The following is a 51196-nucleotide window of genomic DNA, read 5'->3' on the forward strand; positions in this document are numbered from 1 at the left end:
CGAGATGATCTTTTGCATGTCCCGGTGTCGCAATTACCGTCCAATCGGCGTTTCTGGAACTGAATGTTTCACCGATTGGCTGTGCCTCAAAAGGTCGCCGACTTCCCCAGAAAAACTTCCGGTAGAGTGGATAATCCGCTTTTCTGGCGCATTCATCAATTGTCATTGCATTCATGAAAATCGGCAGTCCGAATTCATTTTGTACATATTGCGCGCCTCCCGTATGATCTTCATGAGCATGCGTAATGACGACTTGGTCAACGTCCGCCTGTTGGAAGAAAGGCTTGAATTCCTCGGCCAATGTTTGGGATCCGGTATCGATCAACACCCCGTCAGTTTCGAAGCAATACACATTCAACTTTACGCTGTTGAGTTTAACTACCCCGTTGATAAATCGGACATCGCTTATCTCATCCTGCATGGATTTCGTTTTCAAGAACATGGGCTTCACCTCGGATTCACTTACTAGTAGACTACCATATTATGAGTGACTATTCATTCAATTAATTCTGATTTGAAGGATTTTAATTCACATAAATCGAATACAGTAGGAAAAAGGAGGATGCGATATGTCGATTGGAACAGAATATTTACGTGTTGTGCGGGAGCGATTCGCTTCAATAAAAGGGCAAGGTGACAAGACATTTGCCCAGTTGGATGAAGATAATTTTCACTGGGTATTAAATGACGAGTCAAACAGCATCGCGATTCTTATCCAGCATGTAAGCGGAAATATGGTGTCGAGGTGGACGGACTTTCTGACGACAGACGGTGAAAAGCCGGACCGGAACCGTGACGGGGAATTCGAAACGAAACGGATGTCCAAGGAGCAGCTGTTGGCTTGCTGGCAACGTGGTTGGGGCGTATTTTTGGGTGCCTTGGAAAGCTTGAACGAGCAAGACTTGGAAAAGACTGTTCATATTCGAGGGGAGGCGCATTCCGTCATCGACGCAATCGAGAGGCAGATGGCCCATTACGCCGCCCACATCGGACAGATTATGTTCATTGGAAAGCAGATCAAAGGGGAGCAGTGGAATAGTCTAAGCATTCCAAAGGGGGAATCAGACGCGTACTTGCAGCGGATGCTGGAAGGGAAATGAGAAAAGTTAACGAAAAAGCCTGTGGGCTGGCGTAAAGTCGCCGCTTCACAGGTTTTTTTAATTAAGGGCTCAATTAATCGCGCAAGGGCTCCAATCAACCACCTCTGTCGTTATAAAAATCAGCTCAATGTATACGTTCCGCCGGCCAATGGGAATCCTACCTTCAGTACATAGTACAGGAGGGCAAGATATGAACAGTCAAAGCAATGGAAAACTGCCGGAGCATCCGGAACCGTTTTGGAGGACAAGTGTCGACTTTCCGACCTTTCCGAGTTTGAATGAAAGCCTTGAAGTGGATGTCATCGTCGTTGGTGCGGGCATCACCGGGATCACGTCTGCGTATTTATTAGCGAATGAAGGCCTTAAAGTTGCGGTTATTGAAGCGGACAAGGTGTTGAACGGGACGACGGGGCATACGACGGCGAAAATTACTGCGCAGCACGATTTGATTTATGATGAATTCATCCAGAACATGGGGCGGAGTACAGCGAGATTGTATTATGAAGCGAATATGGAAGCGTTGGCATTCATTAAGAAAACAGTGGAGGAGCATCAAATCGACTGTGAGTTCACGAACGTTGATGCTTATATTTATTCCGTCTCCGATAAGTATGAGGAGAAAATTAAGAAAGAGGCGGATGCCTACGCGAGGCTTCAAATCGAAGGCGGCCTCGTTGACGACTTTCCTTTTGACATTGATGTAAACAACGTACTTGTCATGAAGAACCAGGCGCAGTTCCATGTGACGAAATATTTGGTTCATCTCATCGATTTAATCAAGGAAAAAGGCGGACAGATTTTTGAGGATACCGTCGCCGTCAATATTAAAACGGGCGAGAAGCCGGTCGTCCTGACGCGCAATGAGAAACGGATCACCGCGAAGCATGTGTTGATTTGCACGCATTTCCCGTTTTACGAAGGGACCGGTCTTTATTCGACAAGGATGTATGCAGACCGCTCGTATGCGCTTGCAGTGAAAGCGAAAAAGGAATTCCCTTCCGGCATCTTCATTAGCGCGGATGAACCGACACGCTCTTTGCGATCCATCATGGACAATGGCGAGGAGTTGGTGCTCATCGTTGGTGAAAACCATAAGACCGGTCAAAGCCAAGTGGAGACGATGGAGCATTACAAGGCGCTCGAGCAGTTCGGCGAAGAGCTTTTCGGGCTTGAGAAGATTGTGAACCGATGGTCGGCGCAGGACTTGGTCACGTTGGATAAACTGCCTTATATCGGCGAAATCACGTCAGGCAATCCGAATATCCTGATTGCTACGGGCTTCCGGAAGTGGGGAATGTCCAACGGGACGGCTGCTGCATTGCTGTTCCGCGATATGGTCACCGGGAAGGAGAGTAAGTTTGAGAAATTGTATACGCCGTCGAGGTTCTATGCGCATCCAAGTTTGAAAAACTTCCTCGTCCAAAACGCGAACGTTGTAGGGCAATTAATCAAAGGGAAGCTGAATTCGCCGAAAACAAATCCGGATGATTTAGCAAAAGGGGAAGGCGCGGTCGTCACGCTGGACGGCCATCGAAAAGGCGCGTACCGCGATGATGACGGGAAAATCCATATTGTCGACACAACGTGTACCCATATCGGTTGCGAAGTCGAATGGAATAGCGGCGATCGGACATGGGACTGCCCGTGCCACGGATCTCGATTTAAGTTCACGGGCGAAGTGATCGAAGGCCCCGCGGAAAAGCCGCTGCAAAAGTATGATTATACGATGATGGACAATTTGACATCCGAGGATTCCGGATATTGAATGAAAACGACCCATCTGGCGATTAGCCGGATGGGTTATTTCGATTACAATTTTTTTCGATATACACTAGGTGTATATCGTTTCCACTCTTCCTCCAACTCCATCCAATCAACGACCTTCCATGGATTAAAGAATGTCTGTCCGTTTTTATTAAAAAACAACTGTCCATCAATGCAGTAGGCCGCATGTTGAACATTGCTATGTTCATCACTCCATACGACTGCATCTCCTGCTGAAAAGCGGTCCTCGACTTTCGTGAATAAAGCTTGCGTCAGCTTCTGCATAAACGTGTCACCATGGATCCATTCGTGAATAATCCATTCTTCCAGACTCGGCTCTGAACTAATGGCAAACAGCGTGGCAGCGAGGCAATTGGCACCTGGCTCTGTAGAAAATGTATTCGCATAGGTGACCAAATGGGTAGGCATAGATGCAGGTGGTTGCAACGATGTCCATTCATCGTATTGCTGTGCGGTTTTGCGGACGATTTCTTCTTTGATGGAAGTGGATAGTTTCATCCACATCTCCTTTTGCAAAACACCGAGCTTCTCCCCGTTCATTTCCAAAACATAGTCCTTCGGGAATGAATATTGGTCGGACAATAACGAGATCGGGCCAACTAATCCTCTTCCTAACTCATATTGAAGAGTAAACAGTTCATTTCTCTTGTCAGCGGGAAGCGAACCGATCCACTCAGGCTGCGCGACAATGATGAACTCAGCTTCCTTGGAAACCATCCAATACATATAGCTATTCACCATTTGAATACCGTTGTAAGAAGAATGATTAAAAAACTCTGATCTTGGTAAGACCAATGTTCCTAGCAAATCATTTTGGAATGAAGATAAATCATTCGTTCGGAGGAAAAACAAATCCTTTTCAGGTATGTATTTTTCAATCCAATGATCTAGCTGTTGTTGGGTAGGGGATATTGTAGTGTCCATATTTTTACACCTTTCTACTAAAAATTGAATCTATTCCAATAGTATCTCACTTTTGAAAAGGGTCAAGATTCATTTTTAAGCCTTCTAACACCCCATCCTGGCAATTCAGATGGGGTGATTCATGTTATTCAACTTCCTTCAGGACATTCTCAATCACTGATACCCTGCCATCCAACTCATTCAACTTTCGTTGAAGAATGGCATTTTGTTCGCGTTCAAGTGCAAGCTTTTCATCGGCTCTTTTTTCAAAGCCCTTTACTGTTTTTACGATAAAAAAGATAACTACAATAAAGATGATTACCGGAATAAGTGATACTAATAAGCCTAATATGCTTGCAATTCCAAGTGAAGACAATTGAATCTCCCTCCTTCATTTATTCTTCTTTGACATCGTGAGCGTTGGCGCTAAACGGTGGATCAATTCCTCGTTCAGTTCAAAATGAAATGGAGCAAGTGCATAAAATTTTGCTGCTTTGCCGCTTTCTAAAATCTCCATATTGCTTGTAACCAAATGGACCTCCTCCAACTTTTGTAGGTGCAAATACAGCAATGGCCTGCTCATTCCAAGTAGGCGCGCCAACTCGCTGACATATTGCCGCCCTTCCGATAACACCGCTATGATTTTCAAACGATGCGGGTTCGACAATGCCTCCAGATATGCTAATAATTCATCTCCATCATCAAAATGTATCATATGTAAGAATTATATTACAGGTGGTTGTAAATTACAACCAAAATAGAGGGATTTTAATTATTGAATCGAATAAATAAGAGGTGTGGAGAGGCAATTTGACATTTGAGGAATTTTTAAATGAAAAGTGCCACGGAATTCAGTTTGAGAGATGAAAGGAAGCTGACGATAATGAACACAGAAATCACAACAAAAATGAAAATCAATAAACCGGTAAGCGACGTGTTCGAAGCGATTGTCGACCCGGAGAAAATGGGCGGATACTGGTTTTCTTCAGGTACGAGCAGAGTCGAACAAGGCAAGACGATCACTTGGAAGTACGAGGAATATGGTGCGGAAGGGGATATTCATGTCCAGCAGGTCGAGGAAAACAAGAAGATCGTTTTCAACTGGGGGGAGACGACCGTCACAATGACATTCCATGAAACAGATGGAAGTACGATCCTTGAAGTGACTGAGTCGGGCTTTAAGCCGGGCGACCCCGAAATCGTCAATAAAATGCTCGACCAAAAAGGAGGCTGGGTCTACATGCTCACTTGCTTGAAGGGGTATGTGGAAAATGGCATTACCACGTTAAGGGCTTCATTGGTTCATTGAAAATGAAGATCTTGCAGGAGAAAATAGAATCGCGTTTGAAAGATGCGAAAGGGACATGGTCGGTTTCAATTGAAGATTTGAATGAAGGCACCTCATTTTCATTAAATGAAAATGAGCTTTATTACGCTGCAAGTATCATCAAGGTGCCCATCATGGCGGCCGTTTTCACGGCGGCGGATGAAGGGGGCATCCGGCTAGGGGACCGTTTGACGTTGCGAAGAGATGATATTGTCGGCGGCAGCGGTGTGCTGCAGTTCATGACGCCCGGCATTGAGTTGCCGATCTATGATTTGCTGACATTGATGATCATCCAAAGCGATAATACCGCGACCAACATGTTGATTGATTTGATCGGCATGGAAAAAATCCAGGCTGTCATGTGTGGTACGGGGATGGAACGGAGTGAAATCCATCATAAATTAATGATTGTCCAGGCGAATCGATTGAATAGCAATGAAATCAGTGCAAGCGACGTTACCGCCTTATTGACGCGCATGGCCCGCGGGCAATGCGTTTCAATGCATGCGTCAGAGCAGATGGTCCGCATTATGAAGCAACAGCAGCTTTCGAATGGCTTTATTGATAACTTGCCAAAGATAACTTCTCCTATCATCGGTGCGATTCCAGATTGGGAGTTTGCCGGTAAGACGGGCAATGTCGACGGAATCATGCATGAGTGCGCATTGCTTTATGTACGGGGACGATGCATAGCGGTCACTGTGCTGTCCAAAGGATGTCCGGAAGATGAGGCGCGGGCGTTGATTGCGCAAATCGGAAATGATGTGTATTCGTATGCCAGATGAGGATGGTTCCTCATCTGGTTTTTTCGATTCTTCGATTCTTCGATTCGGTGGTAAAGTCGCGAAAGTCGGTGGTAAACCGTTGAGAGTCGGTGGTAAAGTCACGAAAGTCGGTGGTAAACCGTTGAGAATCGGTGATAAACCCGTGAGACTCGGTGATAACCCATAAAAAGAGGAAAATCCCTGCCCGCGGCGAATACCTCTTAATAGGAACACGCAAACAGGGGGGATTTTACATGGGAGAAACAGTAGCGGTACAACCTTTCGAAACGTATGCACAGAAGTATATTGAGAAGCATTTGATACCGGGGGCGATAATCGGCATCAGCGAGAATGGGCAGGGGATGTACGAGCTGGAGTTTGGATATCGAAACGTAGCGCAGCAGTTGCTGGCGACGGGGGATACGGTATTTGGCATCGCATCGATGACGAAGTCGTTCACAAGCGCGGGCATCATGAAACTGCAAGAGCTTGGGAAATTGTCGGTGCATGACAAAGTCGTCGACTACTTGCCGGAGCTTAAGAAGTCCGGCGGTCCAGTTGAACGGATCACGCTCCATCATCTGATGACGCATACGGCGGGCTATCCACCACTTGCGACACATGTGTATGCACGAAAAAATAGCATTGAGCAGGACCCATCGGCGAAGGATTATGGGCTTGACCTATTGAATAACCCAGGACCGCATATCGAGACATACGACGAGATGCTTGAATTCATGGCCAATGACGATTTCGAATGGCTCGGCGAACCGGGGCAGTTTTATAGTTATTCGAACGATTCATATGGACTGCTCGGCGTCATCATCAGCCGGGTGAGCGGACAGCCTTATGAAAAATTCATCGAAGAAAACATTTTGCAGCCTGCGGGATTGAAGAACAGCTTTTTCGACATGGAGCGCCTCAACCAAATCGAAGACGTAACGACCCTTTACATGAAAGCGAAGGACGGCTCGCATGTGTATGAAGCGCCGCTTTGGTGGGATGCTCCTTCGATGCGAGCTGTCGGGTATTTGAAGTCGACGGCAAATGATATTCTCCGTTATTTGGAGATGTATTGGAATGAAGGCGTCATCGATGGGACGCGGATTTTATCGAAGGAAAGCATTGCGCAAATGATCCATCCGCATGTCGAATACGAACCGGGAAGATACTACGGCTACGGGCTTCGGATTGTTCCCGATTATTTCGGTTCCACGCTGATCAGCCATGGGGGTGGATTAAAAGGCGTTTCTTCTTATATGTGTGCAATCGTCGAAAAAAAGAAGGCGGGTGTCATTCTGACAAACGTTTCAGACGTGCCTGCAGGCGATCTCCTGATGAGCGCGCTGAATGTCACGGAAGGCAGGGAGCTGGATGCCGCATATGCAACGTATGAAGTAAGGGAAATCGATGCGGACGACCTTCAGAAATTCGTCGGCACCTTCATCTCGAGCGAAGGGATGAATGTGAAAGTGGCGCTGAAGGAAGGAAAGCTCACGATTGAATCGAATGAAGTATGCAGAACGTTGAAATGCATCGGGGAAAACTTCTTTATCGATGAAGATGAAAATGATGGCATCCTGCAGTTCATTAAAAATTCGAATGGAGCAATTGAGCGGATTGTGTATGGCGGAAGGCATATTATGAAGGAAAACGTTTAAAAGTAGCTGGTCTTTCACGGAGATGTGAAAGACCTTTTTTTATTCTAGGGGAATGTCATGGGGAGGGACGTTTTGATTACATAGAATAACAGCATCAAGCCTTTTGGAGGTGTGGGGAATGTCAGGTGTAGTCGAGCGCGGTGTAGGGTATGGTAATGGATTTACGCTGATCGTCGTTTTGTTTATTCTTTTGATAATTGTAGGCGCAGCGTTTTTAGACGGAGGATATTGTTAAGTTAGATTTTTACGTTAATAAATTTACGGAAAATGCATAAAAGAGTAAATAGTAGAGAAGCGGATAGTTATGTCGCTTCTCTATTTTTATGTACTAATTTTGTCAATACTTCCGCTAAATTTTATGTTATTATAGGCAAGTTGGAAAAAAACATATGACATTTTGTTTTGTATATAAACACCTGATTTGTCGAATAACTAAAGTGATTACCTAAATGTTTATTCGGGAAGATACAAGAAAATGGCATTCGTTGCTCCATACTACAGTTCATGCATCTAGAGAGGGGGAAACCGCTATGAAATTCCTTATATTCATCGCGGCGTTACTTGTTATCTTTTTCCTTGCATTCATCGTGAGCAATGGTAAAAAGAGGATCAAATATAAATCAGTTATTACGATGGTTGTCTTACAGCTTGTGCTGGCATTCATCCTATTGAATACAGAATTCGGTCTTGTTCTCATCAAGGGAGTGGCGAATGTATTCGATAAGTTATTGGCATATGCTGCGGAAGGGATCAACTTCGTTTTTGGCGGGCTTGCCAATGAAGGTTCTTTCCCCTTTTTCATGAATGTTTTATTACCGATTGTCTTCATTTCAGTACTCATCGGTATCGCGCAGTACATAGGGCTCCTTCAGATTATCATCCGTTTTCTTGGCCTTATTTTGAGCAAAGTCAATGGGCTAGGAAGATTGGAATCGTTCAATGCGGTCGCTTCAGCGATTTTTGGACAATCAGAGGTATTCATCTCCATTAAAAAACAGCTTCCGCATATTCCGAAACATCGGTTGTATACGATGTGTACATCCGCAATGTCGACGGTATCCGCGTCGATTTTAGGGGCGTATATGACGATGATCGAACCGAAATACGTTATTACGGCACTCGTCCTGAATCTTTTCGGCGGGTTCATCATCGCGAATATTATCAATCCTTACGAAGTGTCGGAAGAAGAAGATATTATCGACGTACCGCAAGAAAGAAAGCAGTCTTTCTTTGAAATGTTGGGCGAGTATATTATGGACGGCTTTAAAGTGGCGATCATCGTCGGTGCGATGCTGATCGGTTTTGTTGCATTGATCGGCATGGTGAACAGCATATTCGAGGCGGCTGTCGGCGTCAGCTTCTCGACGGCGTTAGGATATGTCTTTGCGCCATTTGCATTCATCATCGGCATTCCGGCCTCGGAAGTTGTACAAGCCGGTACGATCATGGCGACGAAGCTACTGACGAACGAGTTCGTGGCAATGATGGACTTGGCTAACATCACGTCATCATTATCGAGCAGGACGGTCGGCATCATTTCCGTTTTCCTTGTATCATTCGCGAACTTCTCTTCAATCGGCATCATTGCCGGAGCTGTTAAAGGCTTGAATGAAGAACAGGGCAATACTGTCGCCAGATTCGGTTTGAAATTGCTCTATGGAGCGACATTGGTCAGTTTGTTGACAGCAGCGGTTACAGGAATCATGTTGTGAAGGAGTCCCCATTCCGGGGGCTCTTTTTTTGCACGTATTTTTCAGTTCCCTTCAATGGAAGTGGTCGTGCCGAAGCGGTATGATGAAATAAGACCGACTAAATCTATTGGAGTGAATGCAATTGATAAATGATAGAGCGAAGAAGTTCAACGGCATCCCGCTTTCAATCCTCGACCTTGCGATGATTAACGAGGGAAGCAATGCGGGCCAGTCTTTCAAGAATAGCGTCGATCTTGCCCAGCATGCTGACAAGTGGGGATATAACCGCTTCTGGCTTGCCGAACATCATAATATGCCCGGCGTCGCAAGTTCGGCGACGTCTGTCATCATTGGGCACGTGGCGGGTGCGACGGAGACGATCCGTGTCGGGGCTGGCGGCATCATGCTGCCGAACCATGCGCCGCTCGTCATCGCGGAGCAATTCGGCACGCTCGATGCACTGTTCCCAGGGAGAATCGACCTCGGATTAGGACGCGCTCCCGGCAGCGATCAGGCAACTGCTTTTGCGCTAAGACGGACATTGCAGAGCAGCGGCAATGATTTCCCGGAACAGCTTGACGAACTACGCGCCTATTTCAAGCATGATCCGACTGCACGCGTTCGCGCGTTTCCGGGGGAAGGACAGGATATCCCGATCTGGCTCCTTGGATCGAGCGATTTCAGTGCGAGGCTTGCTGCGGAACTCGGTCTGCCGTTTTCATTCGCAAGCCATTTTGCGCCGACGTATATGATGCATGCGCTGAATTTGTACCATCGCAATTTCAAGCCTTCGAAAGATCTCGAAAAGCCGTACACGATGTTAGGAATCAACATCATTGCCGCGGATACCGATGAAAAGGCGCAATGGCTTGCGACGTCCCACCAGCAGATGTTCCTCAATATCCGAAGAGGGATCACGACGCAGTTCAAGCCGCCAATCGATGATGTGGACGCCGCCTGGTCCGAATTTGAAAAGTCGGCAGTCGCTGAATTGTCGAATTGGCCATCAACGATTGTCGGCAGTCCTGAAACGGTCAAAAAGAAATTGGAAGCGTTCATGGACATGACGAAAGCAGATGAATGCATTATCAGCTCGGGGATCTTCAACCATGAAGACCGTCTCCGCTCCTATGAAATCGTCTCGGAAATGATGGCATGATGAAGATGACTTTTGAATAAAATAGCCAAGTATCGGACAGCAACCCGATGCTTGGCTATTTTCATATTTTCCTTCTCTTTTCTTGCTGAGCGATCAATCTCGTCCCGACGAGGTCGCCTGTAATATTCACCATCGTCGCACCCATCCCGACAAGTGCGTCAATCGCGGTCAACAACGCCACCGCTTCCATCGGCAAGCCGAGTTGGACGAACACGGTCGCAATCATGACGATGCCTGCGCCGGGAACTCCAGCTGTTCCGATCGAAGCGAGCGTCCCGATCAACACGACCATCATCATATCGGGAATCGTAAGCGGGGTGCCTGCAACATTGGCGGCAAAGACGGCTGAAACGGCTATGCGGATCGCTGCGCCGTCCATGTTTACGGTCGCACCGAGCGGCAAGCTGAAACCGTATAAGCTTTTCGGTATCCCCATTTTTTTCGCGGCATCCAATGTGAGGGGCAGTGTGCCTGTGCTGCTTTGCGTGACAAAAGCCGTAATCATCGGTGTGCGTGCATAGTTGAAGAAAGGTCCGGGTTTGATTCCGAAAAGAAGCAGTAGGATGACATACAGCCCGATATGAACGAGCAGCGCAATATAAAAGACGCTGATCATGCCGCCTAAAGAAATGAGTGTGTCGATCCCTTGGCTGCCGACCGTATTCGCGATGATCGCAAAAATGCCGATCGGAACGTATTGAAGGATCGCTTTCAAGATGATCAGGGAAGCTTCATTCAAAGCCGTAATGGTCGTCAATAACGAATCTCCGAGCCCGCCATGGTTTTTAGAGGAGCGCATGACGGAGATCGCAATGCCGAACACGAGCGCAGTGAAGATGATGCCAAGCAGATTCATTTCCGTAAATGCCGTGGCGATATTGGATGGCACGATGTTGAGGAGCACATGGATGATGCCGGGATTTTCCGGGACATCGAATGTTTCATTCCCAGTGAGATGCATTCCCGTACCGGGCTGGAAAATACTTGCAACGAGCAGGCCGATGACGATCGCAAGCGCAGAAGTGACGGTGTAGTAGATGAAAACTTTGCTGCCCATGCGCCCTAGGTTCGCGATATTCGTCTGATTCACCCCGACGATGAGTGTGAACAAAATGAGTGGGATGATCAGGAATGTGAGCAGACGGAGAAGCAGATCGCCGAGCGGTGCTAATACGGCAGCTTGCTCCCCTAACAGGAAACCTGCAAGTATTCCGAGAACTAAGGCGACCGAAATTTTTAAAATCAATGAAGCACGGAAGTACGCCATGAACAGTTTTTTCATCTTGCCGCCTCCTTTTCAGAAACTCAAGTGTTGAAGGAATTCTGAATTCTACGTTAATACAGAGCGGACGGCGTGTCAAAATTCATGCTTTTATGGAAAGGGAAGTCGGTGTAACGTGTCGAAAGAGTAGGAAAGGAGGGATCGTGATGGTGCAATTGCAAGAGCAAGCGGATGGTGCTGAACGGAAAGAATTTAGGGAGGCGCCTGTGACGACGGTGTTCAAGAAATTCGGAAATAATAGGGATGTTTCACTCGTTTTCGGGGATCCGATCGAAGTGGGACTGACAAAAGTGGTGCCTGTTGCGAGGTTGAGATATGGATTCGGAGGCGGGGGTGACGGCAATGGTGCGGATGGCGGCGGCGGGGGCTTCACCGTTAAACCGGTCGGCGTCTATGAAATTACGCCCGATCGAGTGAAATTCAAGCCGGCACGCAGTGGTGGACAATTATTCGGAATGGTATTGGTGTCCGGTCTATTTTTCTTCCTCGGAAGGAATTCATGTAAAAAACGGTGAATGAAAAAGGACTCTTCTTAAGTGAGAGTCCTTTTTCATTCCTATTGACGAGCGCCTTTCCGGATGGAACCGATGACAAAACCGATGATGCCGAATACGATGGCAGGGACAATCCAGCCGATCCCTTCTTCGTAAAGGGGCAAATGGCGGAGCGCATCGGCAACCGGTGCAATCGGCAGACCGAATGCCTTCAACATATCAAAAAACCCGACAAATCCAGCCGCAGCTAGCGCGAATAAATACACTTCCCGATAGCCATTGAACCATTTGTGAAAGAAGCTGATTGTAATCAAAACAATCGCAAGCGGGTAAATCCCGATGAGAACGGGCAATGTGATGGAAATTAATTGCGTAAGCCCGATGTTGGCAATGAATGTGCTGAAGACGCAGACGATCACCACGACTAATGGATAGGATAGCTTCGGGAATGTGCTCGAGAAAAAGGCGGCACATGATGAAACAAGCCCGACCGAAGTCGTCAAGCAAGCAAGGAAAACAGCCGCGCCAAGTAATACTTGTCCGGTCGGCCCGAGAAGCGAATAGGCGAGCTGCGTCAAGATCTCGCCGCCGTTTGCCGCATTCGGTGCGACGAGCCGACTCGTTGTGCCGAGATAAGCGAGCCCGACGTACACGAGACACAGCCCGACAACGGCGATGGCCCCGGACTTCACAGTTATGGCGGCAATCGCCTTCCGGTCTGAAATGCCCTTTCCCTTAATCGCATTGATGACTATGATGCCGAAAACGAGCGCCGCGATTGCATCCATCGTCAAATACCCTTCGATGAATCCGTTAATGAAAGGGTTTTGGATATAAGGTTCCTGTGGAGGTCCGCTCGTCCCGGCTGGCTTCATGATGCCGACCGTGACGATGAAAGCGACGAGCGCCAAGAGAACCGGCGTCAGCACATTCCCGAAACGGTCAACCAATTTATTCGGCTTCAATGAAAGCCAAGCGGTAATCGCAAAAAAGAGGATTGTGAATAAAAGTAAAGCCATCTTTTCCGCTGAATCGGAAATGAACGGGGCCAATCCCATTTCAAATGAGACAGTTGCCGTTCGCGGAACCCCGAAAAACGGGCCGATCGCCAAATAGACAATGATCGTGAAAGCGATTCCAAATAACGGATGCGCCTTGCCCGCAAGATCCCTCAACTGGCTGCCGCTCATCGCAACCGCAACGACGCCAAGAAAGGGAAGCCCGACGCCTGTAATGAGAAAACCTGCAATCGTAATCCATACATTGCCTCCCGCCAGCTGCCCGACGAGCGGTGGAAATATCATATTGCCGGCGCCGAAAAATAGCGCAAACATCAATAATCCCAACTTCAACGTTTCCTTATTCGAAAAATCGTTCATAACCATTCCCTCCAACATTCAAAAAGCGCATAATATCATGGATACAGTCATAACTGGCAATAAATTCGCATAAATCCCCCAAATACTTCATAAATAAAATTATTGACGCAAAAGTCTTCTTAAAACCCCATAAATCGAGTTTACCATAACCCATTCTGCAACCTTTATCGGTATTCGTAAAAAGAGAAAAATTATTAATTTCTGATAATAATCTATATACAAGTTTAAAAGTATGTTAATATTCAGAAGAGAGTTCGATTTTTATTAAAATGATTTTGGAATGAGGAGGAATTGGGATGTTGAATGTGACGGAAAATCGGTTTGCGAATTATCCACAGCAGCCACACGGGGGGAAACTGGTCGACAAAGTGTTGACGGGAACGGAAAGGGAAGAGGAGCTGGAAAGGGCGAGATTGCTGCCATCCATCATGGTCGACCTGGAAGCTGTCATCACGCTTGAAATGATAGCGACTGGCGTTCTGTCGCCGAATGAAGGCTTCATGAATGAAGTCGACTATAAATCCGTATTGAATGAAGGCAGGCTTTCGAACGGCACGGTTTGGCCGGTTCCGCTCAGCTTCGCACCGATCGGCAACCGAAACAAAGAAATCATCAAAACGCTTTCCGTGGGGGACGAAGTGGCGCTTTCTGATGAACAGAACGAGCCTGTGGCGATTTTGAAGATTGAAGACATTTTTGACTATGATAAAGATTATCGCGCTTCGCATCTATTCGGCACGACGGATCGGAACCATCCTGGGGTGGATGCGATTTTCAGAAGAATGGGAGATGTCGCGCTCGGCGGGCCGATTACATTATTGCGTCGGGTCGATTGGGGGCCGTTCGAGAAGCTTCGATTGGAACCGAAAGATACATGGCATGAATTTTACGAGGTGAAGAAATTCCGCTCCGCAGCAGGGTTCATTACAGGGGCGAATCCTTTGCATCGCGGCCATGAATACATCCATAAAAATGCGCTCGAAGAAATCGACGGCTTGCTCCTTCAGCCGCTTGTCGAGATGGCGAAGCGCGAATATACGCGCCATGAATTCCGGATGCTGTCGTATCGGAGCGTACTAGACACGTATTATCCGAAAGGCAGGTCGATCCTTGCACCACTCAGGGTGACGTATATCTTTGCGGGTCCACGGGAGACAGTGCTGCATGCTCTCATTATGAAGAACTATGGCTGTACGCATGCGCTCATCGGCCGGGATCACGCGGGAATCGGCGACTACTACGATAAGTATGCGAGCCATAGCATTTTTGACCAGTTCAAGCCGGAAGAGCTCGGCATTGACGTGCGGCTGTTCCATGAAGTGTTCTACTGCACGCGTTGTGACGCACCTGCGACAGAGCAGTCCTGTCCGCATGATACCCAATACCGGATTAATATTTCAGGGACGGGAATCCGTGAAATGCTCCGGCACGGCATCATGCCGCCGAAGGAGATCGTCCGTCCGGAATCTGCGCGGATCGCAATTCAAGGCGTCCAGCCAAAAGGGCTCGATGAACATGGAAGCGCTATCTCGCCTGTCGGGAAGGTAATTAAGAGCATGTTCCCGTTCTATTTGGAGCGCACAAGGCTCGGAGGACGGAAGCGGGTTAGGCCTTTGTCGATCGAAGAGTTGACGAATGACGACTTGGAAGCGGTCAATTTGGACGTCCGTGCGAATGCCGACCGGATTTACCGGGAAGTGTTCGAGGAGTATACGAGCGTCGGTGACACGAACCGGGGCTTGCAGCCGGAATGGGTGATGGATGCAAGGGATTCATTGCAAACCCAGCAGCGGATGGTCATCTCGGATCTTGAGGAGAAAGTGAAGCAAGCGCCTGCTGCCGCTTCGGATGAATTCATGTATCAGGATAAAGAGGAAGCGCTGCGGGAACTTGAAGTAGCGAAAAAGATCCTCGGCGATATCCCGAAAGTGCTTCGCGCGGCCGATTTCGACTACCGGACGTGGAATACCCTGCCGTATAAACGCTACCGCGGCAGCGACGAGCCTGAAGAGAAGAAATGAGTTGAGGTTCGGATGGGCGGAAACCTGAGACGAGCATAACTCGTTGAGATTGCGCCATCATGTATGTAAACTCGAGCATAACTATTAACGGAGAGCTTTCCGCCATATTGGCGGAAAGCTTTTTTGGTTTTAATAGAGTGATTTATGATCACTTACCAGGATTTCTAGCGCTTAATGGGTTTCATGATCACGTAGTTTATGGAAAACTATACCTTAACCATTGCACCACGATGTACCTCGTGTTACGATGTTGTGAAGAGGTGAATGAAGTGGATCAAGAGATGATGAAAGGGAGCATTGACTTGATATTGCTGTCGCTCATTGCACAGCGGGATATGTATGGGTACGAAATCGTCAAGGTGTTGAAAAAGGTTAGTGATGATACGTATGAAATGAGTGAAGGGACCCTTTACTCGGCATTGAAGCGACTTGAAAAGAGACGTTGGGTCGAATCCTATTGGCAGGAAGCGGAGGGCGGGAGGAGAAAGTATTACCGTCTGACCGATGAAGGTGTAGAAGCTTTGGAAAGCAAGCGCGAAAATTGGGAGTGGATGAATGGACTTGTCCGCAAAAGCTCGGAAGGTTTGCTATGAACCAGGTTTTTCATCGCTTCGTCGAAGGGATTGTACGTGAAACCGACAGCAATCAGGAGGAGCGCGAGGATCTGTATGAAGAACTTCTCTCCCATTTGGAATGTTCATTCAAAGACTACCAAAAGCAAGGATATTCAAACGAGGAGGCAATGCGAACCGTCATGACAAACTTCGGGGATGAACGGAAGATTGGTCAGCAGCTCCAACAGGCAATGTATCCATATCGAAGGGAAATGATGCTTGGCTTATCAGTCGCGTCACTGCTTTACGCGTATGGCGTCTACTTGTCTCAATTATTGATAATGGGAGACGCGCATATTTTATGGTTGGTCGTTGCTGTCCTCAGTAGCACCGCATTGCTCTTACTAACCGTGAGACCGGTTTCTTCATTGAATCGGCGGTTATGGATGAATAGTTTGCTGCTTATCCATATCCTAATCTTTTTCTACGGCCTGTTACTCGCGACCGATGTCTATCATCCGGTTTCCATCGGCCTGACAATCATAGCAAGCCTGATTCTATTGCTTGCCATCGTACTTGTGTACCGGACGACGATTTATGATTTTTCATCCAATCGGCAACGATCGGCGAAAGATGCGAAACGGCTTCACTTCATTAATATTACAACAGGGATCTTCGTCGTTTTTGTTATATTGTTTTTCCTATGGGCGTTTCTCTTTTTCAGCGCAGAAATGTCCCCTGCAGTTTTCATCATATTCATCCCGCTCGTCATATGGATTGTCTCTTATGCAAGCCAAATGCATTTACTTTCGAGGCAAAAGAAAAAGTGGGCCTATTCAATTGCAATCATTCAAACCGCCATTATCATCTGTCTCATCGGATTGTGGCTGTTGGGAGTGTAGGAGGGGTTTAGTTGAATAAAACATTCGGTTACCTACTAGGGGCTATCGTTCTCATAACAGGAGTTTTCATCATACTCGGGTTCGTTTTCAGCAAGGATGAAAATGAAAAGCAAAATGGATTGACCGCAATCTATGATGTCTCCCAGGATGGTTCGATTGCATATGTCGCATTTGATCAAGGCAAAGCAGGAATTTATTTTTCTGGGAATGAAAAACCTGTTGCCCAACTGCCTGTCGACCAAACCATTTTGGATATTCGCTTTTCGAAAGATGGCAGCAAGCTTGCGTATGTCGTAACGGATAAAGAGATGAGTCAAAAAAGCGAAAGCGCAGTGCATCTTCTGCAAACAGATACGCATGCCAATCAACTTGCGTTTCAGGAACAAGCTTTGATTACTGAACTGGCATTTGACCCGAAAGATCCGGAACTGCTCTTTTACTTGCAGGCGGATACATTTACGAATTATTCGCCGATCACAGGTGAACGGCCGCATGATTTTGATGTGCATAGCTTCCATCTAAACGATCAAACCCACACGAAATATACGGATTGGAAAAAGTATAATATGGCGTCATTGCAAGTGTCCGCGACCGATGAAACGGTATATGTCCAAATGGATGATGATGAACATGTTCAAACTGCGGATGAAGTATTTGCATCAAAACAGCGCATTTTTGAAATTCCGCTGCATGCGCCGGATGAAAAAAAGGTCATAAGCAATCCGGCTGGGGAGGAAGATATTTATGATTTCCTGCTGCTGCCGGAAAGGGAAGAAATCGTGTATCAGGCTGTCGCCGGCACAGGATCGGATGGCATATTCGAATATGAATTATTCAGCTTCAACTGGAAAACGTATGAAACAAAGCAGTTAACGAATCTGAAGGAATATACGGCGAAACCGATAAGCGGACCGGAAAACCAAATTTACTTTTTAGTGGATCGTGAATTCGGGGGAAGGCAACCCCTTTATCAACTCTATCGCATGTCGGAAGAGGGGAAAGATCCGGAAGAGGTAACTTTAAAATAACGCTGGAAACCGGGCATTCCAGTCTCCAGCACATTCCATTAGAAAAATGAATGAAATGGTATATACGCTTCCTTGATTCCGTGAATCATCGCCTTTTTAATCGACGATTGGCTAGTAGGGGCTGCGCGGAATGGAATTTTATACTTTTTGGCGCATTCCTTGGCCAATCCGCTGCTGCGATGGGATGAATGCTCGCTTGCGGAAATGATCAAATCTTTATTTTTGACAGCTGCTTTGAGGCGGGTTTTGCTTTCATCGCCACTGAACACATCCAAAGTAAAGTTCCCGCTTTCTGCGAGCGGCATGAAATCTGAACTCCGGAAATCAGCCCCGATAATAACAATCTTTTTATCTTTTAATAAGTTCAATTCAACATCGGTCCATATGCTTTCTTTTTTCGACGTTGTATCTTTATAAAAACTGGACGGTTTCGGTTCGGGTCTGGCAAGTTCATTCGTGCGCTCCGGATAGCACCAGACGACACGGAACGATAGCGGGTCCGATTCGTGGTACGCAATTGACACGACGCTGCCGTCCTTTAAACTATACGTTTCACTATCTCTTTGACTAATTAAAAATTGATAAGGGGACTCGCCGTCAAGTTTTATTCTCGTTAATTTTCCATTTGTAATATGATGATCTGCAACTAATAATCCATCGGATGTTTTTGTAATGACACAATAATCGATTTCAATTCGATTGCTTTCATGCTTCGTAACACTATTTTTACGTTTAATGAATACTAGATCTTTGAGACGATCCCCGATTGCTTCAATATAATCCCCATGTTCAAACCCATGCATCCTCACAATCTTTTCCGGGACATAGATATCCCCATGCCTTCCTTTTAATATTCCGCCTTTCAATTTCCTTTCCATCGGCGTTCCGAGACTCGTAGTATCGCTGCTACTCGTGACAATCATTCGTTGAGAAGTTTCATTCCTTGAAATATCGACTTCTTCCGGTTCCTTCTTTTCAGGTTCCGCCGAAATAATGATCGAGGGTACGGAACCCCATAATGTCTGGGAAAGTTCGATGAAGTCGAACAGCTTATTGACCCGTTCCCTTGTTTCCGTTATATTTTCATTCGTCATTTGATGCATGCAGCTGATTAGTTCATCTGTAATCTGCTTCAATTTCTCACCTCCTTGTAATTAATTGTAACTCACTTTTCCGAATGGACTGAAAAATAGTTTGTCGCCATGCGAGAAAAGTTGAAAAAAGATGATGCAAACTCATTGAGATTTCTCTGGTTTCTGTGGTAAGCTATTTCCTGTTTTGAAGAACTTAATAGAAATGAAGGCGATAAATAGATGGCAGCAGTTGCAGCCAACGGCCCGGGGAAGAAACTGAATTTGTTTCATCTTACGTGGCCGATTTTTCTTGAAATATTTTTGTTCATGTTGATGGGGTTGGCGGATACGTTCATGTTGAGCGCGCTGTCCGATGATGCGGTATCAGGTGTCGGGGCTGCAAACCAGTACGTGATGATCGCCATCCTCGTTTTGGAGGTCGTCGGAAACGGTGCGGCCATTGTTGTTTCGCAATATTTAGGTTCGAGGCGCTATATAGAAGCATCGAAGATTTCAGCGCTTGCAGTTTCTTTGAATCTTCTCGTCGGACTCGGAGTAAGTGGTGTGTTTATTCTATTCACGAGCCGCATGATGAATGCGATGAATTTACAAGGAGATGTGCTTGCCCATGCGGAAGCGTATTTACTGATCGTCGGCGGGGGGATCTTCCTGCAGGCGATCATCAACTCGCTTGCCGCAGTCATCCGGGTGCACGGGTTTACGAAGCAGACGATGTTCGTTTCACTTGGTATGAACATCATCCACGTCGTCGGGAACTATGCGCTGATCTTCGGGAAGTTCGGGATGCCTGAGTTAGGCGTTCAAGGGGCGGCGATATCTTCGGTCGGCAGCCGGGCAATCGCTATGTTCGTCTTCATCTGGCTTCTATATCAAGTGCTTGAATACCGCATTGAATTCAAGTACTACATTACGTGGTCAAAAGAATACGTCAAAAAGATTTTGCATATCGGTCTGCCTTCAGCGTTCGAGCAGATCCTCTACCAAGCGTGCCAGATCGTCTTCCTTTACTACGTCACCTTCTTAGGGACGGAGGCGCTGGCCGCAAGACAATATGCGACGAACATTTCGATGTTCAGCTATTTGTTTGCACTCGCGATCGGACTAGGGACGTCGATCATTGTCGGACGTCTCGTCGGAAGCGGTGAAAAGGATGAAGTGTACCGGCAAGTTTGGGCGTCGTTGAAACGGGCGCTCGTCTTTACGGTTGTGTTGGTAGCGCTTGTCATGACATTTCGCTATCCGCTTATGCGCCTGTTCACAGAAAACGAGCAGGTCATCGAGCTCGGTGCATCTGTCTTGCTGCTGTCATGTTTGCTGGAAACCGGCCGGACGTTCAATATGGTCATCATCAACTCGCTCCGTGCATCAGGCGACGCGAAATTCCCCGTCCTCATGGGAGCCATTTCAATGGTCATGATGAGTCTCCCGCTCGGTTACTTCTTCGTGTTCGTCCTCGATCTTGGGCTTGTCGGTGTTTGGCTCGCCGTCATTATGGACGAATGGGTGCGCGCAATCGTCATGTCGCTCCGCTGGAAAAGCAGGGCATGGGAACGATATGCGCTTGTGGAACCAGTGCCTGAAGTGGAAGCAAAGCCGGAAGTTGTATAAATGAATAATAAAAGAAGGCCTCTCATTCGATTGAGAGACCTTCTTTTTAATGCTTCACAATATTTCAATCACCAGAAGAAAAACGGGAGTAAAGCAAAGCTTGCGATCGCGCCGATTGCAATGCCTGCACCGAAAGCAAGACCAGGTCCTGCAAAGAACCCGTATCCAAATCCGCCCAAACCTCTTCGGCGACCGAAAGGTTCCAAGAAAACTCTATTGCCCCTGACCGAACGAATAATCCCTCTATGGGTCCGTCCATCTCTCGTTCCAATGACGACGGCTCTTCCGATATGCCTATTGCACAAAGCATGATAGTGTTGAACTGACATCGTGTTGTCACCCCATTTCGTTGAACATAATACATCATATGTGAAGGAATTATCTTCAAGGAGGACAAACACACCGGTGCATCTGCACCTTTATAGCTGTGCAATCTCTTTTGATGGGAGGGTCAATAGGTCTTCTGCATGCAAGTCCGTCCCCTTCATGAAGTTCCGGACAACATAATAACCGACAGCGTATCCGGCCATATGTGGATAGCGGCCCAAACCATAAAGCACTTCTTCATGGGCATCGCTCTCTTTTCGTTGATTCCTATTCGGGTATATGAATTCTTTCCAGAACCTGGCTAACTGCCGGTCTGAATACATTGAAGTCCATGAGGAGGTAAAATCCTCACCGAATCGTTCCGCGACAGCCACTTCTGCCAACCCTTCCAAGATAATCGTGTCTAACAGCGTACAATCCTCTTCACGCTTCGGAAACCTGTTCAGCCGGCATACATGGTTGTATTCGTGAGTCAATATCGCCTTGATTTCAGTTTCCGTATTGTGGGGTGAAATAAATAAAAAAACCTTGTCAGCATAAGCTAACCCTGACTTTCCGTTGAATTCGCGAACTAACACTTTATTGTATGAATCTGAAGGGAAGATAAAGACGGGGACGGAAGGGCCACTCCATTTGCTTCGCAGCAGTTTCAATTCATTTGAGGAAATGTCCCATGCATTATTTGTTTGCAGCTTCTTCGTAAGCGCGCTACCTTGTTTCGCAGAAACGTACATGCCGAAAATCGTTAAGTGATGATGAATCTCTTCGGCGGAAGCGGTAGGGAAGTACTGGGATAATTTCGCGCAAACTTTGGATGGGTCTCCACCAGACTCCTCGATCCATTTGTCGGTCCGGACAACAGTCATGATTCCACTCCCTTTTTGATTTATCCTATTCTTGTGATGAGGGGAAGTTCCGATAAATAAAACCTACTAAATTACTATACATAATAGGATTAATTCTGCTATAATCAATTCAACCAAGGAACATAAGGAGCTGAACGGCTTGCGAGTAGTGAATAATATAGCCGAATTGATCGGCGAAACACCTTTAGTAAGATTGAATCGCCTTCCTGATCAGCGGGGCGCAGACGTATATGTGAAACTTGAATATTTTAATCCAAGCCGAAGCGTGAAAGACCGGGCGGCATACAATATGATAATCGAAGCGGAAAAAGCAGGTTTATTGCAACCGGGGGATACGATCATTGAACCGACTTCCGGCAATACAGGAATCGGCATCGCGATGAACGCCGCTGCAAGAGGGTATAAAACGATCATCGTCATGCCGGACTCTTCGACGCTCGAACGGATCAATATTTTAAAAGCTTATGGTGCAACTGTGGTGTTGACGCCAAGCGATTTGAAGATGCCAGGTGCCATTCAAAAGGCGGAGGAAATTGCGGCGGAAATCCCGAGAAGCTTCATTCCGATGCAATTTGAAAATGAAGCAAACCCGGATATTCATTGGCTTACGACAGGACCGGAAATTATCCGGGCGATGGAATCGCTGAACCGCAAACTGACGGCATTCGTCTGTACGGCGGGCACGGGCGGAACCGTTACGGGAACCGGTGAATATTTAAAGGAATACGACAACACGATTACAGTGCATGTAGCAGAACCGGCGGGGTCTCCTGTTCTATCCGGCGGAAAGCCTGGGAAACACAAGCTTGTCGGAACGAGTCCCGGTTTCATCCCATCGATATTGAACACATCCGTTTACGATGAGATTTTCAAGATCGAAGACGAGGATGCCTATCGAACGGTCCGTGATTTGGCCGCGCGTGAAGGCTTGCTGCTCGGCCCGAGCGGAGGGGCTTCCGTCTATGCCGCGATGCAAGTGGCGAAACGGCTGACGCCGGATGATACAGTGGTCTGCATTGCACCGGATAATGGTGAGCGCTATCTATCCAGTGATTTATTTGATTACGAAGGAGAGGAATAAACATCCTCTCCGTTTTCATAGCATTAATTCCGACTATACGAATAAGATAAGTCGAGGTGTTGAAAATGTATGTAACAATCGATGGAATTGAAAAGAGTTTCAACAATGAAAATAAAGAGCAAGTCAAAGTGTTGGACGACATTGATATCGATTTGGAGAAAGGGAGCTTCGTCTCCATCGTCGGGCCTTCCGGATGCGGCAAATCGACGCTTCTCTATATGATTGCAGGGCTTGTGCAGGCGGATAAGGGCAACATCCGCATCGCGGGGAATGAAGTCAGAAAACCTGGTCCCGACCGGGTCGTCGTTTTCCAGGAGGCCGGACTCTTTCCGTGGCTGACCGTTTTGGAAAACGTAAAATACGGCTTGCTATTGAAGAAGATGCCGAAGCAAGAAGCCGAGGCGAAAGCGATTGACATGTTGAAAATGGTGCACCTGAGCAACTATATCCATTCGTACCCGCACCAGCTATCGGGCGGGATGAAGCAGCGGGTGTCCATCGCGAGAGCGTTAGTGATGGAGCCGGATATTTTATTGATGGATGAACCGTTTTCCGCGCTCGATGAACAGACGAGAATGGTACTTCATAAAGAATTGATGGAGATTTGGAAGAAGACGAAAGTGACGATCTTTTTCGTCACGCATAATATCCGGGAAGCTGTTTTATTATCTGAAAAAGTCATCGTATTCGGCACGCGCCCCGGCAAGGTGAAGGAGATCATTCCGGTTCCGACAACGACGGACGGCGTGTTGCCCGATAGTGTGACATTGCATACAGAGCAGCGGATCTTAGCCATTTTGGAAGAGGAAATCGAAAAGGTGTTGAAGGAGGAAATGGGTGATGACTACAGCTTTACGACGAATCATCTTCATCGCAATGATAGCGGTGATATGGGAAGTCACATCTAGACTTTCGGTGTTGCCGGATTTCATGTTTCCGCGTTTGACACAAGTGTTAGAGACGCTCTTCAACGGTCTCGTGAACGGGCAGATTTTAGCGGCCATTGGGAAAAGCATGAGCAGACTGCTGATCGGGTTTGCCATTGCGATCGTCTTAGGCGTCATCATGGGCTATCTCATTTGGCGCTATAAGCTAGTCGAAGACACACTCGGCTTTCTCGTCACCGCTTTGCAATCCATTCCGAGCATCGTCTGGTTCCCGCTCGCGATCATCTGGTTCGGGTTGAATGATTTCTCGATTCTGTTCATCGTCACGATCGGCGCCACATGGACGATGACCGTCAGCGCGACGAGCGGATTCCAGAATGTGCCATCGCTGTACCAGCGGGTCGCGAAGACATTCGGCTCGACGGGGCTTCATTTCATTCGCACCGTCATCTTGCCGGCATCCGTTCCGCAATTGATTTCAGGCCTACGCATCGCTTGGGCGTTTTCTTGGAGGGCATTGATGGCTGGGGAATTGCTCGGTTCGGGCGGAGGGTTAGGGCAACTGCTCGAAACAGGGCGGTCTCTCGGTCAAATGGATCTTGTCATCTCTGTCATGATCATCATCGCGGTGATCGGGACGATTATGGATAATGTCGTGTTTTTACGTTTGGAACGTTCTGTACAGAAAAAATGGGGTCTCGTATGACCTATACAAAGGAGAAATCGGCAATGAAAAAGTCATTGATCATGGCGTTGTTAACAGTTTTAGTAGCGGGAATCCTATCCGCTTGCGGCTCTTCCGCGTCCGGCAGCAAAACGGTGAAAATCGGGTACTTCCCGAACTTGACGCATATTGCTACGATTGTCGCCCTTGAAAACGGCTATTTCGCAGAGGAATTCGGGGACGATGTAAAAATTGAAACGAAAACAGTTAGCAACGGCGGCCTTTTCATGGAAGCGATGACGACGAAATCGATTGACGTTGGTACAGTCGGACCAGGCCCATTGCTGAACTTCTACGTGAAAAACCCGACATTCCGTTTGATCTCTGGTGCGGTGAACGGGGGAGCTGTGCTTGTTGCGAGTGAAGGTGGCGGCGTTTCGAAGCTTGCCGATCTCGACGGCAAAAAAGTTGCCATCCCGGTTATCGGAAGTACGCAGGACGTCATGCTTCGCAAAGCGTTGAAAGAAGTAAATCTTGAAACGACCTCGAATGGCGGCACGGTCGAATTATTCGCCGCTGCACCTGCTGATACCGCAACATTATTCGTCCAAAACTCTGTCGATGCCGCGGCGACACAAGAGCCGTGGGGAAATATCCTCGAAACGCAGGCGAACGGCAAGCTGATCCTTGATTGGGATGAATTTGCATGGGGCAAAGAATCCACGAACACGGTCGTTGCAGCAAGCGACGAGTTCTTGAAAAATAAAGAGTTTGCCAAAGCTTATTTGAAAGCGCACAAACGGGCGGTCGAGTTCATCCGACAAAATCCGGAAGAAGCCCAAGACCTCGTCATCCAGCATATTAAAGAGTTGACAGGGAAGGAAATAAACAAAGAAGAAACAGCTGCCGCATTCGCAAAGCTTGAGGTTACGACCCAGGTAAATGAAAAAGTCATTCAGGAAATGGCGGACATCAGCAAGGAAGCGGGCTATGTACCGAGCAGCGATATTAAGGGAATGATCGATCTTTCTTATTTGAAAGAGTAATGAAAAAAGGGACTCACCATGATGTTGGTGAGGTCCCTTTACTTTATTCAATAATCGGCTTGGGCTTCCCGCGTGCGTCTTGCCTTGCCGGTTGCCATCGATATCGAAACGACAGCGCATATGAACGCGATGACGACAACGCCGCCGCCGACAGTCGCCGTGCTTGTGACCGACTCGGTATGGCCCAGCACGACCGCGCCGATTCCCGAGCCCAACGCAATCCCGACTTGCAAAGCGGAATTGTTGAGGCTTTGATGGATATCAGACGAAACGGGATCAGTTTGAATAATATAATCCTGCTGCGGAGGTGCAAGTGCCCAACTTAATGCGCCCCAAATCATCATGATGACAATGAAGAACGGAAATGAAAATGTCGAATAGGGCAGCAGGAATAGAACCAAAGCGAAAGAACCGATAATAATGAGAATGCTTTTCTTCGATCCGACCCAACCGGCAAGATTCCCTCCGAATGCCCCGCCAGCTACCGCCGCGATCCCGAATAGGAAATAGCAGATACTGATCCAGTATTGGTTCAAGTTCAAATTTGTTTCCAAGAAGGGTGTCAGGTAGGCGTAAACCATATAATGGCCTGCCAGCATGAACATCGTCGCCAAGTGGGCAAAGACGATTTTTTTATTCGCCAGTGATTTGATTTGCTCGGAAAGGGGCTGAACTTCGCTCATCGGAATCTTCCCAAGGAAGATGGAGACGAAAATGAACGAGCAGACCGACAGAATCGCAATTCCTAAAAAGACGCTGCGCCAACCGAATGCATTTGTAATGAGAATGCCAAGTGGCACGCCTAACACGAGGGAAGAGCTGATCCCCATTACAATATAACTGATTGCCTTCGCACGCTTTGGCGCTTCGACGATCTTCGCAGCAATCGTCAAGGAAAGGACGATGAGGAGCGCCGCGCTCGTCGCGGTGATGACACGGGCAATCATGACAAATGTGAAAGTGGGACTGAAAAAGGTCATAATATTGCCGGCGAAAAAGATCGCCATTGTAACCAAATAAAGCTTTTTCCTTTCGATTTTAGCGGTCAATGATAATAAAACCGGACCAGCAATGGCGAATACAAGCGCATAGACCGATATGAGCTGCCCCGCTGTCCCGATGGAAACGTTCAAATCATCAGCGATAATCGGCAAAATGCCGCCGACGATCAATTCAACGAGTCCGACTGTAATCGTGGATATCGCAAGAATGAAAACTCGTAAATCCATAAGAAATCCTCCTTTTAAAAATAAAAACCCCCGACTACAAAGTAAGTTCCTTTGTAATCAGGAGTTAACGGTTCCTGGTAGAGACCCTCAAACCATATTATTGAGGTTATACATATATGTTGTCGTTATGAAATTTTCCATTCACAAATCTAACATGATTCGAAAAAAATATCAAGAAAAATTTCCTTTTTGGAATGAATATGGTTACATTGTGGATAGTGACATAACAAATTTGGGGGAATTCACTTGTACGATCCGACAGTCTTTGAGAACTTAAAAGTCGCATTTGAAAACCAGGTGTATGATCTCGATACGATTGAGCGTGAAATAAGGATCATCGACCGATCGGACCTTATGGACTTTGCCGTCCTTGCCAGGAAGTTCGCTGTTCAATTTACGCTTTATGATCTAGAGGATGTTTCTGCAGAAATCATGTTGGAAGCAACATTACGTGATTTGGCGGATGAAATACTGGAAACGCCGGGCGGAAATCCAGGTTGTTCATTGACATTGCGCTTTCAAAAGCATGTCCGGGAAGCAGCTACGCAATGTCCGCGCATTGAAGAAGTACTGAGTGACATTTGGGAAAATGAAGTGCTCGTCATTCAAACGATGAGTTTCATATACGGCGATGATGAGTTCGGTTATTTGAACAATATTGAAGTGAAATTTCGGACCAAAATCAATGAGGAGAATATGCGGGAAATACCGGATTTTCTTCATAGTGTTCTTGACGCATTGCGTGTGCTGCAGACAATCTGAAAAAACTCTATTCCGATTCGGGGAATCGCTATATAATGAAGGACATATGGGTTATGCGCATTTGTGAGCGTTTATGAGTCGATTTTGCGATTTATGCGTGTTTGGAATTAATTTTAACGAAGGAATAGGTGTACAATATATGAGTTTATTGACAGTAAGTAATTTAAGTCATGGATTCGGGGATCGGGCGATCTTCGACGATGTGTCGTTCCGTTTATTGCAAGGCGAGCATATCGGGCTGATCGGTGCGAACGGGGAAGGGAAATCGACGTTCATGAACATCATCACCCGGAAGCTGGAGCCCGATGCGGGAACCGTCGCATGGGCGAAGCGGGTGCGCGTCGGTTATTTGGATCAGCATGTCGTGCTGCAGCAAGGGATGAGCATCCGTGATGTGCTGCGGACGGCGTTTCAATATTTGTATGATCTCGAAGCTGAGATGAATGCCTTGTTCGCGAAAATGGGCGAAGTCGATGCGGATGAGCTCGAGAAGCTGCTTGAAGAAACGGGCCAGATGCAGGACGAGCTGACGAACAAAGACTTTTACATCATTGATTCGAAAGTCGATGAAGTGGCGAACGGACTTGGTTTGGATGAATTCGGGCTGGAACGCGACGTCCATGATCTAAGCGGCGGTCAGCGGACGAAAGTGTTGCTTGGTAAATTGCTCCTAGAGAAGCCGGACATCCTCCTTCTCGACGAGCCGACGAACTATTTGGATGTTGAGCATATCGAATGGCTGCGCAATTATCTGCAGAACTACGATAATGCGTTCATCCTCATTTCGCATGATATCCCATTCTTGAATAGCGTCATTAACTTAATCTACCATATGGAAAACCAGCAAATTACGCGATATCCTGGCGATTACGATGAGTTTTTGCGTGTCCATGAAATGAAGAAGCAGCAATTAGAGGCAGCTTTTAAAAAGCAGCAGAAGGAAATCGCCAATTTGAAGGACTTTGTTGCGCGCAATAAAGCGAATGCCGCAACCAGCCGGATGGCGATGTCCCGCCAGAAGAAGCTGGATAAGATGGACATCATTGAACTCGATGCAGAAAAGCCGAAGCCTCAATTCGATTTCAAGCTCGCCCGTACGCCAGGCCGTTATTTATTCCAAACGAATGGTCTCGTCATCGGGTATGATGAACCGCTATCAAGGGAGCTCGATTTGACGATGGAGCGCGGGCAGAAGATTGCACTGTCCGGTGCGAACGGAATCGGGAAGACAACGCTTTTGCGGAGCATCCTTGGAGAAATTCCGTCACTTGCGGGGTCTGTTGAGCTAGGCGACCATCTTGAAATCGGCTATTTCGAGCAGGAGATGAAGACGGAATCGAACCGCACTTGCTTGGAAGAGGTATGGGATGAATTCCCCCATTTCACGCAGTATGAAGTGCGTGCCGCGTTGGCGCGATGCGGTTTGACGACGAAGCATATCGAGAGCAAAGTGAAAGTGCTGAGCGGGGGAGAACGGGCAAAAGTACGCCTCTGCAAGCTTATCAACCGTGAAACGAATTTGCTCGTACTCGATGAGCCGACGAACCACCTTGACGTCGATGCGAAAGCCGAGCTGAAGCGCGCATTGAAGGAATACAAGGGAAGCGTGTTGCTCATTTCCCACGAGCCTGATTTTTATGAAGGCGTCGTGACAGATGTATGGAATGGTGAAAACTGGACTACAAAAGTATTTTAATCAGTTGAAGGCACCCAGACGATGTTTGCATCGTCCGGGTGTTTTTTAAATGTAGCCGTTGATCCGTGACTTGTTTTCCTGATGGATTTCCTCTTTCAATCCTTCAATCGCTTCTTTGCGGCGATCATTACTTTCCTTGATGGAAGCGAGTTCTGCGCCTTCCGCCGTTTTCGCCGCTTCGTTTGCCGCTTCCATATTGCTGATCGTCTTTTTCAAACGGTCGACATTATCTGCAGAATCATTCGGTAATGGTCTAGGCATGGTCAAACCTCCTTCTTTAGAAATAGTCTTTCCGGATGGCGAATAAGTATGTATTAGCTCGTAATCTCGCGAACTAGAAAACTGTCATTTATAATACCCTTAATGGTATGCAGAATGGGGGAAACGTTAATGGAATTGGAGCAAGTTGTTCATTCGCCGGAAATGCAACGGAAACTGTATAAGCGTTCGTTATTTGTTGTCGTCATGTCTCAGATTTTTGGCGGTGCTGGACTTGCAGCCGGCATAACAGTCGGAGCGCTTATCGCAAAGGAGATGCTAGGAACTGCTAGCTTTGCGGGAGTCCCTGCAGCTTTATTCACGCTTGGATCTGCGCTTGCCGCTTTCTTGGTCGGCCGGATTTCCCAGCGGTTCGGTCGCCGATATGGCTTGTCGCTCGGCTTCATTGCCGGTGGAATTGGGGCAATTGGCGTTATACTTGCTGCAACATTGGACAATGTGTTTCTATTATTCATTTCATTATTCATTTATGGAGCGGGAACAGCGACAAACCTTCAAGCGCGATATGCTGGGACGGATTTGGCGAATGAAAAGCAGCGTGCGACAGCGATCAGTATCGCAATGGTGTCGACGACTTTAGGTGCTGTTGCAGGACCGAATTTGGTGACACCGATGGGCGAAGTTGCGCTTGTCCTCGGAATCCCCGCTTTAGCAGGTCCTTTCATTTTGGCGGCAGTCGCTTATTTATTCGCAGGTTTGACGTTCCTGATTTTTTTACGACCGGATCCGTTTCTAGTAGCAAAAGCAATTTCTGTTGAGTTAGCGAAAAATGTTCAGCAAAAGACGACAGATGCAGGGAGTCTATTGCAACAGAAAGTGAATCGAATAGGTGTGTTAGCCGGTGCAGCTGTGCTCATCTTGTCCCATTTCGTCATGGTCGCCGTCATGACGATGACGCCGGTCCATATGCAAAATCATGGAAGCGGTTTATCGGCCGTTGGAATGGTGATCGGTTTTCATATTGCCGCAATGTATTTACCGTCGCTCGGAACAGGAATATTGGTTGATAAATTAGGACGCACTTTCATGGTCGTCGCATCAGGAGTCACACTTTCCATTGCAGGATTGCTAGCGGCCTTTGACCCAGGAGAATCCTTCTTCTGGCTTGCATTTGCGCTTATATTGCTCGGACTCGGATGGAATTTTGGATTGATTAGCGGAACCGCGCTCATCATCGATTCGACGGATATGAAAACCCGTGCAAAGACGCAAGGATCAGTTGATGTATGGGTGGCGCTTTCCGGAACGGCAGGCAGCTTGCTTTCGGGCATCATCGTTGCCTATTCAAGCTACGCCATCTTAGGCTTTGTCGGCACTTATTTATCACTGCTTCTTATTCCGTTAATTATTTGGGTTCGTGTCAAAAGCAGAAGCCGGGAAGTCTTCGGGGTTTCGTGAAATTAGATGGCAGGTAGTCGGACGATTTATGAATCGTTTCGGTAGCCTGCCATCTTTTTTTCTGTCGACCCCCTCAAAATGACAATCGCTTTCGAATAACTAGTATGTCCGAACGAGGACAACAACTAAGATGAGGTGATGGATATGCAAAAAAAGTGGAGAAAAACAGGAGCGGCATTGCTTATCGCAGGATTGACAATTAGTGGGACAGGCTATGCACTAGCTGACGGAGGAAAGGTTACGGAAATTATCGACCTTAGCGAACTCAACAAAAACACAGTTGAGGAGAAAGAGGTAATCCCGGTCAGGGAAGTGCCAATCGACGAGACGACCGATGTCACTGTTCTAGAAACCGAGACGACGCAATCAGATGAAACGGATGGAACAACAGATCCTGTGAAAGAAGAAGGTAAGCAGGAATCCGATAAAGATGTACTTCCTGAAATTCCAGAAGGCTATACAGCAGGAAATCTTGCTGCCCTAGCAAAGGCGTATGAGCAAGCAGGAAATCCAACTGCAAAAGCGGCCATTAAACGTAATATGGAACGCTCCATTGCCAAATGGGAAAGTAAACAGCCTGTAGTGGAAACTCCTAAAGTGGAAGTTAAGGAAGAAGCGCCGGTAACTGAAGAAACGCCTAAAGTTGAAGAACCAGCTAAAGTTGAAGAACCGGTGAAAGATAAAGCACCAGTAAAAGAAGAGAAGCCTGCAAAAGTAAAAGAGAAAAACCCGCAAGCTGAATTGAATGCGAAACACAAAGAGCAAAAGGATGCTTTGAAAGCTGCTCAAAAAGCGGAACGCGAAGCATTGAAGGAAGAGCGTAAAGCTGCAAAAGAAGAAAGCAAAGCTGCTAAAGAACAGCAAAAGAAAGATAAAAAAGAGAAGAAAAACTAATTTACCAGAGTTTACTGCTTTCCATTTTCCATTGCTCCCAGTAGAATCATAGCAATCGGAATTGATGGAAACGGAGGGTTGTCAATGCTTTTGTCCATCATACAAGGGATTTTCAACAAGAAAAAGTCTGATACAGCATTGAATGAGCTTGTATGGAAGGCGAAGACAGGCGATGAGAAGGTCATGAACGATCTTCTCATCGCATTTACTCCGTTCATGAAAAAAACGGCTTCTTTCGTGTGCGATCGATTCATTGACGACAGCGACGAGGAATTCAGTGTGGCAATGGTCGGATTCCATGAAGCGGTTTTGAAATACAAGCCGGAAGAAAATGCGTCGTTGCAGACATTTGCGCATTTGATCATGAAGAGGCGGCTGATCGATCATATACGAAAAGAAGCTGTGAGGAATGCGAACATCCTTTTATCCATAGATGATGATGATGGTGAAAATGACCGTAATTACGCTTTCGATGAATCATCGATCTTCACGTATTCGGAAGAACAGCAGGCGAAGGAACGTCGGGAAGAGCTAGTAGAATATAGCAAATTGCTGCAAGGATTTGGCCTGTCATTCAATGAGCTTGCCGCAGTATCGCCGAAACATGCAGACTCCCGAAAGACTGCTTTTCAAATCGCACAAATCATCGCGGAGACTCCGGAGTTTACGATGCATCTTATGGAGAATAAAAGACTGCCAATGAAGCAGTTGGAAGATATCGTCGAAGTTTCAAGAAAAACAATTGAGAGGCATCGGAAATATATCATTGCGGTTACACTGCTGCTGAACAACGATTTTACATATATCAAGGAATACGTCAAAGGGGAACTCATATGATGCGGACATATAGAGGCGTTGTTTGCGAAAAGAAAAGTAAATATATGGTGTTCCTGACGGAGAAAGGTGAATTTCTACGCGGAGTTCCAGTCGGGAATCCGCCTGAAATTGGGGAAGAGGCTGAATTCACGCTCGTTGCCCCGTCTTTGATTACGGGAAGAAAGGCGAAGCCACGGTTCGTCGCGGCTGTCCTGGTCGCAGCGGCTCTTCTGTTTTTCTTTGTGTCGTCATTGGGTCCTTTGAATGAAAAAGTGATGGCGTATGTCCAATTGGATGCTGGAACAGCGATGGAGTTTGGCGTGAACCGGAAAGGGAATGTCATTTCCATGCGTTATTTGAATGAACCCCCGAATGAGCCTGACGTTCTGAACGGATGGGAAGGTCACCGTTTGCAAGATGTTCTGGACAAAGCCGTCCTTGGGTTATCCGATCCTGACAAAGAAGTTATGATTACGACAATCTACCCGACACGTGAAAGCGAGAAGGACACGCGTCATATGATTGGGGATGCTGTGCAGGAAGTCCGTGTGAAACATGAAGAATTGAACTTGGATATGGTTGAAAGCACGCCAGCAGAAAGAAAATTGGCGAACAAGAAAAAAATGTCGATTCATCAATTCAAATCGACCAGGAATGAAAAGAAGCCGGTTAGTGAGGAGAATCCGTCCGAAGAAAAACCGGAACAAAAGCAAAAAGAGGCATTGCCAAAGCCGAAGAAGGAAATCGTTCCCCCGGGACAAATGAAAAAGCAAGATCCACCAGCAGAGAAAAAGGACAAGAAGCAGAACGAGAAAAGAAGTGAGAAGGTGCCGCCTCATGCAGACAAAAAAGGGCCACCGCCTCATTCTTCATCGAACAACAAGCATAATCAAGGTCCGCCGGGAAAACAAAAAGAACATCCTTCCAAAGAAAAGAAACATAATCCGCATAATAACAAATGAGGCTGCTACAAAAATGTAGCAGCCTCTCTTTTTTTAGTTTCTAACTGGGCAAGCGCCCAAAGCGAGCCGTTCCGCGCCCAAAAGTGGGCAACAACCGCTTAAACTTCCTTCAATATCGCATCCACCGTCGATTCGACTTCCGCACGGTTCATCTTCTCCTGGCCGCCATGCAATGAGCCGATCGTCCGCTTTGCTAGCGCAAGTGGGATTTTGCAGAACGTCAAAATGTTTCGATTCGAAATCGACTCGATATACGCATCAGCCTTTTTCAAATTCAACTCTGCATACTCGAACAGATCTTGCCTGTCCCAACCGTCAGGCAGGAAACGGACGCCGCGCTCCGCATCCTCGTCCTGATTGCGCAGCATGTTGACTGCCTGCAGTCCGCGGCCATACCCGATCGCCAAGTCACGATCCGTCTTTGTGCCGTCGAACTGTTCCCAAATATCGGACAGCATCACACCAACGAGACCCGCGACATAGTATGTATAGTCGTCTAAATCCTCTTTCGTACGGATGACGAAATTCTTGCCGACCCACTTTGCCATGCCGTCCGCCATGATGCTCGTCGACTCTTTCACTTTGGCGACGATGCCTGCAGGACATACAGCGAGCCAATCGCCAAGGCGCAATGTCACTTCAGGCAAAAGATTTTCATATGGCTTCACAAGCGCCCGATACGCGGCGACGTCAAAAAAGTCGTTTTGCAGCAGCTTGCTCGTTGCCTGCAATAAATGCTGCTTGCTTTCCGGGTGCAATTCCTCATGATCTTCTATTTCATCTATCGCACGCATGCATAAATAAGCGGAGCCAACCGTTTTCCGCAACGTAGGGTTCAGTAGTTTAATCGGTATATAGAAGGTTCTGCTCGTCAGCTTCAAAACGTGCATCGCTTCTTTTTGCAATTTCGCTTCGTTCATAATGGGGGTCCTCCTTCAGTTCTTGAAGCAGTTCTTATTGAATATCATACACTATTCCATGATGCAGTTGCCAACCCTATCGTTGTGGAATTAATAAAAAAAGAGAAACTTTTTCAAATTACCTATTGACAATGAATAATTGGAAATGGTATCCTCAGGAAGTAAGTTATTCTAACAATAGAGGAGGTACGGAAAATGAAAAAAGCAATTGCATTTAACAACAACTTCATACTTGATCCGTGCCTATCCAATCTCTCTTTCTAATTGTAGACCGAGGAATGGCATGGATTGCCGTTCTTTTATATGAGCACACGCTTATGCAAAAGGCGTGTGCTTTTTTGCGTCTTCTTACGAAAGAAAATTCGGTGTTTTCACGCTTCGCGTGTAACATAAAAAATAATGAAAAGGAGTGTTTTCGATGATTAATGTAAGACAGCAACGGAAAGTATTGAAGGTGGAGTCTCTGGAAAGTGGATAGTGCTCGGTCCGCAAGAGAATTGATTCAACTATAAAATAAAGGAGGAAAAGCAGAATGATTATTCAAAGCGTAGGACATGAACAAAATGAACGAAAAAATACTAAAAAATTGATGGAGTGGGAATCTCCAAAATGGATCGATGGGTATGGCGGCACACTAGGTGAATGCCGATTGTAATCTCGTTTTCAGGTTCCTCTCCAAGAGGAGAATATATATGTATACAATTGATAGAGAAGTTATTCAACGACAAATGGACGATATGCGTCAGGAAATCGAACAATTCCGCTTGGAGCAAAAAGCGCTCAAGCGTAGACGGAAAGAGCGGAAAGGCGTTCCTTTCTGGACAATTTTCTTCAGCTTCTCCAACTAATCAAAAGAACGTTCCCCAAAATAAATAGGGGAGCGTTCTTTTCATTTGAGCATATTTTTTTAAAAAGTATCTTGAATGTGAGATAATGTGAATCGTCAAGAAAAAAGCCGCTAGCTTAACACTGGAATTCATACGTTTCAGTACTGAGGGGATGCTAGTATAAATCGAAACTAAAAAGGAGTACAACATAATGACAATCAAGGTAAAAGCGATTATAGGTAGTAATAGCCCGACTTCATTCAACTTGAAATTGGTTGAGTACTTACGGAAAAAATATGCGGACAAGCTTGAGATCACGCCTGTTTTCATTAATAATGTCGATATGTTTTCCGTTGAACGGGAGAGCAATCAGCCTGAAGACGTCAAGGATTTCTTGGATAATGTGAGGGATTCAGACGCAATTCTATTTGCAGTCCCTGAATACAATTTCTCCATTCCGGGCGTATTGAAAAATGCAGTTGACTGGCTATCACGAAGCAACTTCGCAATCAAAGACAAGCCTGCATTCATGATCGGTTCTTCAATGGGCGTGTTGGGAAGCGTACGCGCGCAGATGCATCTACGTGAAATCCTGACAAATCCGATGCTTTCCCCTGCATTGTTGCCGAACAATGAAGTATACATCGGGTCAGTCCATGAGAAGATGGATGAAAATGGCCAACTGACAGACCAAGCGACTATCGACTTCCTTGATAAGGTCGTAAAAAACTTCATCGCGTTTTATTCGCAAAGAAAAGCTTTAGCTGAAATAAAATAATAATAAAAGAAGGCCGCCTCGTTCACCGAGGCGGCCTTCTTTTGCTTTATACTTTTTATGGAATGATGGCAAATGATCTTACCGGAAAGCCTGATGCTTTTTCCGGTTTTGCAACAATATTGAAAATGATGGCTCCTTTAGCAGGCAGCTTATCCAGATTAGCCATCAATTCAATCTGATACGTGTCTTGGTCTAAGACATAATATTCTCCTTCCAACTTTCCTTTCCTGCGGAAGTCAATGGACGAATCGGTGTCGTATGTTTCATGGCCGACTGCTTTTACACCCCGCTCTTCGAAAAGGAATTTCAATGCGTCCAATCCCCAGCCGGGAATTCGGTTGTTTCCTCCCTCGTCTTTATTGTTAAACGCCTCGTGATCAGGCCAACGCTTACTCCAATCGGTGCGCAATGCAACGAATGTTCCTTCTTCGATTTTACCGTGATCCGCTTCGAAATCCAGGATGTCCTGGATGCCGAAAGTGAAATCATTGTCGGCTTCGGCTTCTTTCGATTTATCGATGACGATTAGCGGGAGGACTAGCTCCTGCAGCTCTAGCTCATCCAAATACCGTGAGTCGCGGACGAAGTGGATGGGTGCATCGATATGCGTGCCATACTGCCCTGGGAATGAAAACTTCTGTGCAAAGAAGCCATCATCATGCGTGAAAAGCGTCTCGAAATTGGCGTCGTCAAACATGAAAAAATGGGGCGAGTCAGGGCCGAATGTATGCGTCAAATCCACCCATTCCTTGCTTTTTAACAATTGAAGTGCTGCCTGTAGTTCATTTGCCGTTTCAACTGGCATCTTAATCACTCTCTTTCCTTATTATAAATTTTGCCCAACAGCCGTCGTCTCTGCAGCGGTGGCAATGGCCTGCTTCAAATCGGCAATTAAATCCGCAGCCTCTTCCAATCCGACCGAGAAGCGCAACAGTCGTCTATCGACACCGCGCCGTTCACGCTCTTCCTCGGGAATGTCCGCATGGGTTTGCGTCGTCGGATACGTGATCAAACTTTCCACGCCCCCTAGACTTTCCGCGAACGTGATGAGCTTCAGGTTTTGCAACAGCGGATCGACCCATTCGCTTTCACGCACTCTGAACGAGATCATGCCGCCTTTTCCTGCATAAAGGACGTCATCGACAAGCGGTTCATTTTCCAAATAGGAGACAAGCTCCTTCGCATTGGCGTCGTGCTGTTTCATCCGCACATGCAATGTTTTCAACCCGCGGATGACGAGCCAGGAATCAAAGGGGGAAAGCGTTGCGCCGATCGCATTATGGTTTTCGCCTAGACGGTTGCACAACTCTTCTCCTTTTGCGACGACGAGTCCGGCAAGCACATCATTATGGCCGCCGATGTATTTCGTCGCGCTATGGATGACGATATCCGCCCCGAGCTCGATCGGTCGTTGGTAATACGGCGTCAAAAACGTATTGTCGACGATGACGAGTAAGTCGTGCTTTCTCGCAAGCTCAACATATTGTTCGATATCGATTTCAAGCATAAGTGGGTTCGTCGGTGTTTCGATAAAAATCGCTTTCGTGTTTTCAGTGATCAATTTTTCCGTTTCCTTGATATCCGCAAAAGACGAATATGAAGTCCGGATGTTATACAGGTCAGCGTATTGGTCAAACAAGCGGAACGTACCGCCGTAAAGGTCATCGGGAGCAATCAGTTCATCTCCCGATCTGAATAGGGACATGACGAGTTGGATCGCCGCCATGCCCGAGCTACACGCATATCCGCGGTCGCCGTTTTCGAGATTGGCGATGCCTTCTTCGAGGATCGTCCGGGTCGGGTTTTTTGTCCGAATATAGTCGTAGCCTGTGGAAAGGCCCAATCCGTCATGCTTATAGGCTGTCGAGAAATGAAGGGGAGGATTGACCGCCCCTGTTCTCGGATCGCTCTGATTTCCTAGTTGTACCAATTTCGTGTTAATGCTCTGCTTTGTCAATTTGCCCATCTCCTTTACTCTATTAAAAAAGAGGCCTCTCCAATAAGAAGAGGGCCTCCAACTGTTGTTGAAATCAATCTTCTTATCTTCAAGGCGTTTTTGCACCTTTTGGAATTAGCACCATACCAATAGCGGGCTGGTTGCTGAGACTTCATCGGGCCAATCCCTCCGTCTCTCGTGATAAGAATCAAAATATGTAATTGTTAGAAAAATGATTTATCTAAAGTTATCATGCTTCCTGTGAGATTGCAAGAAGTTTCGGAAATGAATGTCCGGGACCATTTGCTATAATGGGGGCATGTTGAATGATGAGGAGGATTTCCATTGGCTTGGCTATATGTTTTATTAGCAGCGATCGTCGAGATCTTCTGGGTGATCGGACTTCGGTATTCCGATTCGGCACTCGAATGGGCAGGGACAGTCGTTGCAATTATTATCAGTTTCTATGCAATTATAAAAGCTTGCGAGACATTGCCATCCGGGACGGTATACGCCGTGTTCACCGGTTCCGGAGCGGCGGCGATCGTCCTCATCGATTTTCTGTTTTTCCATGCCGAGTTTTCCATCGCCAAGGTGATCTTCATCGCGATTATCATCATCGGCGTCATCGGGATCAAAATGACGACGGTGGAATCAGAAACGCTGGAAGGAGGCGATTGAGATGGCGTGGATGTATTTGGTCATCGCGAGTTTCGGGGAGATTTTCGGCGTCATGGCCATCAATCTTTATTTGCAGAAAAGATCATGGCCACGCCTGTTGCTGATTGTCGGAACGTTTTCGGTCGGTTTTCTATTTCTGTCTCTCGCAATGCGCGATATTCCGATGGGGACGGCATATGCTATTTGGACCGGACTCGGTGCGGCAGGCGCAGTTCTCATGGGCATTCTGTTTTTCAAGGAAGCGGCCGGTTGGAAACGGATGTTATTCCTCTGTTTGATCATCGGAGGGGCGGTCGGCTTGAAAGTGTTTGGATAAAGGGGGGAGCGCCATGGGGAAGCAATATGATTTTACGGAAGGGCCGCTTGCGAAGCAGCTGATCTTCTATTCGGCTCCGATTATTTTGACGAATTTATTGCAAGTGTCGTATCAATTCATCGACAGCCTATGGGTCGGGAATCTTATCGGCGCCGATGCACTTGGTGCGGTCGCGATTTCGGGCACGGTTGTTTTCACAATCCTTTCATTCGTCATCGGGTTGAACAACGCGGCGCTCACAATCCTGTCCCAGCAAAAGGGAAGGGGAAGCGAGACGGGCTTGCGCAATTATTTGAACGCGTTCGTCGTTTTGCTGACAATCATGTCCGTTGTGCTCAGCGTAGCGGGATTCTTCTTGGCGAAGCCGATCTTGGCATTGCTTGGGACGCCTGATACGATGATTGACATGGCGACATCTTATTTGCGTGTGAACTTTTTCGGTATCCTGTTCCTGTTCGGATACAATTTCATCAACACGGTGTTCCGGTCTGTCGGCGATTCGAAGACGCCGATCTATTTCGTATTGACGGCTGTCCTATTAAACACGGTGCTTGATCCGATTTTCATTGCCGTCTTCGGCTGGGGCGTGCAAGGGGCTGCGGTTGCGACAATCGTCTCCCAAGGCGTTGCATTTACGACAGGCGCCATTTATTCAGTCCGTAAGAAATTGGTGCCGTTTTCGAAACCGCATTCGCCGTCGAAACGGGAAGTGCTTGATATTTTGAAATTGGGCATTCCTGCGGGTTTGCAAATGAGTGTCATTTCGGCGGGCGTCATGGCAATTATGAGTGTCGTCGCTTCTTTCGGTCCTGCGGTTGTTGCAGGATATGGAGCTGCGCAACGGCTTGATAGCCTGATCATGTTGCCGGCGCAGGCGATCGGAACGGCAGTGAACAGTATGGCGGGGCAAAATATCGGGGCGGGGAAATGGCATCGCGTCCACCGGATTACGCTGGTCGGCTTTCTCTATAATCTAGGCATCATGTTCGCCATTGCCGGGATTGTCGTCGCTTTTGCGGGTGCCGGCATTCGGCTATTCATATCAGACGCGGAAGCCGTCCGTTTCGGAACGGACTATTTGAAGATGATTGCATTTTTCTATCCTTTTCTAGGCATCAATTTCGTATTGAACGGGGCTGTCCGTGCGTCGGGAGCAATGTTCCAAGTGCTTGTCCTCAATATCATCTCGTTTTGGATCTTGCGCTATCCTGTCACATACTTCCTGTCAGGCGTAATGGGAGAGAAGGGGATTGCCGTCGGGATCGGCGTCAGTTTTGTCATTAGCAGCATCATCGCTTTCCTCTATTACCGGTTCGGTAAGTGGAAGCAAGCCGAGGTTTTCGGGAAATGAAGCAATGGATGCTTATGTTATTTCACGTCGAAATAAGGGTAAATAGTGTATACTATAACTATCAGAAGAATGCGGAAGAAGGAGATTTGGCATGAGTTCGAAATATGCAGATGACAGTTTGGCATTACATACAGATCTTTATCAAATCAACATGATGGAATCCTATTGGGCGGATGGCATCCATAAACGGAAAGCGGTATTTGAGCTGTACTTCAGAAGCTTGCCGTTCGGGAATGGCTACGCGATTTTTGCGGGGCTTGAGCGGATCCTCGATTACTTGAGGGATTTCCATTTCAGTGAGAGCGACCTGACCTATTTACGTGAGGAGCTCGGCTATGAGGAAGATTTCCTCGACTATTTGAAAGACGTCCGTTTCACGGGCGATGTTTATTCAATGAAGGAAGGGGAACTTGTATTTGCAAACGAACCGATCCTCCGTGTGGAATCTACATTGGCAGAAGCCCAGCTCATCGAAACGGCGCTCCTGAATATCGTCAACTTCCAGACGCTCATCGCGACAAAGGCGAGCCGCATCAAGCAAGTCGTCAAAGATGAAGTCGTCATGGAGTTCGGCAGCAGACGCGCGCATGAAATGGATGCGGCAGTTTGGGGGGCGCGTGCGGCGGTCATCGGAGGCGTGGAAGCGACGAGCAATGTCCGGGCAGGCAAACGCTTCGGCATTCCGGTAGCGGGGACGCATGCCCATTCACTCGTGCAAGCGTATCGGAGCGAATACGAAGCATTCCATTCGTACGCAAAACGTCATAAGGACTGCGTATTCTTAGTCGATACGTACAATACGCTAAAAATTGGGGTTCCTACGGCGATTCAAGTTGCGAAAGAGCTCGGCGATAAAATCAATTTCATCGGCATCCGCCTCGACAGCGGCGACATCGCATTCCTTTCGAAGGAAGCGCGGAAAATGCTGGACGCGGCTGGATTCCACGATGCGAAAATCGTCGTTTCGAATGATTTGGACGAGTACACGATTTTGAACTTGAAAGCGCAAGGCGCGAAGGTCGATTCATGGGGAATCGGCACGAAGCTGATCACTGCGTACGATCAGCCGGCTCTCGGCGCTGTCTATAAAATCGTCGCGATTGAAAATGAAAAAGGCGAAATGGAAGATACGATCAAAATTTCATCCAACGTCGAGAAAGTGACGACGCCAGGCCAGAAGAAGCTCTATCGGATCATCGACAGGGAAAATGGTAAGGCGGAAGGCGATTACATCACGATGCATGACGAAGACCCAGCAGCCGAAAAACGGATTAAAATGTTCCACCCTGTGCATACATTCATCTCCAAATTCGTCACGAATTTCGATGCCGTGAACTTGCATACGAAAGTGGTCGAAGCCGGAAACGTGATTTACAAAAATCCTACATTGAATGAAATGCGGGAATTCGCGCATGACAATTTGGATTTATTATGGGATGAATATAAACGGTCCTTGAATCCGGAAGAATATCCGGTCGACTTGAGCCAGAAATGTTGGGACAATAAAATGCGCAATATCCGTGAAGTGCAGGACAAAGTGGATGAGTTTTCAATGAGATGAGGAGGTACGGAAAATGACTTTCCAACAACAGGTCATTGCAGAGCTGAAAAGCATGCCGTCCATTGACCCGCAGGAGGAAATCCGTAAATCGATTGATTTCATGAAGGAATATGCAGTGAAAAATACATTCGTCAACGGCTTCGTCCTCGGCATATCGGGCGGACAGGATTCATCGCTTGTCGGAAGGCTTGCGCAGATGGCGGTCGATGAGCTGAATGAAGAGAACGGGACGGACCGATATAAATTTATCGCCGTCAGACTTCCATACGGGAAGCAATTCGATGAAGGCGATGCGCAGGACGCCCTTGATTTCATCAAGCCATCCCTGCTCTATACCGTCGACATCAAAGGCGCGGTCGATGCGAGCGAAAAGGCGTTGGCAAAGGCGGGCATCGTCATTTCCGATTACACGAAAGGAAATGAAAAGGCGAGGGAACGGATGAAAGTCCAATACGCCATCGCTGCAATGCATAGCTGTGTCGTTCTCGGGACCGACCACGCGGCGGAGGCGTTGACCGGCTTCTATACGAAATTCGGCGATGGCGCAGCCGACCTCATGCCGATCTATCGGTTGAATAAAAGGCAAGGCCGCCAGCTCATGAAAGAGCTTGGATCCCCGGTACATTTGTACGAAAAGGTGCCGACAGCAGATCTCGAGGATGATAAACCTGCGCTGCCCGACGAAGTTGCGCTTGGCGTCACGTATGACGAAATCGATGACTTCCTGGAAGGGAAGCAAGTTTCGGACAAGGCGCTTGAAACGATTGAAAAGCATTATACGAGATCGGCGCATAAGCGTCATATGCCGATCACGATCTTCGACGATTTTTGGAAATGAATATGAACTCGCTATCGAATTAAATTCGGTGGCGGGTTTTTTTATGTGATAACTAGTCATACGAATTTTTCATGTTGTTGTAGAAAGTCGATTTATAAGTTATTATGAAGTTACATTTTGTAAATTTTCGGACATGTTATTGTAAAATATTGGGCATGTTATAAAGAGAAGCTGGAATGGGAGGAAAAAGAATGTCATATGCACAAGTTATCGACAAAGTTCTTGGGAATATAGAGAAGGTGATGATCGGCAAACGGGATATTGCGGAGCTGAGCCTGACTGCCTTGCTAGCGGGCGGACATGTCCTGCTTGAGGACGTTCCTGGCGTCGGGAAAACAATGATGGTGAAAGCGCTCGCTAAGTCAATTGGCGCCTCCTTCAAACGTATCCAGTTCACCCCGGATTTATTGCCATCTGACGTCCTGGGCGTCTCGATTTACAATCCGCGGGAAATGGAATTCGAATTCAGACCGGGACCGATTGTCGGAAACATCGTCCTGGCGGATGAAATCAACCGGACATCCCCGAAGACGCAAGCCGCCTTACTCGAAAGCATGGAGGAATCATCCGTGACGGTGGATGGGGAGACGATCCGGATCCCGCAGCCGTTTTTCGTCATGGCGACGCAGAACCCGATTGAATACGAAGGGACGTATCCGTTGCCGGAAGCACAATTGGACCGGTTCCTTTTCAAGCTGAAGATGGGCTATCCAAATCGCGGCGAAGAGATCGAAGTGCTATCGCGCGCTGAAAAATCGGTGCCGATCGATCATCTCGAAACCGTCCTCACGATCCAGGAATTGGCGGAGCTGCAAGAAGCGGTGAAAGAAGTGAATGTCGATCATACGATCAAAACGTATATCGTCGATTGTGCATCGGAAACGCGCAAAAATCCGCACGTCTATCTCGGCGTCAGCCCGCGTGGATCGCTTGCGCTCATGAAATCATGCCAGGCGTATGCGCTAATTAAAGGCCGGACATTCGTGAAGCCGGATGACGTGAAGTACTTGGCTCCATTCGTGTTCGGCCATCGGATGATCCTCCGTTCGGAAGCGAAGTACGAAGGGATCACCGCGAATGAAATCGTCGAACGGATCCTCACACGAGTGAGTGTGCCGATCGATCGGGTCGGATTGAAATGAGAAAAGGGAAAGAATTGCTTTCGGTGACAGGCCGCTTCGTTTTCATCGTCGGCCTTTTCTTTTCCGTCTATGTCTTCGCGATGTTCCAAGGCGGCAAAGTAAGTTGGACGATCTTTTATATGCTGACGCCCTTCCTCTTGTATTCAATCGCTCTATTTGCCTATCCGATGAATAATATAAAAGCCGAGCGCATCATCCGGACGAAAACAATCGAGAGCGGTGGGAAACTTGCCGTTACGGTGAGGCTTACGCGAACAGTCCCATTCCCACTGCTCTATACCGTCGCGATTGAAAAATGGGCGGATCCTGCGATGGCCAAAAGCGCGAAAGATCGTACGAAGCATATTTTCCTATTCGGCTTCAAAAAAACTGTGGAATTTTCATATGAAATCGATAAGCTTCCGAGAGGGGAGCATATTGTGGAAGGCGTCGAAATGGAAGTTTCCGATTTTTTCGGATGGATCCAAAAACGCGTAATTCTAGAGTTGAAGGATGCTATTCTTGTTTATCCGAATACGACTTCCATCAAATATGTACCGATCAATGCCCAATATGATCGCGGATCCCTCATGTCACCGTTTTCGCTCGTCAAAGATACGACGATGGCGACAGGCGTACGGGACTACCAATCCGGAGACCGGGTTACGTGGATCCATTGGAAGTCATTCGCCCGTACACAAAACTTGATGACGAAGGAATTCGAAGATCGGCAATCGGAGGATATTATCGTTCTGCTTGACGGCAGGGAAGCGGAGCTGTTCGAAGAGAAGGTTGAACTTGCGGCTTCCATTGTCGAGGAAGCTACAAACCATCAGGCGAATATGGCTTTCGTTTCTGCAGGGGCGGAGACGGTCGCTTTTCCATTCATCCATTCAGCGGACCAGCTGCATGATGTATTTGTTCATTTGGCTAAAATAAGGCCGGTCAGGGCAGAAGAAGTGCAACCGTCATCGTCCACATTTCCAATGGTTTCAGGCAGCGTCGTCCTCGTGACGGCAGAACCCGATTGGACATTCATCCAATCGATGATGGCCCTCGTGAATAACACGAAATCGGTCATCTGTTTCGTGCTTGTTGATGGGGAAAGTGCTATGCCACTGCAGCTTCAGGAGCAAATCAGGTATGCAAAAGCAAAAGGGATTATCATTCATGCATTAAGCAGAAAGCAATTCTCGCAAGCCTTTAAGGAGGTGGCCAGCTAATGACTAAAGGAAGGACGGATATACGTTTCCTTATCCTCATGTATGCGCTTGCCTTCATCCTGCTCTGGGAATGGCTGTTGCCCGTCATTGAATTGACTGATACGGAATATATAAGTGTCTTTCTTTATTTCGTCGCAATTTCCTTCCTTTTCGGATTGCTGAGGATGAGATGGTGGCTCTCCATTCCGTTGAAGATCATTTATCTTTTTTGGTCGCTTCATTACGTATTTTTCCAAACTGCCATTCTTTCGAGAGAAACCGTTTCTTTGTTAATCAATGATCTACTGTCGAATTTCGGCATTATCGCGGCTTGGAATTGGGAGGTCATTACGAACCCGTTTCGGACGGTTCTTTTCTTTGTCCTGTTATGGATGACGATCTACTTGATCCGCCATTGGATCGAGGTCCGGAAAAGCATTCTCCTTTTCTACGCCATGACGGTTGTCTTTATCGCCGTTTTAGATACATTCAGCTCCTATTCGGCGGAAGGCGCGATTTTCAGAATCATGGTATCGGGGCTTTTATTAATCGGACTGTTGACGATTTCCAGAATTTCCGACAGGCATGGACGGAAAATGGGGACGGGAATGTTCGCCGCTTTTTCACTCCCTTTATTATTCGCGGTCGTTTGCAGCAGTGCATTCGCGAGCTTCATGCCTGATCGGGGTCCTGTCTGGGCAGACCCTATTCCTTTCTTGAAGTCCATAGTACATGGGGAAGGGATTGGAAGCGGCAGCTCCGTTGCGAAAAGCGGATATGATACGGATGATACAAGGCTCGGAGGCGCGTTCTCCCAAGATGGAACAGTCGTTTTCAGAGCAACAGTTCCCAAGAAGCAATATTGGAAAATCGAAACGAAAAACACGTATACGTCAAAAGGATGGGAACAGCAAGTAGTTGAAAACCCTCCGGTCACTTATATCCCGGGTTCTACGTTGGTAGAGGATAGTGAGTATTTAGAAAGCGACGATGTGCTGCATGCTGAAATTGCGATCAAAGAGCCATTGCCTTATCTAGTCTATCCGTATGGAACATCCAAAATCCATGCAAGGACAGACGTTTTACTGAAAAATCAGGAGGAAACCGGCCAGTTTTGGGCGATGAAGGATGGAGAAGAGACGGATCTGGAATCATTCAGCATCGACCTGATCGAGAAAAATTACAGCTTGAAGGCGCTTCGTGAAACGTCGATGGAAGACTACGCGCTCGAAAACGAGGATTTCTCCGAATTCTTGCAGCTGCCAGGGCAATTGCCGGACCGTGTCCGTGAATTGGCACTCACGATTACCGGGAAAGAGGAGAGCGTTTACGAAAAGGCGAAGTCGATCGAACGCTATTTCGCGAGGAACGGATTCATGTATGATCAGCAGAACGTTGCGGTGCCGAAAGGGAATGAAGATTATGTCGATCAATTCCTCTTCGATACAAAACGCGGCTATTGCGATAACTTTTCAACGTCCATGGTCGTCATGCTGCGTGCTTCCGATATACCCGCACGCTGGGTGAAAGGTTTCGCGCCGGGCGAAGGGAAGGCGAACTCAAGGGGCAAGATGGAATATAAAGTGACGAACAATGAAGCGCATTCCTGGGTGGAAGCTTATATTCCGGGATTCGGATGGATGCCTTTCGAGCCGACGATCGGATTTTCGAATATGACGGGCATCGAATATGACCTCGAATTTGATATGAGCGATCCGGAAGCGCCCGAGATGCAAGAACGCGAGAGACCGGATGTCGACCGTACAGAAACCCCAGTTAAGAAGGATGAAGATAACAGCTTTATCGCCTTTTTTAAAAAGATGGATAAATTCCTGCAGGAAAATGCATGGGTCGGAGTTGTCGGGATTGGGCTCATTTTATTCATTGCATGGAATGTGTATAAGCACCGAGGGAAATGGATCCCTAAACTGCTCATCAACACGTACCGGAAAAGGAAAGCGGACTGGGATATATATACGAAGCAATATAAGAGCCTATTGAAACAGCTGGACCGGTTCGGATTTAAACGGACGGACAGCATGACGTTATCCGAATATGCGAAAACGGTCGATCGCCACTTCGGCGGACACCGGATGGGGATGCTCACCGAGGCGTACGAACGCGGCTTGTATGGCGGATATACAAGTCATGACGATTGGGTAGGTTTGCAGGAAATATGGGAAGATTTAATCAATAGGTCTTCCTGTTGATTTTTGAATGTCTGAGGCGTAAGATTGAAAAAAAGAACAACCGATATGCCCTCATATAAATCCGATAATATGGTTCGGACGTTTCTACCAGGCCACCGTGAATGGCTTGTCTATGAAGGCAGGACAGCTCTATATGTCTGTTTCTGCCTGCAGTGGAACGTTGAGACGCGTGGAAAGTAGACTTTCTGACGCGTCTTTCCTGATTAGAGGCAACGGAAACTAATTGAAAGAGGTGGATCAATTGTCGACGGCTCCTTTATTGATCGAACAGGAAAAGATTGTAGTACTGAATTATGGTAATGCATATAACCAACTGATCACACGCACAATCCGTCAGTTGGGGGTTTACAGTGAATTGCATCCGCATACGGTTACAGCGGAGGAAATCAAGAACATGCAGGCAGTCGGAGTCATCCTTTCCGGCGGATCGAAGGAAGTCGATTTCGGAATCGATGCAGGCATCTTCGATCTTGGCATCCCAGTACTCGGAATTTCCTCAGGTGCAGAACTGATCGCCAAGCAATTCGGCGGGAAAACGGAAGTGGCGAAAGATGAGGAAGTTCAGGAAGTTAACTTCACCCCTGCTTCAAAGCTGTTTTCCGGACTTGCGGCAAAACATTCCGTCTTAATGGGCAAAGGGAATGCGGTATCTGAGTTGCCATCAGGCTTTTCAGCGATCGCGACAGGCCCGGATGGCGGATCGGTCGCTTTTGCGAATGAAGAAAAACACCTTTACGGCATCCTTTTCCATCCGGAAGCCCCACAAACCGTTGAAGGCAAAGAAATTCTGAGCCAATTCGTATTTGCAGTTTGCGGCGCACAGAAAAGCTGGACGATGGAAAGATTCATCGACATCGAAGTCGAGAAGATCCGTTCGCAAGTCGGCGATCGAAAAGTCCTTTGCGCACTGAGCGGCGGCGTCGATTCATCCGTCGTTGCGACATTGATCCACCGTGCAATCGGTGACCAGCTCACTTGCATTTTCGTCGACCACGGCCTTCTTCGTAAAGGCGAAGTGGAAAGCGTCGTCGACACATTCAGCAATAAATTCCATATGAACTTCATTAAAGTCGATGCTCGCAAGCGATTCTTGGACAAGCTGAAAGGCGTCACGGATCCGGAAGAAAAGCGGAAAGTAATCGGCAATGAATTCATTTACGTCTTCGATGAGGAATCCGCAAAGCTCGAAGGAATCGACTTCCTCGCGCAAGGTACAATCTACGCAGACATCATCGAAAGTGGAACGGCGACGGATGAAGTGATCAAGTCCCACCATAACGTCGGCGGACTGCCTGAGGATATGGAGTTCGAATTGATCGAGCCGTTGAAGGCATTGTTCAAAGACGAAGTACGGGCAGTAGGGGCAGAGCTTGGTTTGCCTGCAGACATCGTGCATCGTCAGCCATTCCCTGGACCGGGCCTTGGCGTTCGGGTGCTTGGGGAAATTACGGAAGAGAAGCTTGAAATCGTCCGTGAAGCTGACTGGATCCTGCGTGACGAAATCGCGAAAGCGGGACTCGATCGGGAAATTTGGCAATACTTCGCAATCCTGCCGGACATCCGTAGCGTCGGGAAGAGAAATGAGAAACGCTCGTACGACCATGCAATCGGCATTCGCGCTGTCCATTCGGTGGACGGCATGACGGCGGATTGGGCGCGCATCCCTTGGGACGTGCTTGAAACGATCAGCACACGCATCACATCAGAAGTTGACCAAGTGAACCGCGTCGTTTACGATATTACCGCTAAACCACCAGGCACAATCGAGTGGGAATAACAAATTGAATAACTGCATCGTATATCTTTGGGGATATGGCCCAAAAGTTTCTACCGGAACGCCGTAAATGTTCTGACTACGATGATTGAATTAAAGCGGAACTCGTTTTAATTTGGTTGTCATGGGGAAGTATACGTGTAACTATCGTATACTTCCTTTTTTTGTTTTTGATTATCAAATTGGATTTCCGGCCTGTAGACACTGGACTTGCGATTCATACTAAAATTACATAAAAGGACGGTTATCATGAAGAAATACTTTGAGTTTGATAAACTTGGAACGAATTACCGTAGGGAAATCATCGGCGGTCTTACGACTTTCCTAGCGATGGCATATATTTTGGCGGTCAACCCGATCATGCTTTCACTTGAAGCTGTTCCCGACCTGCCTGAAGCACTGCGTATGGATAAAGGCGCCGTTTTTGTCGCGACAGCACTTGCTGCAGCAGTCGGCTCCCTATTTATGGGACTGATTGCAAAATACCCGATCGGACTTGCACCGGGAATGGGATTGAACGCATTCTTTGCCTTTACAGTTGTATTAACATACGGAATTCCATGGCAAGTAGGATTGACTGGGGTTCTATTTTCTGGACTTATTTTCATCATCCTTTCCTTATCTGGATTACGCGAAATGATCATTAATGCAATTCCTGCTCAATTGAAGTACGCCGTTGGAGCGGGGATCGGTTTATTCATCACTTTCCTTGGACTTCAAAACGCCGACATCATTGTAGGAGATCCGAATACACTTGTTGCGCTCGGGGATTTATCCGCGGGCCCTACGTTGCTTGCCATTTTCGGATTAGTCGTTACGGTGATCATGATGGTGAGGAAAGTCAATGGCGCCATCTTCTATGGAATGATTTTGACTACCATTGTAGGTATGATTGTTAAACTTATTGAAGTGCCAACAAAAATCGTCGACAAGGTTCCGGATGTTTCCCCGACTTTCGGAGCTGCTTTTGATGTGATTTTCCATGATCCGATGTCTTTGATGACAACCCAATTCCTTGTCATTGTCATCACGTTCTTATTTGTCGACTTCTTCGATACAGCAGGAACGCTTGTTGCAGTTGCGACTCAAGCAGGATTAATGAAAGAAGACAAACTTCCGCGTGCAGGAAGAGCGTTGCTTGCAGATTCAATGGCTACAGTAACCGGAGCGGTTTTCGGCACATCAACGACAACATCTTATGTTGAGTCATCTGCGGGTGTCGCTGCAGGTGCACGAACAGGATTTGCTTCCATTGTAACCGGAGTGCTTTTCCTCTTGGCTTTGTTCTTCTCGCCATTATTATTCATCATTACACCAGCAGTGACAGCGCCAGCTCTAATTATTGTCGGTGTTCTCATGGTATCGGCTCTTGGAAATATTGAATGGACTAAATTTGAAATTGCGATTCCTGCATTTTTCGTCATTATCTTCATGCCATTGTCCTACAGCATCGCAACGGGTATCGCCATCGGCTTCATCTTCTACCCAATCACTATGCTGTTAAGTGGCAGACGTAAAGAAATCCATCCGATCATGTATGCGATGTTTATTATCTTTATTCTTTATTTCATCTTTATTAAATGAAGTAAGTGATAATAGAAAGACTTTGAGCGGCCCTTATAATAGGGCCGTTCATTTTTATATGTATACTATTAATTGAATAAGAAAAAGATCCGCTGGTGAAATGAACATTGTAAATGAAACTGCTGGCAGCATTGATGCGATGGGCTTCTCTATGGAGAAAACAAAGAACGAAAAAATTATCCGGTAAAACTGTTGACACTTTAAATATCATTTGATATAGTAGTAAAGCAGTCGGGAGAACGACATAAACCGACAGCGTAAGACATGAACCTTGAAAACTGAACAGCAAAACGTCAACAAATAAAGTTCTGGAGCCGACCCCGTCGGTGAAAAGAACAAACGAATCTTCGGATTCAAAATTGACATCTTAAATGATGCCAGCAAGAAACTCGAGCTATTCGAATTTCTCTATTATGGAGAGTTTGATCCTGGCTCAGG

52 protein-coding genes and 4 riboswitches (1 of these 56 running past the window's edge) are annotated in these 51196 nt (G+C 47.1%); of the genes, 38 read left to right on the top strand and 14 right to left on the bottom strand.

Annotation, left to right across the window (positions count from 1 at the left end):
• A protein-coding gene (locus tag ACFPTP_RS06325) for an MBL fold metallo-hydrolase (RefSeq protein WP_381443046.1) crosses the window boundary here: on the bottom strand, positions 1-442 show its 5' portion. The gene continues 374 nt to the left of window position 1, outside the view; only the first 442 of its 816 coding nucleotides appear in the window; it begins with the start codon at positions 440-442; its stop codon lies off the left edge, out of view.
• Positions 443-569: 127 nt separating this feature from the next.
• Here ACFPTP_RS06325 and ACFPTP_RS06330 point away from each other — a divergent pair, with 127 nt between their 5' ends.
• The gene (locus ACFPTP_RS06330) at positions 570-1100 is read left to right on the top strand and encodes a DUF1572 family protein (protein ID WP_381443047.1); all 531 of its coding nucleotides are present in this window, start codon (positions 570-572) and stop codon (positions 1098-1100) included.
• Between the two features lie 190 nt (positions 1101-1290).
• A complete protein-coding gene (locus tag ACFPTP_RS06335; RefSeq protein WP_381443048.1) occupies positions 1291-2865 on the top strand; it encodes an FAD-dependent oxidoreductase in 1575 nt (524 codons plus the stop codon).
• A 44-nt stretch (positions 2866-2909) separates the two neighbouring features.
• Here the strand turns inward: ACFPTP_RS06335 and ACFPTP_RS06340 are convergent, their stop codons facing one another.
• The 3 genes from ACFPTP_RS06340 to ACFPTP_RS06350 all read right to left on the bottom strand — a co-directional run bounded on the left by ACFPTP_RS06340 (position 2910) and on the right by ACFPTP_RS06350 (position 4503).
• Positions 2910-3809, bottom strand: coding sequence for a hypothetical protein (locus ACFPTP_RS06340; RefSeq protein WP_381443050.1), 900 nt, complete (start codon positions 3807-3809; stop codon positions 2910-2912).
• Between the two features lie 124 nt (positions 3810-3933).
• On the bottom strand, positions 3934-4164 hold the full coding sequence (locus ACFPTP_RS06345) for a hypothetical protein (protein WP_381443051.1): 231 nt from the start codon (positions 4162-4164) through the stop codon (positions 3934-3936).
• A 15-nt stretch (positions 4165-4179) separates the two neighbouring features.
• Complete coding sequence (locus ACFPTP_RS06350; protein ID WP_381443052.1) at positions 4180-4503, bottom strand: ArsR/SmtB family transcription factor; 324 nt, start codon at positions 4501-4503, stop codon at positions 4180-4182.
• Positions 4504-4671: 168 nt separating this feature from the next.
• Between ACFPTP_RS06350 and ACFPTP_RS06355 the strand changes: the two genes are divergently transcribed.
• The 7 genes from ACFPTP_RS06355 to ACFPTP_RS06385 all read left to right on the top strand — a co-directional run bounded on the left by ACFPTP_RS06355 (position 4672) and on the right by ACFPTP_RS06385 (position 10390).
• Positions 4672-5097 (top strand): SRPBCC family protein, encoded by a 426-nt coding sequence (locus ACFPTP_RS06355; protein ID WP_381443122.1) that lies wholly within the window; start codon positions 4672-4674, stop codon positions 5095-5097.
• Positions 5098-5099: 2 nt separating this feature from the next.
• Positions 5100-5900, top strand: coding sequence for a serine hydrolase (locus ACFPTP_RS06360; RefSeq protein ID WP_381443123.1), 801 nt, complete (start codon positions 5100-5102; stop codon positions 5898-5900).
• Positions 5890-6066: a hypothetical protein gene (locus ACFPTP_RS06365; protein WP_381443054.1), complete on the top strand. Its 177-nt coding sequence runs from the start codon at positions 5890-5892 to the stop codon at positions 6064-6066. Before ACFPTP_RS06360 ends, ACFPTP_RS06365 begins: the two co-directional genes overlap by 11 nt.
• 67 nt (positions 6067-6133) lie before the next feature.
• On the top strand, positions 6134-7540 hold the full coding sequence (locus tag ACFPTP_RS06370) for a serine hydrolase domain-containing protein (protein WP_381443056.1): 1407 nt from the start codon (positions 6134-6136) through the stop codon (positions 7538-7540).
• 118 nt (positions 7541-7658) lie between these two features.
• Positions 7659-7775, top strand: a complete 117-nt coding sequence (locus tag ACFPTP_RS06375) for a YjcZ family sporulation protein (protein ID WP_381443057.1) — start codon at positions 7659-7661, stop codon at positions 7773-7775.
• 295 nt (positions 7776-8070) lie between these two features.
• A complete protein-coding gene (locus ACFPTP_RS06380) occupies positions 8071-9252 on the top strand; it encodes a NupC/NupG family nucleoside CNT transporter (RefSeq protein WP_381443058.1) in 1182 nt (393 codons plus the stop codon).
• A gap of 115 nt (positions 9253-9367) precedes the next feature.
• Positions 9368-10390 carry an LLM class flavin-dependent oxidoreductase gene (locus tag ACFPTP_RS06385; RefSeq protein WP_381443059.1) on the top strand — a complete coding sequence of 341 codons (1023 nt, stop codon included), beginning with the start codon at positions 9368-9370 and terminating at the stop codon, positions 10388-10390.
• Positions 10391-10451: 61 nt separating this feature from the next.
• Here the strand turns inward: ACFPTP_RS06385 and ACFPTP_RS06390 are convergent, their stop codons facing one another.
• On the bottom strand, positions 10452-11672 hold the full coding sequence (locus tag ACFPTP_RS06390; protein WP_381443060.1) for a dicarboxylate/amino acid:cation symporter: 1221 nt from the start codon (positions 11670-11672) through the stop codon (positions 10452-10454).
• Between the two features lie 146 nt (positions 11673-11818).
• On the opposite strand from ACFPTP_RS06390, the gene ACFPTP_RS06395 reads away from it, so the two are divergent.
• The gene (locus tag ACFPTP_RS06395) at positions 11819-12187 is read left to right on the top strand and encodes a hypothetical protein (protein ID WP_381443061.1); all 369 of its coding nucleotides are present in this window, start codon (positions 11819-11821) and stop codon (positions 12185-12187) included.
• Positions 12188-12228: 41 nt separating this feature from the next.
• Here ACFPTP_RS06395 and brnQ read toward each other — a convergent pair whose 3' ends face one another.
• The gene (brnQ, locus tag ACFPTP_RS06400) at positions 12229-13545 is read right to left on the bottom strand and encodes a branched-chain amino acid transport system II carrier protein (RefSeq protein WP_381443062.1); all 1317 of its coding nucleotides are present in this window, start codon (positions 13543-13545) and stop codon (positions 12229-12231) included.
• Between the two features lie 296 nt (positions 13546-13841).
• Here brnQ and ACFPTP_RS06405 point away from each other — a divergent pair, with 296 nt between their 5' ends.
• The 4 genes from ACFPTP_RS06405 to ACFPTP_RS06420 all read left to right on the top strand — a co-directional run bounded on the left by ACFPTP_RS06405 (position 13842) and on the right by ACFPTP_RS06420 (position 18050).
• Complete coding sequence (locus tag ACFPTP_RS06405) at positions 13842-15566, top strand: sulfate adenylyltransferase (RefSeq protein ID WP_381443063.1); 1725 nt, start codon at positions 13842-13844, stop codon at positions 15564-15566.
• Between the two features lie 269 nt (positions 15567-15835).
• Positions 15836-16159, top strand: coding sequence for a PadR family transcriptional regulator (locus ACFPTP_RS06410; protein WP_381443064.1), 324 nt, complete (start codon positions 15836-15838; stop codon positions 16157-16159).
• Positions 16156-17022, top strand: coding sequence for a permease prefix domain 1-containing protein (locus ACFPTP_RS06415; RefSeq protein ID WP_381443066.1), 867 nt, complete (start codon positions 16156-16158; stop codon positions 17020-17022). The genes ACFPTP_RS06410 and ACFPTP_RS06415 overlap by 4 nt, the downstream gene beginning before the upstream one ends.
• Before the next feature lie 11 nt (positions 17023-17033).
• Entirely contained in the window at positions 17034-18050 is a 1017-nt protein-coding gene (locus ACFPTP_RS06420; RefSeq protein ID WP_381443067.1) for a hypothetical protein, read from the top strand.
• A 38-nt stretch (positions 18051-18088) separates the two neighbouring features.
• On the opposite strand, the gene ACFPTP_RS06425 is transcribed toward ACFPTP_RS06420, so the two are convergent.
• A complete protein-coding gene (locus ACFPTP_RS06425) occupies positions 18089-19186 on the bottom strand; it encodes a DUF2325 domain-containing protein (protein ID WP_381443068.1) in 1098 nt (365 codons plus the stop codon).
• A 177-nt stretch (positions 19187-19363) separates the two neighbouring features.
• Here ACFPTP_RS06425 and ACFPTP_RS06430 point away from each other — a divergent pair, with 177 nt between their 5' ends.
• Positions 19364-20752, top strand: coding sequence for an MATE family efflux transporter (locus ACFPTP_RS06430; RefSeq protein WP_381443069.1), 1389 nt, complete (start codon positions 19364-19366; stop codon positions 20750-20752).
• Between the two features lie 68 nt (positions 20753-20820).
• Here the strand turns inward: ACFPTP_RS06430 and ACFPTP_RS06435 are convergent, their stop codons facing one another.
• Both ACFPTP_RS06435 and ACFPTP_RS06440 read right to left on the bottom strand, forming a co-directional pair.
• On the bottom strand, positions 20821-21081 hold the full coding sequence (locus tag ACFPTP_RS06435) for a hypothetical protein (RefSeq protein WP_381443070.1): 261 nt from the start codon (positions 21079-21081) through the stop codon (positions 20821-20823).
• A 90-nt stretch (positions 21082-21171) separates the two neighbouring features.
• Positions 21172-21945, bottom strand: coding sequence for a DUF2268 domain-containing putative Zn-dependent protease (locus ACFPTP_RS06440; protein WP_381443072.1), 774 nt, complete (start codon positions 21943-21945; stop codon positions 21172-21174).
• A 139-nt stretch (positions 21946-22084) separates the two neighbouring features.
• Here ACFPTP_RS06440 and cysK point away from each other — a divergent pair, with 139 nt between their 5' ends.
• The 4 genes from cysK (at position 22085) to ACFPTP_RS06460 (ending at position 25623) form a co-directional block, all read left to right on the top strand.
• Complete coding sequence (cysK, locus tag ACFPTP_RS06445; protein WP_381443074.1) at positions 22085-23026, top strand: cysteine synthase A; 942 nt, start codon at positions 22085-22087, stop codon at positions 23024-23026.
• Positions 23027-23091: 65 nt separating this feature from the next.
• Entirely contained in the window at positions 23092-23934 is an 843-nt protein-coding gene (locus tag ACFPTP_RS06450) for an ABC transporter ATP-binding protein (protein ID WP_381443075.1), read from the top strand.
• The gene (locus ACFPTP_RS06455; RefSeq protein WP_381443076.1) at positions 23867-24619 is read left to right on the top strand and encodes an ABC transporter permease; all 753 of its coding nucleotides are present in this window, start codon (positions 23867-23869) and stop codon (positions 24617-24619) included. Before ACFPTP_RS06450 ends, ACFPTP_RS06455 begins: the two co-directional genes overlap by 68 nt.
• A gap of 23 nt (positions 24620-24642) precedes the next feature.
• On the top strand, positions 24643-25623 hold the full coding sequence (locus ACFPTP_RS06460) for an ABC transporter substrate-binding protein (protein WP_381443078.1): 981 nt from the start codon (positions 24643-24645) through the stop codon (positions 25621-25623).
• 47 nt (positions 25624-25670) lie between these two features.
• Here the strand turns inward: ACFPTP_RS06460 and ACFPTP_RS06465 are convergent, their stop codons facing one another.
• Positions 25671-26852 carry an MFS transporter gene (locus ACFPTP_RS06465; RefSeq protein WP_381443079.1) on the bottom strand — a complete coding sequence of 394 codons (1182 nt, stop codon included), beginning with the start codon at positions 26850-26852 and terminating at the stop codon, positions 25671-25673.
• A 34-nt stretch (positions 26853-26886) separates the two neighbouring features.
• Positions 26887-26986, bottom strand: a riboswitch (purine riboswitch).
• Positions 26987-27098: 112 nt separating this feature from the next.
• Between ACFPTP_RS06465 and ACFPTP_RS06470 the strand changes: the two genes are divergently transcribed.
• Positions 27099-27614 (top strand): hypothetical protein, encoded by a 516-nt coding sequence (locus ACFPTP_RS06470; protein WP_381443080.1) that lies wholly within the window; start codon positions 27099-27101, stop codon positions 27612-27614.
• Between the two features lie 139 nt (positions 27615-27753).
• Positions 27754-29310: an ABC-F family ATP-binding cassette domain-containing protein gene (locus ACFPTP_RS06475; RefSeq protein ID WP_381443082.1), complete on the top strand. Its 1557-nt coding sequence runs from the start codon at positions 27754-27756 to the stop codon at positions 29308-29310.
• 45 nt (positions 29311-29355) lie between these two features.
• On the opposite strand, the gene ACFPTP_RS06480 is transcribed toward ACFPTP_RS06475, so the two are convergent.
• Positions 29356-29571 (bottom strand): small, acid-soluble spore protein tlp, encoded by a 216-nt coding sequence (locus ACFPTP_RS06480; RefSeq protein ID WP_381443083.1) that lies wholly within the window; start codon positions 29569-29571, stop codon positions 29356-29358.
• 129 nt (positions 29572-29700) lie between these two features.
• Here ACFPTP_RS06480 and ACFPTP_RS06485 point away from each other — a divergent pair, with 129 nt between their 5' ends.
• From ACFPTP_RS06485 to ACFPTP_RS06500, 4 genes are all read left to right on the top strand, one after another.
• Entirely contained in the window at positions 29701-30987 is a 1287-nt protein-coding gene (locus ACFPTP_RS06485; RefSeq protein ID WP_381443084.1) for an MFS transporter, read from the top strand.
• 144 nt (positions 30988-31131) lie between these two features.
• Positions 31132-31881, top strand: coding sequence for a hypothetical protein (locus ACFPTP_RS06490; RefSeq protein ID WP_381443085.1), 750 nt, complete (start codon positions 31132-31134; stop codon positions 31879-31881).
• An 84-nt stretch (positions 31882-31965) separates the two neighbouring features.
• On the top strand, positions 31966-32718 hold the full coding sequence (gene sigI, locus ACFPTP_RS06495) for an RNA polymerase sigma-I factor (protein WP_381443087.1): 753 nt from the start codon (positions 31966-31968) through the stop codon (positions 32716-32718).
• Positions 32715-33659: an anti-sigma factor domain-containing protein gene (locus ACFPTP_RS06500; RefSeq protein WP_381443088.1), complete on the top strand. Its 945-nt coding sequence runs from the start codon at positions 32715-32717 to the stop codon at positions 33657-33659. The genes sigI and ACFPTP_RS06500 overlap by 4 nt, the downstream gene beginning before the upstream one ends.
• A gap of 98 nt (positions 33660-33757) precedes the next feature.
• Here the strand turns inward: ACFPTP_RS06500 and ACFPTP_RS06505 are convergent, their stop codons facing one another.
• Complete coding sequence (locus tag ACFPTP_RS06505) at positions 33758-34582, bottom strand: squalene/phytoene synthase family protein (protein ID WP_381443124.1); 825 nt, start codon at positions 34580-34582, stop codon at positions 33758-33760.
• Between the two features lie 529 nt (positions 34583-35111).
• Here ACFPTP_RS06505 and ACFPTP_RS06510 point away from each other — a divergent pair.
• From ACFPTP_RS06510 to ACFPTP_RS06520, 3 genes are all read left to right on the top strand, one after another.
• On the top strand, positions 35112-35234 hold the full coding sequence (locus ACFPTP_RS06510; RefSeq protein WP_381443090.1) for a hypothetical protein: 123 nt from the start codon (positions 35112-35114) through the stop codon (positions 35232-35234).
• A 37-nt stretch (positions 35235-35271) separates the two neighbouring features.
• The gene (locus ACFPTP_RS06515; protein WP_381443091.1) at positions 35272-35427 is read left to right on the top strand and encodes a hypothetical protein; all 156 of its coding nucleotides are present in this window, start codon (positions 35272-35274) and stop codon (positions 35425-35427) included.
• 190 nt (positions 35428-35617) lie between these two features.
• Positions 35618-36184, top strand: a complete 567-nt coding sequence (locus tag ACFPTP_RS06520) for an NADPH-dependent FMN reductase (protein ID WP_381443093.1) — start codon at positions 35618-35620, stop codon at positions 36182-36184.
• Positions 36185-36239: 55 nt separating this feature from the next.
• Here the strand turns inward: ACFPTP_RS06520 and ACFPTP_RS06525 are convergent, their stop codons facing one another.
• Both ACFPTP_RS06525 and ACFPTP_RS06530 read right to left on the bottom strand, forming a co-directional pair.
• Entirely contained in the window at positions 36240-36989 is a 750-nt protein-coding gene (locus ACFPTP_RS06525) for a cyclase family protein (protein ID WP_381443094.1), read from the bottom strand.
• Between the two features lie 21 nt (positions 36990-37010).
• On the bottom strand, positions 37011-38141 hold the full coding sequence (locus ACFPTP_RS06530) for a methionine biosynthesis PLP-dependent protein (RefSeq protein ID WP_381443096.1): 1131 nt from the start codon (positions 38139-38141) through the stop codon (positions 37011-37013).
• A 79-nt stretch (positions 38142-38220) separates the two neighbouring features.
• Positions 38221-38328: riboswitch (SAM riboswitch) on the bottom strand.
• A gap of 137 nt (positions 38329-38465) precedes the next feature.
• Here ACFPTP_RS06530 and ACFPTP_RS06535 point away from each other — a divergent pair.
• From ACFPTP_RS06535 to ACFPTP_RS06580, 10 genes are all read left to right on the top strand, one after another.
• Entirely contained in the window at positions 38466-38801 is a 336-nt protein-coding gene (locus tag ACFPTP_RS06535; protein WP_381443097.1) for a DMT family transporter, read from the top strand.
• A 1-nt stretch (position 38802) separates the two neighbouring features.
• A complete protein-coding gene (locus ACFPTP_RS06540) occupies positions 38803-39117 on the top strand; it encodes a DMT family transporter (protein WP_381443098.1) in 315 nt (104 codons plus the stop codon).
• A 13-nt stretch (positions 39118-39130) separates the two neighbouring features.
• On the top strand, positions 39131-40468 hold the full coding sequence (locus ACFPTP_RS06545) for an MATE family efflux transporter (protein ID WP_381443099.1): 1338 nt from the start codon (positions 39131-39133) through the stop codon (positions 40466-40468).
• Between the two features lie 91 nt (positions 40469-40559).
• Complete coding sequence (locus ACFPTP_RS06550; protein WP_381443101.1) at positions 40560-42029, top strand: nicotinate phosphoribosyltransferase; 1470 nt, start codon at positions 40560-40562, stop codon at positions 42027-42029.
• Between the two features lie 13 nt (positions 42030-42042).
• Positions 42043-42867: an ammonia-dependent NAD(+) synthetase gene (gene nadE / locus ACFPTP_RS06555; RefSeq protein WP_381443103.1), complete on the top strand. Its 825-nt coding sequence runs from the start codon at positions 42043-42045 to the stop codon at positions 42865-42867.
• Between the two features lie 191 nt (positions 42868-43058).
• Positions 43059-44009, top strand: coding sequence for an AAA family ATPase (locus ACFPTP_RS06560; RefSeq protein ID WP_381443104.1), 951 nt, complete (start codon positions 43059-43061; stop codon positions 44007-44009).
• Positions 44006-45211 carry a DUF58 domain-containing protein gene (locus ACFPTP_RS06565; RefSeq protein WP_381443106.1) on the top strand — a complete coding sequence of 402 codons (1206 nt, stop codon included), beginning with the start codon at positions 44006-44008 and terminating at the stop codon, positions 45209-45211. Before ACFPTP_RS06560 ends, ACFPTP_RS06565 begins: the two co-directional genes overlap by 4 nt.
• Positions 45211-47400: a transglutaminase TgpA family protein gene (locus ACFPTP_RS06570; RefSeq protein WP_381443107.1), complete on the top strand. Its 2190-nt coding sequence runs from the start codon at positions 45211-45213 to the stop codon at positions 47398-47400. Before ACFPTP_RS06565 ends, ACFPTP_RS06570 begins: the two co-directional genes overlap by 1 nt.
• 31 nt (positions 47401-47431) lie before the next feature.
• A riboswitch (purine riboswitch) is annotated at positions 47432-47533 on the top strand.
• Between the two features lie 108 nt (positions 47534-47641).
• Positions 47642-49177 carry a glutamine-hydrolyzing GMP synthase gene (guaA, locus tag ACFPTP_RS06575; RefSeq protein ID WP_381443108.1) on the top strand — a complete coding sequence of 512 codons (1536 nt, stop codon included), beginning with the start codon at positions 47642-47644 and terminating at the stop codon, positions 49175-49177.
• Positions 49175-49276: riboswitch (purine riboswitch) on the top strand. (Overlaps the previous gene by 3 nt.)
• A 147-nt stretch (positions 49277-49423) precedes the next feature.
• Positions 49424-50758, top strand: coding sequence for an NCS2 family permease (locus ACFPTP_RS06580; protein WP_381443110.1), 1335 nt, complete (start codon positions 49424-49426; stop codon positions 50756-50758).
• Positions 50759-51196 lie beyond the last annotated feature (438 nt).

Source organism: Sporosarcina koreensis, assembly GCF_042655825.1.
GTDB lineage: Bacteria > Bacillota > Bacilli > Bacillales_A > Planococcaceae > Sporosarcina > Sporosarcina koreensis.

What these genes read in the sequence shown, in the direction of transcription:
- ACFPTP_RS06330 (WP_381443047.1), top strand. Translation starts at nt 570, where the DNA reads ATGTCGATTGGAACAGAATATTTACGTGTTGTGCGGGAGCGATTCGCT.
- ACFPTP_RS06335 (WP_381443048.1), top strand. Translation starts at nt 1,291, where the DNA reads ATGAACAGTCAAAGCAATGGAAAACTGCCGGAGCATCCGGAACCGTTT.
- ACFPTP_RS06340 (WP_381443050.1), bottom strand. Translation starts at nt 3,809, where the DNA reads ATGGACACTACAATATCCCCTACCCAACAACAGCTAGATCATTGGATT.
- ACFPTP_RS06350 (WP_381443052.1), bottom strand. Translation starts at nt 4,503, where the DNA reads ATGATACATTTTGATGATGGAGATGAATTATTAGCATATCTGGAGGCA.
- ACFPTP_RS06355 (WP_381443122.1), top strand. Translation starts at nt 4,672, where the DNA reads ATGAACACAGAAATCACAACAAAAATGAAAATCAATAAACCGGTAAGC.
- ACFPTP_RS06360 (WP_381443123.1), top strand. Translation starts at nt 5,100, where the DNA reads ATGAAGATCTTGCAGGAGAAAATAGAATCGCGTTTGAAAGATGCGAAA.
- ACFPTP_RS06365 (WP_381443054.1), top strand. Translation starts at nt 5,890, where the DNA reads ATGCCAGATGAGGATGGTTCCTCATCTGGTTTTTTCGATTCTTCGATT.
- ACFPTP_RS06370 (WP_381443056.1), top strand. Translation starts at nt 6,134, where the DNA reads ATGGGAGAAACAGTAGCGGTACAACCTTTCGAAACGTATGCACAGAAG.
- ACFPTP_RS06375 (WP_381443057.1), top strand. Translation starts at nt 7,659, where the DNA reads ATGTCAGGTGTAGTCGAGCGCGGTGTAGGGTATGGTAATGGATTTACG.
- ACFPTP_RS06380 (WP_381443058.1), top strand. Translation starts at nt 8,071, where the DNA reads ATGAAATTCCTTATATTCATCGCGGCGTTACTTGTTATCTTTTTCCTT.
- ACFPTP_RS06385 (WP_381443059.1), top strand. Translation starts at nt 9,368, where the DNA reads ATGCAATTGATAAATGATAGAGCGAAGAAGTTCAACGGCATCCCGCTT.
- ACFPTP_RS06390 (WP_381443060.1), bottom strand. Translation starts at nt 11,672, where the DNA reads ATGAAAAAACTGTTCATGGCGTACTTCCGTGCTTCATTGATTTTAAAA.
- ACFPTP_RS06395 (WP_381443061.1), top strand. Translation starts at nt 11,819, where the DNA reads ATGGTGCAATTGCAAGAGCAAGCGGATGGTGCTGAACGGAAAGAATTT.
- brnQ (WP_381443062.1), bottom strand. Translation starts at nt 13,545, where the DNA reads ATGAACGATTTTTCGAATAAGGAAACGTTGAAGTTGGGATTATTGATG.
- ACFPTP_RS06405 (WP_381443063.1), top strand. Translation starts at nt 13,842, where the DNA reads ATGTTGAATGTGACGGAAAATCGGTTTGCGAATTATCCACAGCAGCCA.
- ACFPTP_RS06415 (WP_381443066.1), top strand. Translation starts at nt 16,156, where the DNA reads ATGAACCAGGTTTTTCATCGCTTCGTCGAAGGGATTGTACGTGAAACC.
- ACFPTP_RS06430 (WP_381443069.1), top strand. Translation starts at nt 19,364, where the DNA reads ATGGCAGCAGTTGCAGCCAACGGCCCGGGGAAGAAACTGAATTTGTTT.
- ACFPTP_RS06435 (WP_381443070.1), bottom strand. Translation starts at nt 21,081, where the DNA reads ATGTCAGTTCAACACTATCATGCTTTGTGCAATAGGCATATCGGAAGA.
- ACFPTP_RS06440 (WP_381443072.1), bottom strand. Translation starts at nt 21,945, where the DNA reads ATGACTGTTGTCCGGACCGACAAATGGATCGAGGAGTCTGGTGGAGAC.
- ACFPTP_RS06450 (WP_381443075.1), top strand. Translation starts at nt 23,092, where the DNA reads ATGTATGTAACAATCGATGGAATTGAAAAGAGTTTCAACAATGAAAAT.
- ACFPTP_RS06455 (WP_381443076.1), top strand. Translation starts at nt 23,867, where the DNA reads ATGACTACAGCTTTACGACGAATCATCTTCATCGCAATGATAGCGGTG.
- ACFPTP_RS06460 (WP_381443078.1), top strand. Translation starts at nt 24,643, where the DNA reads ATGAAAAAGTCATTGATCATGGCGTTGTTAACAGTTTTAGTAGCGGGA.
- ACFPTP_RS06465 (WP_381443079.1), bottom strand. Translation starts at nt 26,852, where the DNA reads ATGGATTTACGAGTTTTCATTCTTGCGATATCCACGATTACAGTCGGA.
- ACFPTP_RS06475 (WP_381443082.1), top strand. Translation starts at nt 27,754, where the DNA reads ATGAGTTTATTGACAGTAAGTAATTTAAGTCATGGATTCGGGGATCGG.
- ACFPTP_RS06480 (WP_381443083.1), bottom strand. Translation starts at nt 29,571, where the DNA reads ATGCCTAGACCATTACCGAATGATTCTGCAGATAATGTCGACCGTTTG.
- ACFPTP_RS06485 (WP_381443084.1), top strand. Translation starts at nt 29,701, where the DNA reads ATGGAATTGGAGCAAGTTGTTCATTCGCCGGAAATGCAACGGAAACTG.
- ACFPTP_RS06490 (WP_381443085.1), top strand. Translation starts at nt 31,132, where the DNA reads ATGCAAAAAAAGTGGAGAAAAACAGGAGCGGCATTGCTTATCGCAGGA.
- sigI (WP_381443087.1), top strand. Translation starts at nt 31,966, where the DNA reads ATGCTTTTGTCCATCATACAAGGGATTTTCAACAAGAAAAAGTCTGAT.
- ACFPTP_RS06500 (WP_381443088.1), top strand. Translation starts at nt 32,715, where the DNA reads ATGATGCGGACATATAGAGGCGTTGTTTGCGAAAAGAAAAGTAAATAT.
- ACFPTP_RS06510 (WP_381443090.1), top strand. Translation starts at nt 35,112, where the DNA reads ATGATTATTCAAAGCGTAGGACATGAACAAAATGAACGAAAAAATACT.
- ACFPTP_RS06515 (WP_381443091.1), top strand. Translation starts at nt 35,272, where the DNA reads ATGTATACAATTGATAGAGAAGTTATTCAACGACAAATGGACGATATG.
- ACFPTP_RS06520 (WP_381443093.1), top strand. Translation starts at nt 35,618, where the DNA reads ATGACAATCAAGGTAAAAGCGATTATAGGTAGTAATAGCCCGACTTCA.
- ACFPTP_RS06525 (WP_381443094.1), bottom strand. Translation starts at nt 36,989, where the DNA reads ATGCCAGTTGAAACGGCAAATGAACTACAGGCAGCACTTCAATTGTTA.
- ACFPTP_RS06540 (WP_381443098.1), top strand. Translation starts at nt 38,803, where the DNA reads ATGGCGTGGATGTATTTGGTCATCGCGAGTTTCGGGGAGATTTTCGGC.
- ACFPTP_RS06545 (WP_381443099.1), top strand. Translation starts at nt 39,131, where the DNA reads ATGGGGAAGCAATATGATTTTACGGAAGGGCCGCTTGCGAAGCAGCTG.
- ACFPTP_RS06550 (WP_381443101.1), top strand. Translation starts at nt 40,560, where the DNA reads ATGAGTTCGAAATATGCAGATGACAGTTTGGCATTACATACAGATCTT.
- nadE (WP_381443103.1), top strand. Translation starts at nt 42,043, where the DNA reads ATGACTTTCCAACAACAGGTCATTGCAGAGCTGAAAAGCATGCCGTCC.
- ACFPTP_RS06560 (WP_381443104.1), top strand. Translation starts at nt 43,059, where the DNA reads ATGTCATATGCACAAGTTATCGACAAAGTTCTTGGGAATATAGAGAAG.
- ACFPTP_RS06565 (WP_381443106.1), top strand. Translation starts at nt 44,006, where the DNA reads ATGAGAAAAGGGAAAGAATTGCTTTCGGTGACAGGCCGCTTCGTTTTC.
- ACFPTP_RS06570 (WP_381443107.1), top strand. Translation starts at nt 45,211, where the DNA reads ATGACTAAAGGAAGGACGGATATACGTTTCCTTATCCTCATGTATGCG.
- ACFPTP_RS06580 (WP_381443110.1), top strand. Translation starts at nt 49,424, where the DNA reads ATGAAGAAATACTTTGAGTTTGATAAACTTGGAACGAATTACCGTAGG.